Here is a 45,627-nt window from a genome sequence, read left to right on the forward strand (position 1 = left end):
AAATTAAAAAAAGTCGTATTTGATATTTAAAATTCAAATACGACTTTTTTATTATCTTCTGTTAAATCGAAAATATACTTAAGCTACAAAGTTTAAAACAGAGGAGATGAAGTACATCAACTTTTGGTTGGGTCGTTATCATTCACAGCTAAGTAACAAGGATGAAAAAAAACGACGAAAAATCAAACATCAGGTAATTACAAATGGAGTGCTGATAGAATTTAAAATCATCACTTTATAAAGTAATATAATTAAAAAACGTTAGAAAGGAGAAATCGATATATCGATATAACGAAATTATTTAGAACTAGCCCACTATGGTTTTTTCAAATATAACTTTATTTAGAAAAGAACTAATTTCCTGTAAAAAATCACACGAAAGTAAATAATTGTGTGATAACCAATAGTATTAAAAACATTGCCATGCACGGCAATGTTTTATTTGTTATGTGCCAAAAAGAATATAAAATCAAGATAAGAAAGAGTACTAGTCAGATAGTGATGTGAATCCCAAAATTAGGACACTTTATATTAGCTATTAACTGAGGACTAACTTCCGATATTCAAGCGGAGTTAGTCCTTTTTAGGGCACGATTATCTTTTAAAAAGAAACAAAAAAGCAATTCTTTCGGGTCGCCCCAGACGCAGGTAAAAGTTGTTTATTGGTTCGGTGCAAAGTTTAATCAGCTTTATTGATTTTTAATAATACAATTGAAATAGCAATAAAAACTGCAATACCCAGTATAATGATTCCATATAGAGCATACGTAATGTCAGTTGTACTAGCAATGCTTGTAAAAACTGTAGTGGTTAAAGGGCCTGCCATCACTAAAATTGTATTTAACAAACCAACAGATGAAGATAAAATTTTACGATCAACAGTAGTAACAAGCCACTGTAGTAATTTAGGGCTTACAATACCAGCCAAAAATCCTAATATTGTTAAGCAAAATAAACTAGCAAAAATGTTTCCATAAATAATAGCAATAGCTAAAGTAATAGTAGCAATAGTGTCTGCAAGGACAATTAAAAATAATGAAGTGTTTTTAAATATCTTAGTACCAATTGCACTGCCAGATGCCATGCCAATAGCTGCAACAGTGCTAACCACAGCTATTGTAAAACTATAATTGCCAATTAACATATTTTTATTGCCAGCAAGTACAATTGAAATTAGTGGTTCGACTGTGCTAAGAAGGCCATTAAGCAAAGCGATGACCAAAACAATCGTTAAGAGGCCATTAGCTTGTTTAACTTGTTTAAGTGAAGAAACAATGGTTGCTCCGAATTTTTGAGTGTTAACTTCTTCTGGCTGTTTATTTACTTCTTGTTTTTTAACATTCATACCAATGTTAGCGTAGATGATACCAGCTACTAAAAAAGTAATGGCATTAACAATTGCTAATCCTGAGTATGACATAAATAGTAGAAGGCCAGACCCAGCGAATTGTGCGATCATAGTAATTAGCTGTGAAATGCCATTAGTAAAGCCTTGAGCTTCAGACATTTCATTTTCACCAACTAGACTAACTATTAGTGGGGTTTGCAAGCCCCCTGAATATTTACCCGAAAGATCTGAAATGAAATTAAGTCCGATAACCAGTAATACTAAATTCCAGCCAGATATGTTAGTTGCAAATAATACCCCTACTAACAGATATAGTGCGAATCTAATTACTGCTAGCCAAACAATGACATGATACTTGTTTTTTGTCCGATCAGCTAGATACCCACTAAGACTTTGAATTAGATTAGGTAAAGACTCTGTAATTGCAATCAAAGAAAGAGCTAAAGAGTAATTTTTAAGTCTACTAGCATAAGTCATAAGAGCTAGGTAAAAAAGTATGTTGCCAGCACTTGATAGCCAGCTGGCTAAAGAAAATTTTCTATAATTTGTATTTCTTAAAAAAATATCCAAAACTATGCCTCCTATTTCTTTATAAACGCTATTTTTATTATATTTGGGTTTATAATTTTAAATGATAAAATGGCGAATTCGAATTTTTTTGGCTAAATAAGAAAGAGGGAGGTAAATTAATGAAGATATATGAATTATTGAGACAATACAGATTGGAACAAGGCAAAACTCAAAAAGAATGGGCTAGCAACGTAATCAGCCCTTCGTATTATTCTAAGGTTGAAAAAAATATTCACCGTATTTCAGCAGAAGACTTAATTGCTTTGTTAGAGGCTAATAATGTTTCGCCAATTGATTTTTTTAGTAAATTAAATAGTAAAGCGCAATTACGACATAAGCAACAAGCAATCTTTGAGCGGCTGGCAGGTGATGCGTATTATCAAAATTCTAAAGCGCAATTATTACGGTTAAAACACCTAATTACTGAAAATGATATTTTTGCTAATAATGATTTAATAATTACTATAGATGCTTATATTGCATTATTAAATGATGATGTAGATAGTTTGGATAAAAAAACTAAAGAAGCGATTAAAGAAAAAATTTTTAATACGACAAAGTTTGATAGAAGTAAGTTAGCTATGTATTGTTCGTTTATGCCTTTTTACGATATAGATAGTAATCTTTTACTTTGCCAAAGGATTATGCAACAGTATCAAAATAGTGCAGATACAAAGATTCAATCAATAATATTGGCAATAATAGCTAATTTACTAAGTTTATGCATTGAACAAAAAAGATATGAAGTAACTAAACCGTTTATTAAGATAGCAGTTGAAGTGGAGTCAAAACCAGAGCTGTTTTTTTATAAAAACATGCTATTGATTTTTATCAATATAATTGCTTATCATGATGAAAACAGCCCAAAGTATTTAGCTAAATGTAAAAAGGGAATTGAAAATCTAGCTTTGCTTGGTATGCCAGAGTATGGTAAAAAGGTAGAAAAGTTCTTTTATGAAAATATAAAAGTCGATAATGATTAATAAATATAGTAGTTGTTTTGAATATTAGGTACAGTTATATTAAATGGTAAAAGTTTGAATTATAATTGGTCTAATTGTGAAATTACCAGGTAACGAAAAAAGGGAAGGCTGTTAAATCAGTCTTTCCTTTTGCTATATGGCTTCAATTTCATAAACAATTATTTGTTGCAGTTTTAAGCCGTGTAGCTCTAAGTTTCATAGCAACTTCGTTCAATGTGCATTATGTTAAGTTGCTTTGGTATAATTTAAATTAAAAACATTAATTTTTTATTATTTTAATATATACTAAATGCATAAACGAATAGACAGGAACCACTAGTGCCATTGGCTCAGCCTGTTTTATGAAAGTCAGAAATAATTTGGACTATATGAATAATACACATCTACACAATTATATTTATATAGATGTCAACCTTACAGGAATTTATACCATAGCAGTTCTTTAAATAATAATTAATAGAAAGTGATGAGATTATGTTTGAATAGTAGGGTACATGGCTGTTATAACCGCAATGTTTCGCCTTGCACAAATTTATAAGGATAAGTCTTTCTTTAAATTCATGAAACAGAATCGTGGCATACTTCTGCTTTCATATTCTGTAATAACCCTCTTAGGATTTGGAATAGCACAGGGATTTGGCCGCTTATTCCCACCATTTATTACAATGCTAGTAGTGTTTATGCTGCTTGGCGTTTTCTACATGTTTAGAGATCGTAAAATCAGCTAGTTTAAATTATAATTACTAATTCTATAGCAATCTTCTCTAACTTAGTTAGTGGTGATTGCTATTTTTAATCTTTCGAATAAGTTACCTTAATAAACCCTTTTTTTACTTATTTGAATGATGAAACAATGACTTGGGCAGTTTCTTCTCCTTATTGCAATTAGTATAAAGTATTTAATGAGAAAAGTTAGTTAGAAATTATTATGCGAGTTCTGCTTGTTTTGTCTTGTTAACTTTTATCATTACAAGCAAAGTAGTAGTGAAAACTATGACGCTAAGTCCTAAAACGCCATAAAGTGCATAATTAACATTGATTGTTCCAGCAATAGATGTAAAAAACGTCGTCATTGCCGGTCCTGCAATTGCTAAGATCGTATTTAAAAGACCTGCTGAAGAGGCTAAAATTTTGCGGTCTACTGAAACAACTAGCCATTGCATTAATTTAGGACTACTTGTACCAGCTAAAAACCCAAGGGTTGACATTAGGATAAGGCAAAATACAATATTTTTATTTAGAATAGCAATTGCCATAACAGCACTATTAACAGTAGATAATAAAGAAAGCTGGAAAAGTGAAACGTTCTTTAAGAGTTTAGTACCTATTGCACTACCTGAAGCTAATCCAATAGCTGCTGCAGCTCCTAAGAGTGCGATTGTGAAGCTATAGTTACCAATAAGCATACTTTTATGACCAGCGATAACAATTGAAATTAGTGGTTCTATTGAACTAAGTAAGCCATTAAGTAAGGCTACAACTAAAACGATGGTTAAGAGTCCATGTGCTTGTCGTACCTGTTTAAGTGATGACTTGATTGTTGCAAAAAAGTTCTGATCATTGACATCTTCTTTTTGAATGTGTTGCTTACGAACTTTCGAGCCTATATTGGCAAAAATTAACCCAGCCGCTAAGAAAGTTAATGCATTGACAATTGCTAGTTCTGAGTAAGACATGAAAAGTAGGAGACCAGATCCAATAAATTGTGCAGCTAATGTAATTAACTGCGAGATACCACTGGTAAAGCCTTGTGCTTCTGCCATTTCATTTTCCCCGACTAAGCCAACAATTAGGGGAGTTTGTAAGCCACCAGAATACATACCAGAAAGGTCAGATATAAAATTAAGTCCAATAACTATTAGCACAAGATTCCAACCGTTAATGTTGGTTGCAAAGAGTATGCCAACTAGCATGTACAATGCAAAACGAATAATAGCAAGCCAGACAATTACACGATATTTATTATGTGTTCTATCGGCCAAGTAACCACTAAGACTTTGAATTAAATCTGGGAGAGATTCAGTAATAGCTATTAAAGATAATGCTAATGAATAATTTTGTAATTTGCTGGCATAAGTCATAAGAGCCAGGTAAAAAAGAATATTACCTGCCCCAGATAACCAGCTAGCAATCGTGAATTTTCTATAATTTTTATTTTTTAAAAAGATACCCATGACTTCTCCTTCATCAAATATTATTTCTTCGTAATGATATTTACAGTATATTTTGACTATAATAAAAAATATAAAAGTTTCGTATTCGAAATTTTTTGTCAAATGGGAATGTTATATTGGAAATAAGAGGAGGAGTACATGACTATTGGTAACTTGTTAAAAAAATATCGCTTAAATAAAGAAAAAACGCAACGAGAATGGATAGGAAATATTGTAAGCCCTTCTTATTATTCTAAAGTAGAGAAGGGAATCCATCGTATATCTGCAGAAGACTTAATAAGTTTGTTAAATTATAATTCTGTTTCTTTAATTGATTTTTTTAGCGAATTAAATAATTATAAGCAGAAGGGTTACAATCAAGAGCAGGAGTTAATGGATGTAATATGTGATGCTTATTATCGCAATGCCAAAAATGAATTGGTAAAATTGAAAGAGATTGTTAAAGAAAGTGATTTACCTAATAAAGAAGATGATTTACTTTATCTAGATGCTTATATTGCGAATGTAAATAACGAGGATTTAAATGATAGAGAAAAGCAAGCTTTAAAAGATAAGATCTTTAGTAGACCCAATTTTGATAAATCTACGTTAGTCCTTTATTGTAATTTTATGATGTTTTATGATGTAGAAAGTAATGTGATAATTTCTAGAGGGATAATTAAACAATTTCAAGGATCAAATGATGTGAAAATTTTAGAAATGCTTTTAACTGTTATTGGTAATTTGTTAATCCAGTGCATTGAAGAAAAAAAGTATGATGAAACCAAATTCCTAATTAAGGCAGCAAATCAAATATCAACCAAACCAGAATTGTTCTTCTATAAAAATGCCATAGTATTACTTGAAAACATGATTAGGTATCACTATGACGCTAGGGATAAATATTTACAGATTTGTCATAAGGCAATTGAAAACTTTTCTTTATTAGGGATGCCTGAATATGGCAAGGAAATAACTAGATTTTTTGAAAAGCAAAAATAAAAGATATCATATTTAACATAAAAACTGATGTAAGTCCCAAAAGTTAAACAACTTTTGGGGCTTTTTAGCCCGTTATGAGAGCGATCTTTAGATTAACCTGTAACTAAGCTAGCAGTCTTTAAAGCGGCTGCCTGAAATTCAGAGAAGGAATCTTGTTTATAAGGCTTCTTTTTTGCTTGTATGCACATTATGGTTTGAGCAAATTAGTCTTGTGCAATAAATTGCAGGAGTAGGTAAGAATGGCCTAGGCAATAGCCTTTTGTTGTCTCGAAAAAATTAGACAAGTGGCTGACTGTTACAACTGAGAGTACAAGAAATAATCCTAGTAAATTTGCCATAAGGATTAGAAGATATATGAACCATAAAAATATTTAATAGTGGGAAAGATAAGTATTTTTAACTTCTTAAGCTTTTTTCAGATACACGAATTAAGCTATGCAAGTCTAAAGTATTCCATTCTAATTTTTGAAACATGTTTCAGAAAAATGTTGACTTTTTGAAACAAAATGTTTATATTTTATATGTAAACGATTGCAAAATCGCTTTTAAACTAGAAGTAGGAGTGAAGAAAATGTCTGAGAAAAAAGAAAGTAATTTTCTTAACGAAAAATTGATTCCTTTTTTTAACAAAATATCTAGTGCCAGACACATGGTTGCGCTGCGTGATGGGATGACAGCCGCTGTACCGATGATCATTATTGGTTCAATTTTTATGATTATTGGTCAGTTTCCTGTTAAAGGTTATTTAGACTTTATGGCCAGTATTTTTGGTTCCAATTGGTCTAATGTCGTGCAGTATATTACTAATGCGTCATTTCATATTATGGGGCTAGTGGCTGTAGCCGGTATTTCATATAGTTTAGCCAGAAGTTATAAAGATATTGATCCATTTTCAGCGATGATTGTGGCAATAGCAGCTTTTATCTTAACTATTCCTATGCAGGTAGGAAAAGATGGCGGATTACTAATTCCTCTGAATCAATTTGATTCATCAGGTTTATTTACCGCATTGTTAGTTGGACTATTTGTCACTGACTTGTATGTTTGGCTGATGCATAAAAATTTGGTATTTAAAATGCCAGACTCTGTTCCACCAGCTGTAAGTAATTCATTTGCGGCACTGTTTCCAGGGGCAATCTCATTATTTGTGGTTTGGTTAATCAGAATTGGAGTTGAAGCGACTCCAATGAAGAGCATTCCTAATGTGATTACTTTCTTCTTACAGGCACCGATGAGTAAAGTAACCAATACTTTAGGCGGAGCAATCGTAATCGAATTAGTAGTATGTATACTCTGGTTCTTTGGTATTCACGGTGCTAACGCAATTTCTGGAGTTATTGACCCAGTATTGTATGCTGCATTAAGTGTTAACTATACAGCTTTTAAGGCTAACAAGCCTCTTCCCAATATCATTACCAAAACATTTTTTGATAACTTTGTCCGGATAGGTGGCTGTGGCGCTACACTCGGTTTTGTAATTTTAATGGTTTTTGTTGCTAAAGATCAGGAAATGAAAGCACTAGGAAAGCTTTCTATCGGTCCAGCTATTTTTAATATTAATGAGCCGGTGGTCTTTGGTGTACCTATTGTATTAAATTACCGTATCATTATTCCGTTTATCTTAGCGCCAATGGCTAATATAATTGCAACTTACACAGCAATGAAAATGGGTTGGGTCGCTAAAACAATCGGGATATATCCACCTTGGACAACACCACCAATTTTATCCGGAATTCTTTCTACGGGACATATTTCCGGTGGAGTGATGCAACTGTTTAATATCGTAATGGATACCTTGATATATTATGGCTTCTTTAAGAGTATGGATAATGCTAAACTAAAAGTTGAAAAAGAAATGGAGCAAGCAAAAGCTTAAATCAAAAGTCTAAACTGAGGAATAACGATGCGTACAAAGCAGAAACTGACAGCAACACAATTGCAAATATACAATTATATTGTAGCTAATAAAAAAGAAGTAAAAGATATTACTTTACGTGATTTGGCTAGTATTCTGTCTGTTTCACCTGCTTCTGTAGTACGAACCATAAAAGCTTTAGGCTATAAGCATTATTACGATTTGCAAACTGAAATTAAAGAAGAGCTGAATAGAAATAAAGTAGTTGATGACATTACTTATCAGGCCCAATATTATTTTTCGCAAGATTTTTTAACCGATTATGATCAAAAGATTGTTGCTTTTAAAAAGATTGCCAGTAAGACGACAGACTTTATCTTTTTTGGAATAGGATCTTCCGGTGATCTATGTGACTACGGTGCCCGCCAGTTTGTTAATAATGGACGCAATGCCTTTGCAATTGGCGATCCCTATTATCCAGTGGAGCTAAGTAGGGATTTATTTCATGGTAAAACTGTTATCGTACTATCAGTAAGTGGTGAGGGTCAACCGACTATTGACCAGGTAAAAAACTTTAGGCAATTGGGTGCGACAATTGTCAGTATTACTAATAATGAAAATAATACAATTGCCCACTTGTCGGACTTAAATTTTGCTTATCATCTGGAATTTAAAATTATCGGTCAAACTATTAATTTAACCTCCCAAGTTCCAGTTGTATATTTGCTTGAACGCTTATCGCGGGCGCTGCAGGATAACAAATAAAAAGTTACTAAAATATCAAGTCCCAAAAGTTAAACAGCTTTTGGGGCTTTTTATGATTAATTAGCTAAATAAAAATTCTTAGTGTCTTAATAGGACTAATTATTTAGAGATATTAAGAACTAGAATTTAGCTAACAACTATAAACCACCTAATTTTAGGGTTCACATCATCAGTACTCAAGTATTTTTAGTAACATTGCCATTTTTTGCATAATTTTCATTATAAATAAAGTGGTGCGAGAAGTTAGTATAATTCAGAAATAGTAATGGCAAACTTAAAGCAGAAATTAAGTATTAAATTCTACGCTGGAATAATTATTATTGGCTTGATTTTACGGGTATAGGTATCCATTCTTTAAAGCCTACGACAAGCAGTTGTATGAAAAAGAACAAAGTGTTTCTCAAAATTAAATTTAGAAATGAGGTATAAAAATGAGTTTTAAGAAAGATTTTTTATGGGGTGGCGCGACTGCTGCTAACCAATACGAAGGGGCCTTTGATGTTGACGGTAAGGGCCTTAGTGCTGCTGATGTGGTAACACAGGGTTCTTATGAAAATCCTAGAAAAATTACATGGAAAAACCCTAAAACTGGGGAAACAGGTTATGTGCCTTTAAGCATGGATGTTGATCAGATGAACTTTCCTGAGAATGCTGTGCCGGCTGTCCTTGATGGGTATTACTATCCTAGTCATAAAGCAACTGATTTTTATCATCATTATCAAGAAGATATCAAATTAATGGCTGAAATGGGCTTTAAATGCTTTAGAATGTCTATCAACTGGACCAGAATTTTCCCTAATGGCGATGATGAAGAACCTAATGAAAAGGGCCTAAAATTCTACCAGTCTGTTTTTGAAGAGCTGCAAAAGTACCATATTGAGCCGCTAGTAACTTTGTCACACTATGAAATGCCACTAAACTTAACGATTAAATATGGCGGCTGGAAGAATAGAAAATTAATATACCTGTTTACTAGATATGCTGAAACGGTAATGAAGCGTTATAAAGGTCTAGTTAAATACTGGTTGACGTTTAATGAAATAAATGCTTTAAATTTTTCAGGTTATATGGCAGGTGGAATTTTAAATCCCACTTCTCAAGATATTGCTCAAGCCGCCCATAACCAGTTTGTAGCAAGTGCCTTAACTGTAAAGGCTGGTCATGAAATAGATCCTTATAATCAAGTTGGTCAAATGCTCGCATTTACAGCAGAGTATCCGTATACTTGTGATCCTGCAGACCAGATAAAAGTTATGAATGATATGCACAGCTCTCTGTTTTATTCTGACGTGCAAACTGGTGGCAGGTATCCTGAATATAAGATTGAAGAATATAAGAGAAATGGTATAAAGCTTGATGATTGTCCAGAAGACTACGATTTACTGAAAGAATATTCAGCCGACTTTTTAAGCTTTTCCTGCTATTCCTCATCTACAACTACGGTTCATAAGGATCAAGCAGCTACAACCGGTGGTAATTTTGTAGCAGGTGTTAAAAATCCCTACTTAAAGAGCAGTGAGTAAGGCTGGCAAACTGACCCTTATGTGTTGCGCTATGCTCTTAATGTATTGTGGGACCGTTATCATAAACCGCTTTGGATTGTTGAAAACGGCTTGGGAGCGCGTGATCAAGTCACTGAAGATGGCAAGATTCATGATCCGTATCGCATTGAATACTTACAAAGTAATATTAAATCTATGAAAGAAGCCGTTGATATAGATGGAATTGATCTTATGGGTTATGAAATGTGGGGCTGTATTGACTTAGTTTCTGCTGGCACGGGTGAGATGTCTAAAAGATATGGTTTCGTTTATGTAGACCGGGATGATCAAGGAAACGGTAGTTTGAAGCGTACCCCAAAGGATTCTTTTTACTGGTATAAAAAGGTCATCGCTTCTAACGGTGAAGATTTATCTAATTAATCGTACTCTTGTAAGAAAGCAATTGATTCAGTAAATTTTAGGTTGAAAGTTGGTTTCAGCTACATTAAAAAGCTCTATTTTGAAAAACTAGGGCTTTTTTGTGTGCAATTTGACACGTACCCCGAATTTTATACTTTTTAATAAAAAACTTAAAATTTCGAATACGACATTTTTTTATTGGCCTTGCTTTGTTAATGTAACATTATGATAATAAAAAAATTAAAACAAGGAGAAAAAAATGACTAAATTTAATATTCGTGGTGGCTTTGGCGATACTACTAAGCCAGATGTAAATACCCGTGAACAAGATAACCTTTACTTGGCTGTAAATTCAAAGTGGTTAAAGGACAATCCTGTCCCTGCGGGTGAGCCGTGGATTAGTAGTTTTGATATAGCAGATAAACAAACACGTAAACACCTTTTAAAAGATTTTTCTGCTTTTATTGTTGGTAAAAAACCAGTTCCCCAAGTTAAGAATCTTAACAAAGCAGTTGAATTTTACCGGATAGCTGAAGACGAAGAAAAAAGAGCTGCTGACGGTGCCGCTCCAATTAAGGAAGACTTGACTTTTTTAACCAGTCTCAACAATTTAGCTGATGTCAATAAGAACTTAACGAATTTGTTGCTAGCCGACAACTTGCCCTTCAAATTTGAAGTGGAACCAGATTTTAAGGATGCACAACTAAATATTGTCACTTTTTACCGGCAAAATTTGATTTTGGCCGATACCAGTTATTATGGTAATGAAAAAACTGCCGACTTGCTTGATGTTTGGCAAAAGCAAACCATTAACTTGTTGGTAATGAGTGGTATTAAGCAGGCTGAAGCTGAACAATACGCCACAGGAGCAGTTAAATTGGATCAGCGTTTGGCGCAGGTTTATCAATCAGCAGAGTATAATTCTAAAATTGAAAATATCTATCATCCAATGGGTATGACAGAATTTGAAAACCAGAGTAAAAATATTCATTTAGCTGATTTGATGAAAGAAAATGGACTTGAAACTGCTAAGAAAGTTAATGTTACTGAGCCAGGCTATTTAGCTAAATTTGATGAATTGTTTAATGAACAACATTTCTCTGAATTAAAAGGCTGGCTAATCGGATATTTTATTAATCAAGCAGCTGGATATTTATCACGTAAATTTAGAAAGGCAATACTGCCACTAAGAAAAGCAATGTACGGCATAGATTCTTTAGTTACAGACGAGCGCTTTGCTTATGATGAGACGGTCAGATTATTTGGCGATGTCATCGGTCAATATTATGGTGAAAAATACTTGGGTGCTGAAGCCAAAGCTGATGCTACTAAAATCGTTAAGAATATGATTGCTGTTTACCAAGATCATTTAAAAAAGAATACTTGGCTGTCAGATACTACTAAGAAAAAGGCATTAAAGAAGCTCGATACTTTAGTCTTAAAAATCGGCTATCCAGAGCATGTTCAAGGGTTCTATGACAAATTCAAGGTAACACCAGCTCTAGAGGGTGGCAGCCTATATAGTAATGTTAAAGAAAATAGTCAAATTAAACTTAAGGATAACTTTGCAGATATTAACAGACCCGTTGACCGCACACTTTGGATAATGTCGGCGGTAGAACCAAATGCTTGTTATAATCCGCCAAGTAATGACATTACCTTCCCAGCACTTTTACTGCAAAAGCCTTTTTATGATATACACCAAGATCGTGCAGCTAATTATGGCGGTTTTGGTGCAGTTGTAGGTCATGAAATTTCGCATGCGTTTGACAACAACGGCGCACAGTTTGATGAGTTGGGTAATATGAAAAACTGGTGGACTGATGAAGACTATGCCGAGTTTAATAAAAGGGTCGAAGCTGAAATTAAGCTATTTGACGGTGTTGAGGTCGGTACGAGCAAAATCAACGGTAAATTGACAGTTTCAGAAAACATTGGTGATCAGGGTGGCTTGACAGTAGCTGTTGCAGCTAATAAGCAAGAAGGTGGAGACGCCAAAACTTTGTTTGAAAACTATGCGCGAATTTGGGCAACAAACGCTAAGCCTGAATTTTGGCAATTAGTCGCCGCATCTGATGTTCATGCACTTTCTCAGGCTCGAGCAAATGTGCAGGTACAAGGTCAAGATGAGTTTTACCAAGCTTTCAATGTTAAAGAAGGAGATGGCATGTGGCTTGATCCGGATAAGCGGGTACAAGTCTGGTAAAATTTGATACTATAAATTAAGTATTTTTTAAGAAAATCAGCTCCTGCTTTGTGCTAAAACAGATATAAGTCCAGCACGTGATGCTAGAAGAATAGTAAAAATAATTTTTTAGGCAGGAGAAAATAATAATGAAAAATATTCAAAGACTAACTACTATATTGGCGATTATTTTGTGGCTTGTTGTGATTGGTATTTTTGCAGTTGCTATCTCTAACAATCAGTTGTGGAGTATGGCTCCGGTTATTGCATATAACCGACCGCAAAACGCTCTTGGCTGGCTGATTGTAGCTGCTATTGCGGCAACAGCGGTCAGTGTAATTTTAAAACTGACAAGGGATAAGTAAGGTAAAAAGGGAATATTGTGCTATTAAAATTGTCCTAAATAAATATGCAATCGGAAAAGGAAAGCTGCTAGTTTTATTTTTGAACCAGCTCATAGAAACCTAGCGCACAAAAGAGTATTTTTCTCAGAATAAACGTTCACAAGTTATTTGTTTGAGACTATTTCATTATATTAAACGGAAACAACCTTTAAGAAGTTGCCGCTGCAATAAGCAAAAGAAAATAAATAAGACAAAACACCTGACATGTATTAAATAGTGTCAGGTATTTTTGCTCGCTTAATATAGATGAAGTATAATGGTTTCTTATATTAATATTATGTTGCGTCTTTGGCATTTAGATAATTACATTATTTAAATTTATTGCGTTAAAGAATAACTGTAAGGAGATAATTACAAATGAAAAAAATTGACGGGCATTTTCACCTGGTGCGCTCAATTGCAGGCTTATCCGGTCAAGGGCGAATGACACCTTTGGGAAATGGCAAGGCAATATGGGATAATGGTACTTTTCTCAAGCTGATCCCTAATGGCTGGGGTGATCATGACTTTACAGCGGAATCCGCTTTAAAAGTAATGCAGGAAAATGAAGTAGAAAAAGCAGTTTTACTGCAAGGCAGTTTGTATGGCTTTCAAAATTACTATTCTTATCAAGCGGTTAAAAAGTACCCTGAGAAATTTATTGCGGCATTTTCAGTAGACCCATTTGCAGATGATGCAATGAAAATTGTTAGGCGTCATGTGGAAGACTTGGGTTTCAGAGCAATTAAATTTGAAATTAGTCAGGGCGGTGGCTTACAAGGCTACCATCAACCATTTCGTTTGGATACTACACCTGAATTAGGCAAACTTTTTCACTTTTTTGCGGATTATCCTGGATTTGTGATCGCTGTTGATTATGGTAATTATAGGCAAATTAGCTATGAACCAGAAGCAATTGTTAACTTGGCAAAACGATATCCCAAACTGGATTTTGTTGTTTGCCATCTGTCTTTTCCCAATGCCGACCATTTGAATCGCTTGGAAAATGCTTTAGAACAATGGCAACCGTATCCTAATATCACTACGGAAATTTCAGCGATTCAAGATATTGAAAATGAAACTGATTTTCCGTTTCCTCGTTGCCAAAAAGATGTTGCACTAGCCAAAAAGATTCTGGGGGCTAAAAGGATTTTTTGGGGCACAGATTCCCCGTTGTCATCAACTTTTAATTCGTACCATAATTTAGCAACTTGGCTGGCAGCTACTAATATTTTCACTGAGGCAGAATTAGAAGATGTCATGTATAATAATGCTAACCGCATTTATTTTAAGCCACAAAATGTGCAGGCAATGCATGATAGCGCAGATCCTGTTTTAAAAAAATGATAAGAGGCCCTAGGAAATGAAAGAGACAAAAGTTTTGGTAACTGGAATTGTTCCAGAAGCTGGTCTAACGGAGTTAAAAAAGAATTTCGCAGTAACTTGTAAACCAGAAACAGCGGGTAGAGCGTGGGTTTTAGCTCATTTAGCTGAATACGATGGGGTGATACTCACTGGAATGAAAGGCGATCGGGAACTGATAGATGCCGGCATTAATTTAAAAATTATTACTGCTAATGGCGTTGGCTTTGATCACATTGATATTGATTATGCAAAGCAAAAAGGAATTGTTGTGGCCAATTGTCCTAAAAGTGTCCTCATCCCCACCGCTGAAATGACATTTGCCTTACTTTTAGCAACCGTAAGACGCCTGCATTTTTATGATAAAACCATTCGCCAAGGAAAATGGGTTAGTGTTTCTCAGCCGGAAAATATGGGAACAGGGCTTAAGGGAAAAACACTCGGCATCTATGGTATGGGACGCATTGGATCTGCGGTAGCAAAGTATGCCCAAGTTTTTGGTATGAAAGTTATTTACCATAATAGACATCGTTTAAGTTCTCAAGAAGAAGCAAAGAAGAATGTTCATTACGTGGATTTTGCTACTCTTGTTAAAACAGCAGATGTGATTACCCTGCATGCTCCGGCAACTCCTTCTACGACTGGCGTTTTCGATGCTCAAGTATTTAAGCAAATGAAAAAGACAGCTTATATTATCAATGTCGCCCGAGGTAAGCTAATTAAACAAAATGATTTAATTGCCGCATTGCAAAATGGGGACATTGCTGGAGCAGGTTTAGATGTTTATGAAACTGAACCCAAAGTGCCACAAGCACTCTGCAAATTAGACAATGTAATTTTGTCACCTCACGCGGGTTCAGGGACGCTCACTGCCCGCACAAATATTACTACTGAGGCTTCACAAAATCTCATTTCATATTTAAGGGATCACAAGCCATTAAACCAAGTTAATAAGTAATTTTTTAATTAGTAAAAATAATCATGAATAAAAACCAAGTTTTTGCTTGGCTTTTTTCTTTTACTGTAATAAAATATGAAGTTAACTACATGAAGCCAACTTCATATTGTTAAGAAGGTGAGATTATCAAAAATTTAGTTAAGGAAAATAGAAAAAAGCTGCACTTAACGCAACGTGAACTTGCTGTTAAAGTGGGTGTCACTGAACGAACGATTATCTCAGTAGAAAATGGTAAATACAAGCCCTCACTCATCTTGGCGTATAAACTAGCGCAAGTTTTTAGGACCGATATTGAAACCTTATTTTGTTTACAGGAATATATAGAAAATGAAGAAGAATAAGAAAAGAAAGATCAAATATTATTTCGCAGCATGCTTTTTTACATTTTTAGCACTTCTTGAGTTGGCGCTGATCAGTTTAGAGGTTCTGCAGCACCGCAGGCAAACCGATATACCGAAAAATATTATTTATGCAGTTTTTGCTATTAGTTTTTCTTTTTATCTTTATTATAAAGCCAAAACTGTGGGCACAGATAAAGATGTTGAAGACGAGCGTGATGAGTTTATTGCAGTAAAAACTGATCACCAAATGTATAAAATAGCTAACTGGTTAATTTATATTCTGAGCCTGGTCTTTATAACTAGCGCAGCGTTCATGTATGAAGCTCAAGGCTTTACGACACTGGTCATAATATTGACAACCATTGCCGCTACTTTAAGCGTCTTATGGAACTTATTATTATTAATCGAAATGATTATAGGTATTACCAATGAACTTAGAAACTGATGAGACATAAATACTGCTAAATAATATCCAAGCGACCTTGCATTTTAGTACAAAATTTTTTCCACTTGCTTTCCTGATAGTGACCTCTTAGTTAAATAGTATTGTAATCACGGTTCTTCTCAAGTTTAATTAATTTATCATCTTTAATGAATGAAAAAATTATTAACAAAACTGGGGGAGAAAAATAATGATTTACCATAACTATTCACATTTAAAATTCTTTTGGCTCAATGTTTTCGGTTTGATATACAGTACTTTAAATATCTTTGCTGCTTATATGCTTAGCAATTTGATCAATATGGCAACCAAAAGACAATTTTCAGCTTTACCTTCTTTAATGCTGCAGATCATAGTAGCGTTAACTATCATCTTAATTTCAGGATTAATATTTAATTACTTAAAAACCGATGCAGTTAAGCAGATTAACACAAAGTTGAGATCTAAAGTGTTAAAGGGGATGCTGCTAAATAAAGAAGAAAACAGCTCTAATTTAGGCTTTTTAACTAACGACTTTAAGTTATTAGAAACTAATCGTTATGAAGCTGAAATTGAAATTCTGATCTATACTTATACCGTTATTTTGGCGCTGGGTTATGCTTTATATTTAAACTGGTTTGTTACCTTGATTTATTTCGTGGGCTCAGCGATCCCTACAATCGTCTCCAACTTTTTTCAAAAACCAATTCAAAAGGCGTCAGGTGATTGGACTAAGGCCAACGATAAATATGTTAGTCAAACCAAAAATATTTTAGCTGGCACCGGAACTTTTAACTTATACGGTAAACAAAGCAATGCTGTTAAGCAAAATAAGCGTGTCGTTGAACGCCTGGAAGAAAAACTGGCCAAAATGAATCTGCTAAATAATAATACTAATACCTACCTTAATGTTATCGCGATTGCCAGTGCCTTTTTACTACCATTTGCTTTTGGGTCATTCCTGGTAGTCAATGGTCAAATTACACTAGGGGCATTATTTGCCATCACCCAGCTTTCTAACTCTTTTGTTAATCCTATCCTGCAAATTTTAAATGAACGAAACAATTTATCGACCACGAAGGGTATCGTTGACAAGATCAAGCAGTTTGTTGCTAAAGGGGAACAAAAGCCGCAAAATGGTGTTGTCACTGAGGACTTTAAACAATTAGAAGTGAAAAATCTGACTTTAAAACGGCAGGGTAAAGAACTAGCTAGTCAAATTAATTTTGCAGTTGCAAAAGGACAAAAAGTTGCGGTCGTTGGACCGTCCGGCTCTGGTAAATCCACCATGCTCCAATATTTAATGTATGGCGATTATGGTCAGGCACAAGAAGAGTTGCTTAATCAAAAAGCAGTACAACCAGGTACTTTTACTAATTTGTTTGCATATTCAAGCCAAAGCGCGGTCATCTTTGCCGACTCATTATGGTTTAACCTTACGTTAGGTGTGGACATTTCTAGAGAAAGGGTAACAGAAGTTTGTGAACATTTAGAATTAGGACAATTGGTTAAAGAAAAAGGTTTTGACTACCAACTAGGTGATAATGCTGACCAATTATCAGGTGGGCAATTAGCGCGAATTGAACTGGCAAGGGCAATTTTGGCCAAACGACCAATTTTATTACTGGACGAAGTTAACGCCTCATTAGATAAGGCTACTTCTCAAGCAATTCATGACTACTTGTTTGATTCGGATTTTACTTTCATTGAGGTTATTCACCATTATGAACCGGCTGAACTAAAGCGTTATGATGCTGTAATTGATTTTAATGATTATATCTAGAATTTATATTTCGAAAAAAATCTATAGTTAACAAAAAGCTTACTTTCTGAAAAAGAAAATAAGCTTTTTTTGCATATAAAAGTTAAAACTGCAACATTTGCTGACACTTAATTAAATTTCTTCGATAAGTAAACCACAGCGGAAATTGAAAACTAATTCAATAAGTAAAAAGATTAAAAAAATAATAATAGCTGAAACGTTTTGTGAAAAAGGAACATAGCTTTTAATCATTGGCGGAATTAACAATAAAGCTGCGACCATGACAGCTATTAAGACTGAGGATTTGGGATTAGGAATAACTTTATAATGAGCGTCAGTCTTATTAATAACCATTTTGGGCGAGCGATTTAGACCGCCTTGGGTAAGTTGCAGTGTGTCTCCTTTTTTTAAGTTTAGTTTTAAAGCATAACCAGCAGCGATACTGCCTACCCTTAAACCATTGACTATTACAGTTGTTGGTTTACCCATTGAAATATTATTCTTTGATCGTTGAACTGTAATCATACCGGTACACTTTCTTTAATAATAGTTGTTTAAGATTAGCTTATTAATAAAATAAATCAATGTCAATATTGTTTACTAAAAAAAATAATGTTTACAAAACAAAATATATAAACTATAATTTTAGTGTAAGTGATGTAAGCGATAACAAGAAGGAGGTAATGAATTGTGCAATTAGTAAATGTCAGAGTTGATAGCCGTCTGATTCATGGTCAAGTAGCTCGTGTGTGGACTGGGCAATTAGGAGCAGAAAGATTAATGGTCGTTGGCGATAAAGTATCTAAAGATGACTTGGAAAAAACTGCTTTGAAATTAGCTCGTCCTACCCAGGCAGCTTTAAGTATTTTGCCACCGGATCGTGCAAGTAACAATATTGTTCAGGGCCGCTACGCCGACCAAAAAATATTTATTATTACACGTGAACCGGAAGCTCTGGTTCAGATGGTTGATGCAGGAGTACCAATTAAAGAAGTTAACGTTGGTAACTTGCCAAGTGGTGAAGGCAGACTGCAACTGTTCAAGAGCGTGGGAGTAAATGACGAAGAAATAAAGGCTTTTAAAGAACTTGATGCTCGGGGAGTAAAGCTTTACCACCAGATGGTCCCGAACGATTCTAGAGAAGACTTTATGTCTGAATTAAATAAACGGATGGAGAAATAATATGAATTCATTGAGTGTAGTTCAAATAATTTTGCTGTCTTTGTTTGCTTTCTTCCAAATCAATGAAATTATCACAGTTGGTATTGGTTTTGGTAACCCAGTTAATGCTGGATTAATTGCAGGACTAATTGTCGGCGATATGAAATTAGGTTTGGCCGTAGGAGCAACATTACAGTTAATGATATTGGGAGTCGGTACTTTTGGTGGTGCTTCGATTCCTGATTATGCCACTGGAGCAATCATAGGTACTGCAATTGCACATATTTCAGGAAAAGGAATTAACTACGGTATTGGTGTTGCTATTCCTGTTGGCCTATTGATGGTGCAACTTGATATTTTGGCTCGTTTTGCTAATACCTACTTTGCACACAGAATTGATAAGGCAATTGATCGTAACGATGATAAAGCTGTTGTACGAAATAGTCTTTATGGGGCTATTCCGTGGGGGCTTTCACGGTCAGTGCCCGTATTATTGGTGCTAATTTTTGGTGAAGCATTTGTCAAAAATGTACTGAACTATATGCCACAATGGTTAATGGGTGGATTGAAATCTGCCGGAACTATGTTACCAGCAGTTGGTATTGCCATCTTAATGCATTATCTGCCTATTAAGAAATTTGGTGCGTACATGATTTTTGGCTTTGTAGCTGCTGCTTATTTAAACGTACCGATGCTTGGTGTTGCGCTGATCGGAGTCGGCTTTGCCATTAATCATTATAATTCTATCATTCATAATAAGAATCAATCTGGTGGCGACAGTAATGGCTTAGATGCACAAAAAGCTGCTGAAATGGGTATTGATGATAAAGGAGTAATTACCGGTGATGAAGAATAATACTACAGAAAAGACTACGACGGAACAAAGTCATAAGTTAACTAAAAAAGATATTCGTAGCGCTAACTTACGCTGGATTTTTACCTCTGCATTAAGCTGGAACTACGAAACTATGATGGCTCCGGGTTATGTTGGCTCACAAATGCCAATTTTACGTAAGTTGTATGGTGACAAGCCTGAAGATATGAAAAAAATGATGCGGGTGCAGTCTGAATACTTTAACACTAGTCCGCATATGGGTTCCATTATCCAAGGTGTCGACATTGCTCTTGAAGAAAAAGAGGGGATTAAGTCAGTTGACGGTGTAAGAGGTATTAAAACTGGTCTTATGGGACCATTTGCTGCTGTAGGTGATACTTTATTAGGTACCGTTCAATCAACTATCTTTGGTGCCATTGCATCATACATGGCCCTTAAAGGTAATCCGTTTGGTGCTATTTTATGGATGGTTGCACTAGGCGTTCTCTACATTTGGGCTTATACTTGGATGCCATTTGCCTACAAGCAAGGTGTCAACTTAGTTACTTCAATGAGTTCTAAGCTTAATGCACTAACTGACTCAGCAACTTTGCTGGGGGTAACGGTTGTAGGAGCTTTGATTCCAACTGTTATTACGTTAAAGATTCCGTTCATCTTTAGAGCTGGGAAAGTTTCGATGAAATTGCAGGATATCTTTAATCAAATTATGCCATCGCTTCTGCCCGTTTTACTAGTTGCCTTTATTTATTGGCTACTGGATCGCAAACATATGAACTCAACTAGAGCAACTTGGTTTGTTCTAATCTTGGCTATTGTTTTGTTCAACTTGAAAGTTGTTGCTTAATAGCATGAAATATAGAAATTAATAAGTAATCAGATTATCTGCTGAGAAAAAGCATATTACTAAATTTAAGCAGGTAAAGTAAGAAAAAACGGATGTATTTTTCAATAATAATACAACCGTCTTTTCTTTGAACTGCAAAAAATATTTGTTATCATAATTGCAAAAATGCCGTAATAGCAACAATTATGTGTAGAATATCAGGTTCTAAAAGTTTATATTTTTAAGAAATTTATATTAATAGCACCTGTTATAACACCCAAATATGAAAGACGAGAAGATAAGATGGCTAATATCAGACAGGTAGCTAAGTTAGCAGGTGTTTCAGCAAGTACAGTCTCACGAATATTAAATGATGACACTTCTTTAAGTGTTACTGATCAAACACGGACCAAAGTTTTAGCGGCTACAAAAAAATTAAATTATCATATCAAAAATAAAAGCAAAAAATGTCCAGTTGTTGGTGTATTAACAACTATGGACTTGGATCAAGTAGCAGAATATACGTATTACCAACAAATAAAACAGGGAATCATTGAAGAACTCAAAAGAGAAAAAATGACATTGAGTTCTATCTATTATTTAAATAACTCTTTGGATAGTTCATTTTGGGATGGCGTGTATTATTGGGACGGCGTGATTGTTATCGGTAGCTTGTCCGAATCAGCCATTAGCGAACTAAAAAAATTAAACTCTAATATCGTCATTATTGAAGCAAGATATAAAAATAATTCCGTCAAGCTGGTTAATGCTAATTTAACTGCCGGAGTAAAAGAAGCTTTAACACAACTAGAAAAATTTGCTCAAACCAATATTGTATATGTTGGTGGTCCCCGTTATATGACTAATTTGCAAGGAGAAAAAACGCAAGCAAAAGGTGAGGTTCGTTTAAATTGCTATCGGGAGTGGATGAAACTGCATGATCAAGATGAGTGTTCAATTCTTACTCCGGGTTGGAGCATTGAAGATGGCGTCCAGGCAGGTAAAGAAATTGCACAATTACCTACTTTACCTAAAGGAATTTTAGCTGGAAATGATCAATTGGCAATTGGAATAATGCAGGAATTACATACAAAAGGTTTTCATGCTCCTGCCGATTACCATATTATTGGGTTCGATAATATTCAAATGGCGCAATATTATATTCCCAGACTGTCATCAGTTTCTGTTCCGGAAAAAGACCTGGGTATAACTGCTGTCCATTTAATTAGAGAAGACATAATAGAAAAAAAGACGCGCGCCGCTACAACGTTATTAGAAGTTAAACTAATTTTGCGAGAAAGTACTGGCAATTAATATTGGAGGCCAATGATGTCAAATTATTATCCCAAGCAGTTAAGTGGAGATCAGACTAAGACTTTATTAATAAATCCTGATCGTGGCTTTCGCTTTGAAGTTTATTTAGATGTAAAAACAGGTAAGAGCATTTATGAATATGCTGATCAAGATGCTATCGCTGCTTTGAAAAGAGAAGCGTCACTGTATACTAATGATCAGCCGCGAATAGTACAGGTTTATTTTTACTTAACAGGTTATCAACATAAACCGCTGGATGCACAAGCTTTTAACCACATGAATGCCTTTTTTGACGAACTTGCTAAGTTAAACTTAAAGGCACTGCTGCGTTTTGCATATATTTCTGAAGATAAGAGGCCTTATAGACAAGCTCCTAGTGTGCACAGGGTACAGCAGCATTTGGAGCAGTTATCAGGTTGGCTGCAGGAACACCGCAGGCAGATTCACGCTTTACAAGCAGGAATCATTGGCCCTTGGGGTGAGTGGTCGCAACATGCTCGTGATACTACTGATGAATCAACCATTCTTCATAGTTTGTTGTTAAATTCCCCCCAAGATTTGACGGTTCAAGTACGCTACTTAAATATTAAAAACCGTAATATAAATGTTACTGAAAAATGGAATGAACAGCGAATTGGCTTTCATGATGATTTTCTAATTGGTATTGACCACGAATGGAATACGGCTGGTAAAAATCATGAATCTAATGAATACCAGCAACTACTAAGAGAATCAAAAAATACAGTTGTTGATGGGGAAAGCATTTGGTTATTTGCTAATCCCATGTATTTAGAAACAAAATATGTCGATCCAGAATTAATGACGCAAAGAATGGTTGAGAATCATTTCACTACTTTGAGTATTGCGCATAATTATCATGAAATAGAAACTAATTCATATTTTAACGTAACGCTAGAAAATGAATTAAAGAGAACTGGCAAGCCAGAAGGGCTTAAGTTCCCTCAAACAGGTTCATTTGAATATTGGAAGCATGTTCCTGTTACACCAGATTTATTAGATGAAAAGCATTGGCCATATCAATCATCATGGTTTTTGGATCAGAAAAAGCAGCCAATTAAACGTAATTATTTTGAATATTTACGTGATTATTTAGGCTATCGCCTAGAGACTACACAAATTAGCTATAATTCTGCTTTAAATGCCGCAGTTTACCTGACACTGAAAAATACAGGTTTTGCTGCACCTTTAGCTTTGGCAAAAATAGAATTGTTGGCTGTGAATAAGCAGCAGGATGTTATTGGTAAAGCTTTAGTAGAAAAAAGCACTTTACAAACTAATAATGAAATAACTACGGTTATTCCATTGACTAAATCTGATCAGCCTGACAAGGTCGGAGTCAAACTGCTTGCTACCAATGGTAGTACGGCACGTCTGGCTAATGAGTGTCAATGGGCAGATGGTATCAATTGGTTTAAATTATGACCGAGGCATCATTATGAAAAAAGTATTTAAGAAACTAACTTTAATAGCTGTATTTTTAGGGCTATTTCTTTTATCAAGTCAGCAAAGTTTATCCTCAGTAAAGGCAGCAACCGTTACTGGATATGACGAAAAGCCCCTAACCGAACAACAAAATCAAGAAATGGCTAACAATACTGATCGCGGCTTTCGTTTAGAGTTAAATTTAAATGTTAAGACCGGCAAGGGCTTATGGGCTAATGCAGATAAAACCGGGATAGCGCAAATGCAAAATGCGGTAGCTACATTTTCTGCTGATAACCCGCGTCTTGCACAAGTATACTTTTATCTAACAGATTATAAAAACAAGCCATTAGATCAAACGGCCTTTGATAATATGGATCAATATTTCCAAAAGTTAAAGCAATATCATTTGCAGGCTGTATTGCGCTTTGCTTACATTTGGGACGATGCTCATCCAAAGTCTCAGGAACCTACAACTGAGCAGGTAGTTGCACATATTAAGCAGTTAGCTCCCTGGATTGCCCAGCATCGCGATCAAATAGCGAATTTACAAGCAGGGTTTATTGGAGCTTGGGGAGAATGGGACAGCGGTGCCCGCAGCCGTATGAACGAAAAAGAAATTCTCCAGGCCTTGTTAGCTAATACCCCTAAAGATTTATTTATTCAAGTCAGATATTACAATATCAAGTCACGAAATATTGACCCGCAAAGTTCTGACTGGCAAAGAGTTGGATTCCATGATGATTACCTGATTGGTCGTCCTCATGTTTGGAATACTGCAGGTGCTGATCCTAATTCTGCTGAATGGAAGGCGATGGCAGAACAATCTCAGAGCGTACCGGTTGACGGTGAAATGATTTGGGGTTCTGCCAATGCATCAGACAATAACGGTCAGTTAATTTCTGCACCACTGATTGCTCAACGTCTAGCAGTTCATCATTTTACTTCATTGAGTATAGCTCATAATTACAAAGAAGACGGCAAGGACTATTCTTTGAGTGCTTGGAAACGGCAACTAGTAACACCTGCACTTTTAGATCAATATAAGTTACCGTATCAGAAATCATGGTTTAAAGATACTAATGATAATGAAGCAAGTCGTTCTTGGTATGAATATATCAGGGATTATCTGGGCTACCGCTTAGCAGTTAAAGACATCAGCTATCAAGTAAATGAACAGAATATCGACTATCAAGTTAATCTAACTAATTATGGCCTGGCTGCTCCTGTCCTAATTAATAAAGCAGAACTAGTATTACTGGATGCAGCTAAAAATGTAGTGGCTGCTAAGAATGTAACTGATATTGCTCACTTACAGTCTTTGCAAACTTTACCAATCAAATGGCAGGTAGATAAAACCTTAGTTAGCCAGGCAAAATATTTAGCCTTTAAATTTACTGGTTACAGTAATACGGGAAACCGCTTGGCCAATAATATTAATTTTGCAGATGGCTATAATTATTTGCTGACACTTAATTAAATATTGTATTACTATAATTGAACATTAAAAAGCTGCTGGATTACGTCTTAAAACGTTAGTTCAGCGGCTTTTTTTACTTGATTTAAATTAAAGACGAGATTAGTTTTTGTTTTAATTTAGCCACTATCCTTTAGAAGATATAATAAATTTGATTAAAATATGATAAAATCATTATTAATTACTTTTCCCGGTTTCTAGTGAGTTTCATAAAGTCAGGTGTTATTATTCATGAAGAGCACATATTTTAAAGCCAATTTCAATATCGCACGCAAATCTAAGAAAAACATTCTGCTAATGGGAGCCTTAATTGTGTTCATGGTTTTCTTCGTTTTATTAGTTGGAAATCAGAATCTGGGCGACAATTACCGTCAGTGGCAGTCATATTACGACTCACTGGAAATTAATATCAGCTATTTTAACGGTAACTTATTACGTAAACAAAAATATAAGCAAACTTATGACAATTTAAACGCCCAGGAAGGTTGTATTGCCAGCCTGCAAAATGGTGAAGTTTTAGAGTCGCCACAAACATATTTAGAGAGTTCACTTAACTTATTTCAAACTATGCTTGATGGTTATCAAAATAATTATTTGGGTGCCAGTACCTTAAATGTACCCCCTAAATACCAATTGCGTCAGGGACTGGTTACATATAAATATCTTTATCAGCATCATATACCACCTGCAATGAGCTCAAAAGTATCTGTAACTTATTTAATTTATATTGTGAACTTCATAGCTGTCCTGATCTTCTTTTATATCTTGCTTATTGCCAATGATGTGTGGATGGTTAAATTAGATCATGAAACGGTTTTACGTAATATTCCGTATCGTGTGGAAGATGAAGTAAAAGGTAAAACAATGATTAATCTGGTTTTAACTTTAATACCATTAATTATTGGTTTAATTGGCGCGTATCTGTTTGCCGGCCTTCTTAACGGCTTTCGCAGTTTGAATTATCCTAATGTTTTTTATTTTAATAAAATTAGGGCAATTCCTATATGGCTGGATTGTTTAATCTTTTTGTTCTATACAGCGGTCTTGGTGGTCTTTGTGACCAGTCTGACGCTGCTTCTTAACCAACTAACCAAAAATGTTTATTTAAGTACCTTTATTGGCATTGCCCTTTATGTTTTATCTTATTTACCGAGCAAGTTGCTTAAAGCCATTACTTGGCTACCGTCTGTATACTTAAACGTTAATGATGTGCTTAACGGCACTGTGGCAAGTAAAACTGGATTTGCAGGACTAAATTTTGCCACCGCAGCAGTAATATTGCTAATTTGGTCACTTGTCTGTGTAGTTTGGTTTAGGTACTTGGTTAATAAAAAGGGGGCTGCACGATGAGATGGCGCTATTTTCTTTTCCAATTAAAGGCATTTTTGCTCAATCCTAAAAATATTGGTCTATTTATTGCTACTATTATTATGTCTCTTTATTTTGGTTTGGTCAGTGTGCCCAATCATGAAGTAATTGAGCAAGTCGATGCTAAACCAATTCAAAAAGAATATATTGACGACACTGCTTTTCTCAAAGTAGCACGGCAAGAGATAGCTTATTCCAATAAACCGGGTTATTTTTATTTTCCCAGTAAGGGTGCGATAGATGCAGTTGGTACATATCCCAAAGTTTTAGCATACGATAAACAGCTTTTAGGGGCTTTAAAGAAAAATGACTGGCAAACATATACTAAGTATGCTAGCAGACGTTATCAATATATTGATAATCTAATTCATACAGAAGGAAACCAAAATTTCTTGTATCCGGCTGCTTATAATAAAAGTAATAATTACCAGCAGGATGGGCATTTTGGTTATCAACGCACGCGTCATTTATACAATGCACTTTTAGCTGGTAAAAAGAACAGGCAAACGCCGCTGGACAAAAATATTCTGGAAGAACGCACTGCTTTGCAGGTAATGCAAAATTCGCTTTCTGGCTGGACAGTTCTAATATTAGTAGTAATAGTTTGCTTCTTTACAGCTGACATTGTGACTAATGACCGGAAATATTATACGGTACTGGAAAATATTCCCTTAAGTAAACGAACCATTCTCTGGCTTAAAACAGGGGTTGTCGAAGTAGGAGTACTAATAGATTTTATTGTAGCTAGTGTAATAGCTCTTCTCTGTATTGCACCTAGATATGGTATGGGGACATTAAGATTAAATACAGTCGCCTATTTAGGCCGGATTAATTTCCAACTTATCTTTAAAACGGAAACGCTGGGTATGTATTATTTGCAATTCATTATTTTTGCAATCATTGTTTCCTTTATTTTTATCAGGCTCACAATTTTGCTGTCTTTGACTTTTCGTAATGAATATGTGGCGGGGATGCTTAGTAGTTTGTTTGCTATTAGTGCCAAAGTACTGTACTTCTCATTCGGAATGGGCTTTGTTCATCCAGTGTTGGAGAAGTTGCCCATGACATATTTTTCAATTGGTGACAGCACTACAGGCAATTTAGCTTATTTAATGGATACTCCTGGCTGGGGCTTTAACTCAGGGCTGGGGCCACTACTTGTAGCTATGCTTGCCATCGAAATATTACTGTTTCTATTTACCCAAATTAAAAGTATTCCTTTAGTTAGGCGGGGTGATTAAAATGTTAGAACTAAAAGATGTCAGATTGGCTTTTGGAAAAAACGTTGTTTTGGATGACATTAACCTCAAATTTAAACAAGGAGAAATAGTTGGCTTGGTTGCTCCTAATGGGACAGGTAAGTCAACCCTGATTAATGTTATTTTGCATAATTTAACACCGCAAAAAGGGTTTGTTGAGTATGAAGGTACACGTTATCAAAGTCAAAAAGATACGATAAAATTGCACCAGCAAATCTGCTCTTTTCCCGAGCAAAGTGATTTATTTCCTTTCATGACGGGGCGGGATCATCTTAATTTATATGCTGATCTTTGGCACAATTCTGCTAAACCTGTTGACCAAATTATCGCTGACTTGCAAATGAAAAGTTATGTTGAGCGGAAAGTGCAGACATATTCTTTGGGAATGAAGCAGAGACTATGCTTTGCCATGGTAGTAGCAGCTGATTCTCCAGTAATGCTGTTAGATGAGGTAATGAATGGACTTGATCCGCAGAATGTGGCTTTAATTTCACAAATACTTCTTAAACTAAAAAAGGAAAAGAAGCTGATCATTATGGCCTCACATCTTTTGTCCAACTTGCAGCAGTATGCTGATAGAGTCTTATTTATGGGTAAGGGACATATCATTGAAGATTTAGACAATAAAAAGCAAAAAAAGCGTTATTTAAAAATGCAGTCTAGTCCTGAAGCTACTAAGCTGCTATCTGATTATCATTATGAGACTCTGCCCAATAATCTGCTACTGGTTCCTTTGGCAGAAATTACCCCAGATAAGCTGACTCAGCTGCTAGCAAACCTAGTGCAAGCCGATATTCAGTACTCGGTTGAAAGAATTGATATCGAAGACTTATTTAACAAATTTTATAATTAGTTTAGAGCTTTAACCCGATTTAATATTTGTAAAAAGTAAGTAGCCGTAGTTTGCATGTTCATACTGGTTAAAAAATGAATAATTGAAACAGCTAGATCATCATTGGCGGTATTGTGAAAGCTGAGAATTGCATTTAAAAATTTGCGTCCAACAATTAGCAACATTTCGTTATCTGGTAAGTCAATCTGATTTATTTGTGTGAGCAGTTTATCTGCAAATTTAAACTGATTATTTGTAATTAAGCCGATTACACCTTCAAATAGTGCTGCTATACCAAAATGAAATGTACCTTCTCCTGCTTTTCTAATAAAAGAAATATGATTGATAACTTGAACAGAAATTTGGTAAATGACTCTGGGACTAATAATAGGGATAACATTGGCAAACAGTGAAAGAAATTCATGACCCCAAACAGTTATTTTACTTAATTGCTGGTTTAATTCATTTTGCTGGGCTATAGGAAAAATATTGTGCTGTGAAGTTTTATAATACAAACTGCAAGCAATTGCTGCATAGTCCAGGTCAAAAGGATCTTGGCTTAACTTGTATTTATTTAATGCCGATTGAGCCAGTTTTTCCAAATAGTCTTTATCGTGGTTGCTCCAAGACTCTTCTAAAATTTGGGCAATATGATCCTGCGGGTCTAGTTTGGCAAGCGCAATATATTCAGTTGCTGATAAACTGATTCTTTCGCATAGTTTTAAAACCCGGTTAAAGTCCATATGGCCTTGATCATTTTCCCACCGGGATAGCATCTGAATGGAACAAATACCTTTAGCTGCTTCTTTAAGCGTAATATGCTGTTTTCTTCTTAATTGTTTAAATTCAATTCCTGATTGCATGTTGCTTTGTCCTTTTTGCTATATTATGGCACTTTTTTCTCATATATGAGAAAAGAAATATATTCAAAAATTAGTCATGCTTTAATATGCTTAATTTAAAACATTACAATCGTTTTTAATAGTAAAAAAGGAGTAACAAAATGCAATCTTCGTTAAAATTTGCATCTAAATGGAAACTTGGTGCATACACACTTTTAGCAATAGTCAGTGCGTTTGGCAATGTGGTGATTGCTTATGTCACCAAGATCATGTTAAATGCAGCGCAATATCGTCAAGGCGACAGTAGTAATTTAATTAAAATTGCTGGCTTTGGTGCTGCAACAATCTTAATTATTATGTTGTCTAATTTTGTATACCGCTATATCAAGTGTTCTATTATTCAAGATGTCAATGTTTATCTTAAAGAGAAAACGATGGGTTATCTGATTGAACAACGCAGTGATTCACAAAAGGATGGCTTAAGCCTGATGACCAACGATCTGAAACAAATTGAGACGTCTAAGACTACAAATGAACTAATGATCATTGCAGAATTAGCTTCTTTTCTACTGTCAGTTGTGGTTGGTTTAATCAATTCTTGGATTTTAACATTAATTTTTATGGTAACTACTTTAATTCCCGGACTGGTGCAAAGAGCATTTACCAAAACTATTCAAGCCAAAGCAAAAGTCTGGGAGACAAATAATGTTTCGTATACCCAGAGTGTGAATGACGGGCTAAACGGAGCGCAAACTGTTGGATTGTACGATGCTCAAAGTTCGACTATTAGTAAAGTCGTTAACAGTGCCAAAAGAATGGAAGAGGCATTGAAGTCATTAAACTTCACACAAGCTGCAGCGGGAGAAGTCATTATGGCTTTCGCAGATATTTTCAGCTTTATACTACCATTTTTAGTAGGTGCTATCTTAATGTTGCAAGGTCAGATCGGTGTTGGTACCTTAATTATGATAGTACAACTATCAAATGAATTTATTAATCCGATAGTTAATATTTTTCAGCAATTAAATGCTATTAAGTCTACTAAACCAATGTGGAATAAAGTAGAGCAGGCTCTGTCTTTTTCAGCTGACAGTATTAAAAGTGCGAAAACTGGTCAATTTACTGGTTTAAAAGTTGAAGATGCAACTTACAGTCAAGGTGGAAGAAAAATTTTTGCTCATCTTAATTTGACGGTAGCACCTAACGAAAAAATTTTACTCATGGCACCTAGTGGCTGGGGTAAAACTACACTGTTAAACTTAATGTTGGGTAAAATTAAGCCCAGCGAGGGGCATGTCTTTATTGATGATAAAGATGTTACCGGTAATTGGGCTGAAGCTCACGATAATTTTAGTTACGTCAACCAAAAGCCGTTTATCTTTGACGATACAATCAAATTTAATATTCTATTAGGTCGAAAGGTTTCCCCAGAAAGTTTGGCTAAAGCTGTCGAATCGGCGGGCCTAACTGAACTCGTGGATGAAAAAGGCTGGGATTATCAGGTTGGTGAAAAGGGGGCAAATTTATCCGGAGGACAAATCCAAAGAATTGAAATTGCACGTGCTTTTCTCTCTGAACGGCCCGTATTGCTGGCAGATGAGGCTACTAGTGCCCTTGATCCAGAGCTGTCACTTGCAATTCATAAAACGTTATTAAAAAAGCCTAATTTGGCAGTAATTGAAGTGGCTCATAAAATTTCTGCTACTGAAAAATCATTGTTTGATCGAATAATTAATTTAAATGGAGAAAATGAAGAATAAAGAAGTATTAATGCGCTATATTGATGATGATGGAGTTGTTAAAGTATGGCCTGGTAAGGCTAAAAACCGGCTGTTGATTTTACAATATTTGGCAACTAAATTTGAACCAACAAAAAAATATTCTGAGCAGGAAGTGAACCTGATTTTAATGCACTTTGTGTCAGACTATGTTACTAGAAGACGAGACCTAATTGAAAATCATTTTTTAAACAGAACAGATGACGGAAGAGTTTACTGGCTGAATGAAGAAAATGGGGTAAAGGATTAGGATGTAATTTAATATAATTAAGGACAAGTGGCGCATTAACCGCTTGTCCTTTTTGTTTTGGCGAAAAGCTACAAGTTAATTTAGCAGCCTTTGTAGTAAAATTTAATTTGTGTAATGATAACTGCAATATAAAATAATCTAGGAAGACTAAAAGGAGTATGTTTATAACTTCAAGTAATAAAATTATGAAATTTAATTGACCGGCATATAAAAATAACATATAATTTTAATAATTATTATACATTGAAGACTATTAGTAAACTGACTGTTGCTGCTAAGCTGAGAATCTATTTGAAATTGAAACTAGCTGAATTTGGATTACATCTTTTAGGCGATAAGTTTAGACTATTTCAAAAATGTTAGGTAATATTCACGGAGATTTCTATATGAAAAAAAAGTTTTATGCGCTCTACAAGATTTTTCTTATTAATGCTTTTAGCAACAAAATTGCACTAATGTTTAACATTGTCTTCCCAGTTATATATTTTGCTATATCTAACGCTCTGGTCTTGATTAATAACTATACTGTCAGTAAGACTAAACTAATTAGCGGCAGTGCATACTATTTTGCCTATATTGCTTTAACAACTGTTCTAAACTCAGTGATTCTGGCAATGGTTGAGTATCGTGACTACGGCTATTATAAAGTTATTTACATGGTAACCAATTCAAAATATATAGTACTGATTAGTCAATTTTTATCGCAATGGACGTTTTTAATAATAGAATTATTTCTATTTAACTTAATTACCGCACTAATGTTTAAGTCCTTTGCCTATCTGGGTTATTTACTGTTAACCACTATCATAGCTGCGACTGTGTTGGTTTTGCCTTTAACTATGGGATTGTATTTTTTGTTAACAACAAAATTAAAATTGCAAACTTACAATATTGTCATTACATTGATTATTTTGGCTTCATTCATGGTGTCAGCTGTTGAAGCAAAAAACAAAATATTAAATTTGTTATTGCTATGTACACCTGTTAAATACCTAATGAAGGGGTATGAAGTAATAATGCAAATGATGTTTTCTAGAGTAAATTGGGCAACCCTTGCTAATTTATTGCTCGTTATTCTAATTTATGTCGTATTTGGGATGATTTTTATTGCGAAACAAAATATTTCTACAATTTTTGAAAAATAGTTGTAAGGAGACAATATGGAAATTAAGCATTTGAACTTTTCTTATAAAAGTAAAGAAATCTTTGCCGATTTTAACGCAAAATTTATTGGCGATCAGTTAAATGTAATCATTGGCGGTAATGGTGCTGGTAAAACGACTTTACTTAATCTAATTTACGGCTTTATTGATCGTCCTGCTACAGCTATGATAGGTTTTCCTTCTATGCCTAATATTATTTATAAATTTCAAAACATGTCTTTCTTTGATGAACTGACAGTAAAACAAGTAATAAATTTTTTTAAATCGATGAATGATCATACTGTTGCAGTCACTAATGCACAAGTTAGTTTTTATAATGAGATCATAAAGGAATTAATAAATACTAAACTAAGGTCTTTGTCCGGTGGGGAATACCAATCTGTTATGGTTTATTGTACTAGCATAATGGAACGGGAATTATATTTATTCGATGAACCTCTTAGTGGAATTGACAGTTATATTGAAAATTTAATTCTAGACTTAATTGTATCTTTAGTTGTTGAGAAAAAGAAAAAAGTTATTATGACTTTACACCAGTTGGATAAATTAAATTCCATGCAGGCGCATATTGTATTCGTTGGCAACAAAAAATGTGTTTTTCAAGGTAATCTTAGCCAAATGTTACAAGCTGCGGATACAGATGATATTGATATTGCCTTTAAGAAGATGCGATCAGGCAATATATTGTTAAAGCAAGAGTAACTATCCTTTTGATTTATAAGAGGTAATAAAACTGATTAAGCTGAACAGACTATTTTGGTTTGCATGGTGTATTAATCAGCAATGCATTACTATATATTAACAAATAGAACTAAGAAGCTAATAACTACTTGGTTCTTTTTTTGTTAATTAAGAAGTGAAATAAGTCCGTGATAGCAGCTTTGGTGAATTAGTTGAGCGACTTTAGCTGGAGCAACCTTGGGATGTTTGGCCCACCATTTTTGTGTTTCTAATAAACTGACAAAATAAAGACTGGCAAAGTATTCTAAAATATCGGGAGCAATTTTTTCCTTTTGTAATATCTGCCTGATTTCTTTTTTAACATTATTTTCGATTTCGCGACTGGGATTAAATGTTGCAGTTTTGATGCTAAGCAAAAGCGGCAGAAATTTAATTTGTGGCGCTATATCATTCAGTGCAGCAATAGTTCTGGTCATGTTGTCTTTAGGTTTAAGATCAAGTGAGTTGCGCAAACCGGCTACAAACGGAATCATATACCGGTTAATAGAAAAGCGCAGCAATTCATCTTTATTGTCGAAACAAATGTAAAAAGTTGTTCTGGCCACTTTAGTTTTTTTGGTGATATCTGTGATTGTGATTTGTTCATAATCTTTATCACTTAACAAGCTAAATAACGCGTTACTTAGGCGTAACTCTAAACTGGGATTTTGCTTTTCCATTAAGTAATGCCTTCTTCTGACTCGACAAAATTTAAATATTTGTCATTACACCTTAACTAAGGAATCGTTATGCTAATTTTAGCAAATTTATAAGTGATGGAGGTAAAAACTAAATGGTGAATAGAGTAAAAGAAGTATTAGGAATTGAAAAGCCCGTAATTCAGGGTGCAATGGCGTTTACTTCGCTTTCTCCTTTAGTATCTGCGGTCTCAAATGCTGGTGGTTTGGGCGTATTGGGCTTAGGTTATATGCCTAAAGATGCCAGCATTGCAGAAATTAACCAGACTAAAAAATTAACTGAAAAACCGTTTGCCGTTAACGCAATCATGCAGGACGGAATTGTTCAGCAAGCAGATGAAGTGTTGACAGCAACTAAACCGCCGGTAGTTTATGCTGATGCTATGCGGCTTAATGGTGCTTTGTGCCAAAAATATTTTCCCCGCTGGCATAAACTGAGCATGAAAATAATTGTCAAGGCCAGTTATTTGGCCGATGCAGTCACTGCAGAAAAAGCGGGAGCTGATTTGGTAGTCGTCAAAGGCTGGGAAGGTGGCGGCCATGTCTCTTTTGAGTCCACAATGGCTTTAGTGCCACAAGTGGTAGCAGCAGTTAATATCCCAGTAGTAGCTGCAGGTGGTATTGTAGATGGCCACAGTGGTGCTGCAGCATTTGCTTTAGGAGCCGAAGGGATAGAAATGGGCACTGCTTTTTTAGTAGCAGATGAGTTACCGATTAATGATAAAGCAAAACAAGCAATTATTGCTGCAGGAGATATGGCTACTGCTGAAGTTTCTTATGCTAATGACGCGCCTTTTAGAATGATTGCTAATAACCTTTCTGATCAAATCAAAGACTTAGAAGTTACTCATCTGAAGGCTGAAGCTGCCCAAAAAGAAGCTGGTCTTGATGCTAAAACTATCAAAATGGGGATGTATCAAGGTGATACGCAAAATGGCGCAATTATGGTTGGTCAAGATTTGAGCCTAATTAAAGAATCAAAACCCGTTAAACAAATTATTGCGGATGTGTTACAAGATACTGAAAACGTTCTGCAATCATTGCAAAATGTAGAGCTATAGATTAAGTGCTAATTGTCCCCTGCAAAAATAAGGAAATGATTGCGGCACAAGGTGATGCTGTCAGGCGTCATGCGAATTTAATAAAGATAACGATTAAGAACTATTACTTTGAAAATTGGTAATTCTCTTTTTGCAACAATTTTATGCTAAAGTATAAATGTATGAATAGTTTAGCGATTCCACTAGAATCACAGAAAAAAGCTCTATCCCAACAATAGAGCTTTTTTTGCATGCTAATTATTAAAGAGCCAGTTCTCAATTAGAATCTAGGAAACATTTCAACTTAAGAATTTATATTTTATTTATGACTGCATTGAGGCACCGGAATCTACATCGGTTGCCTTTTTAGTTTCATCAGGAACCAGTTTCTGTCCCGTTTGTTTTAGGTACCAGTTAATGATTGGTAATAAATCAACAATCCATTCAGTCACGCCAGCATATTGATCATTTTTGTCAATCATATTCTTAAAAGAGGCAACCATATATTCGTTATCACTTGGTTTAATAAGTTTATAGGTTTTGCCAGTTTTGGCGTAATCCATTATTTCTTGAACATGAGGCATTGAAGTCTTTTTGTGAACTTCAGATAAAGTTTGGCCAAGTTTTTCAGGCCAACGTGGTGAAAGTAACATCTCCTTAGGGATTTCATTATTGCAATAGACATAACGATCGTCTTTGTCAATAGTAATTAACTCGAGTGGCAGGCAGTTGAGTAATGCATCAATTTGGTCAACTGTTAATAATCCTTGATCTAATTCTACATAATCTGTACCCTTAGCAGCATTAACTTTTTTAGCTGTTTCGGTAATCCAGGCACTGGTAGCTTCTTCTGTATGTTTAACCATTTTTGATCTCCTTATTTATTATATAAACCGTTTACAAAAATAGTATATTTTATTTATAATTATAAGTGAAATTAATATCAGTTATTAATAATAGAAATAACTTATAAGGAAAAAGATATGGATATAAAAAAACTTGTTACTTTTGTTAATTTAGTTGAAACAAAAAATTTTACCAAAACTGCTAAGGCAATTCATGCCACCCAGCCAACTGTCACACACGATATTAATGCTATTGAAGATGAGATTGGCGTCAAACTATTTAATCGCAACAAGCGCTATGTTAATGTTACGAAAAGTGGTGAAGTTTTTTATCAAAAAATAAGGCCATTAATTAATAACTATAATTCTGCAGTACAGGAGATTCAGGAAAAAGATAAAAAAGAAAGAATGCAAATAAATTTTGGCTATTCATATAATCCTTTTAATGATAAATATATTCCCCTTTGGCTAAGTCAATTTCAAAAAAAGTTTCCTCTAGTTAAATTTGTACTGGTAAATTTGAATCGCAACGAATTAAAGCAGCAATTGGTGTCTAACAATTTGGATGTTATGCTGACAACTGGATTGGAAGCTGAAGATTTAAATAATATTAAGGTCTATCCAATTGAAACAGAGCCATTCAAAGTAATTGTTCCGCGAAATAACCCTTTGAGTAAAAAAAGTATAATTAAATTGACGGATTTTCAGAGTGAAAAATTACTGTTTTTAGATAACAGATGGGCAGCGACAGATATCATTAATTTACAAAATAAGATTATTCATCTGAATAGAGATTTAAATATTACTTATGCCGCTGAAATATCTTCTTTAAATGTTTTGCTTAAGGCAAATCAAGGTCTGGGATTAGGTCTTTACTGTATTTATCCTGAACTTGACAGCAGCTTAGCCTATGTTCCCCTTGACTGGGAACCGCAAGTTGATTTAGTAGCCATTACACAGAAAAATAATGCGAAAAGAATTGTCTATCAATTTATCAAGTTTATTCAAGATTTTAATTTTGATTTTGAATAGTACAGAATTCTCTTGTTAAAGATGAGATTAGAGAGAAGTGTCTTTACTTTTATATATTAAACGTTTTTGTGAATTAAGTATGAACAAGCTGCTATATCAAGAGTTAACGGAAAAAGCACTTTTGGAGAGATTTTCTTAAAAAACAAGAAAATGTTTTTTCATTACTAGTTTTTTCTGCTAAAAAGTATATATTTGTTAATAGTTAGAAAGCTAAAATTGTAATAAAACATGAAATTAATTACTTAAGATTAATGAAAGTAGAAGGTCAGAAGAATGTTTAAGTGGTTTGGTAAGAAACAAGAGAAGCAGGAAGACTTTACGGTCACTGCACCAATTAGTGGCAAACTCGAAAAAATTGAAAAGGTAAACGATCCTGCTTTTGCACAAAAAATGCTGGGAGATGGTTTTGCCATTATTCCTGATGAGGATAAAGTAACCGTTTATGCACCTGTAGCAGGTAAAATTGAGGCTCTTCCCAAGACAAAGCATGCCGTAGGTATAAAAACTGCACAAGGTGTCGAAATTCTTATTCATATTGGGATTGATACTGTGAACTTAAAAGGAGAAGGCTTTGAAGTGATGGTAAACCAAGATGACGAGGTAACTCAAGGTCAAAAATTAGAAGTATTTGATAAGAACGTAGTAACGGATAACAATTTAGACCCTACTGTCATTGTTGTGTTCACCAGTGGATATGAAAAAGAAATCAAACTGAACCAGGATGATGGTGCAGAAGTTAAGGCTAATGATTTACTTATTGGCTAGATGTTTTTGACAAACAAAAATAGATTCGATTTTCAAAGATAATACCTCCAAATTTAGGACAAATTTGGAGGTATTTTTGCGTTAATCTATATTAACAAGGCCAGTGATTCATAAGGATACAACTCTAAAGTTTTTGGTACTTCCTGTAAGTTTTTATGATAATTGCTAATCAATGTTTGTGCTTGTCGTTCCTGATAAGCGTTAGGCAAGCTATAAGTAATTTTTTTACCATAAAAGTTATTAATTACCAGTAAGGTTTGCCCGTGATAAAGTCTGCAATAAGCAAAAATTTGTGGATGATCCAAGTCAAGCGGTTCGTAACTTCCCTTGGCGATAATGGGATAATGTTTTCTCAAGTAAATCAGTTTTTGATAATAAGGGAAAATCTCACCATGATCCAATTCAGCTGCAACATTAATTTTATCTTGATCTTTAGGCCTAAGCCAAGGAGTTCCTGTAGTAAAACCGGCATTAGCAGTATCATCCCAGTGCATTGGGGTTCTACTATTATCACGAGATTTAGCCTGAATAATTGCCAAAGCCTTTGCATCACTTATGCCTTCTTTTTTAAGCTCGTCATAAGCGTTAAGCGTTTCTACATCCACATAGTCAGTGATTGTCTGGTAATTAGGATTGATCATGCCAATTTCTTCGCCTTGATAAATATAAGGTGTTCCACGTAATAAATGCATTACGGTAGCCAGCATTTCTGCAGATTTTTCACGAAAATTAACAGGATCACCAAAACGACTTAAGGCCCAAGGCTGATCATGATTGTTCCAAAAGAGAGCATTCCAGCCGCCACCTTGACTCATGCCAATCTGCCACTCGTTAAGAGCGTTTTTTAAAGCGGAAAAGTCAAAAGGTATTCTAGTCCATTTCTGGCCATTTTGGTAATCAACTTTTAGATGATGAAAAGTGAAAACCATTGATAATTCATGATTATCTTTTCTAGTATAAGCAACAGAATTAGCAATAGTAGTTGATGACATTTCCCCGACAGTAATTGTACCTGGCTGCTGACCAAAAGTTTTTTGATTTAATTCTTTTAGATATTGATGCACTATAGGTTGATCAGTATACATTAACTTACTGGCAGTGTTCTGTGGTGCGTCAGTAAGTTTTTCATCTTTGCCAATAACATTAATCACGTCAAAGCGAAAGCCTTTAACACCTTTGTCGCGCCAAAAGTTAACTACTTTAAACAGTTCTTTTCTAACTGCAGGATTGTGCCAGTCCAAATCAGCCTGAGTTTTGTCGTATAAATGAAGATAATATTTACCACTATTTCCAAAAGGTGCCCAAGCTGAGCCACCGAATTTAGATGTCCAATTGTTGGGCATACTGCCATCTGCTTTAGGATTTCTAATGTAGAAAAATTTTTGATAATATTCGTCTCCGGCTAAGGCTTTTTTAAACCAAATGTGGTCAGTAGAACAATGGTTTAAGACCATATCAAGCATCACACCAATATGATTTTGCCTAAGCTTTGTGACTAATTCTTCAAAGTCAGCCATTGTACCAAATAGTGGATCAATACTATAGTAATCAGCAATATCATAACCATTATCATTCTGGGGAGATACAAAAAACGGATTAAACCAAATCATGTCAATGTTTAATTTCTTTAAGTAAGGAATTTTTTGGATAATCCCCCTTAAGTCACCGATCCCGTCACCATTGCTGTCATAAAATGATTTAGGATATATTTGATAAATCACTTTGTCAGCTAAACTCATAATATAAGTCCTCCATTTTGTGCTTTTCTATGTGCGAAGTCTACAAATTTAAATTTATCGGGCCGGTGCTGAGAAATAGTATATTGAAAAAAAGATGTATCTTTTAAATAAGTTAAACTGCGCACTACTACAACTAAGTTAGTATCGGTAAGCTGCAACTGCTTCATTACGTTTTGACTGGCTGGTTCTACGGTAATAGTTTTAGTGGCATAATCAATTTCAAGTCCTAAATCATCTTCAAAATACTGATATAACGAGCTTTGAGCTTGCTTAGCCGAAATTTTAGGTACATATTTTTTTAAAATATAATCTTCATCAACCACAATTGGTTCATTATTGATTAATCGTAAACGGGACACATAAGTTGCAGCAGTTTCTGTTAAGGATAAATGTTTACTAATAGTCAAAGGCACCTGTGTGTCTTTTAATTCCAATATTTTGGTTGCAGCATGCATTTGTTTTTGCTTATTAAGCTCATCAAAGGATTCAATATTAGAGATTGGGAAGGCGATACGCGCTGCATTAATAACTACTGAACCTTTACCTTTTATTTTTTGAATTAGGCCAGCATCTAAGAGTTCATTTAAAGCTTTTCTGATAGTTTCACGTGAAACATTATATAGCTCTGATAGTGCTGGTTCACTTGGCAAGAAATCACCGGCAACATACTGCTCATGCCTAATTTTATTCGTTAAATCTGCCGCAATTTGTAAATATTTAGCTCTCATTATTTGTTATCCACCTTTTAACACTAATCATACCACCTTATGTTAATTTTTAACCTGTCTAGTCTGGAAAATAATACAAAATTATTTATTACAACAATATAATAAGCAATTTGTTGACACCTGTCTATACAAGAACTATAATCTTAAGGAAAGCGTTATCAATATATATGACGACCTTTTATGTGGTAGTTTCATGGAGGCGTAATTATGAGTAATACGATAAAAATACTGGCACCTGTTGCTGGTGAGGTCATTAACCTCGAGGATGTTAATGATCCGGTTTTTTCTCAGAAGAAGTTAGGTGAAGGTTTTGCCGTTAAACCTAGCTCTGGGAAAATTGTCTCGCCTGTAACAGGTAAAGTGATAATGGTGGCCGAAACTAAGCACGCACTTGGATTGCAGACTGCAGACGGTGTGGAAGTTATGCTTCACTTGGGCATAGATACTGTCGAACTTGACGGCAAACCATTTGATTTGCAAGTAGCAGCAAACTCTGAGGTGAAAGCAGGACAGCAATTGGGGACAATGAATCTGCAAGCAATTAAAGATGCTCAAAAAGATAATACCGTCATCTTGGCAATTACTAATACTCAAGATGTTCTAGCTGGCATTGACCTTGCTCTGGGTACTAAAGCTGCTGGCGAATCAGCTGCTACTATTACTTTAAAACAGACTAAAGCAGCACCAGCTGCAGCTAACAAAAAAGAAAATAAATACCAAACTACGGCGCATGAAATTGTTAAGGCTGTTGGTGGTGCCGATAATGTTAAAAACGTTATGCACTGTTTTACTCGTCTGCGGTTTACTTTAAACGATAATAGTATTCCGAATGATGATGAAGTTAACAACATTAAAGGAGTAATAGACGTTACTCGTGCTAATAACCAATATCAAATAGTAATTGGGCAAACGGTAGAGGACGTTTATGACGAGCTAATTAAACTACTTGGGCCTGAATATGCTGGGCAAGGAGAAGCTGCACCTGCAACTCCGGCTCCAGAGGCTAACCAATCTATTGGTGGCAAGATTAAAAATGGCTTCTTCCAGTTAATAGGCGTAATTACCGGCTCTATGATGCCTGTGATTGGTTTGCTGGCAGCCAGTGGTATGTTAAAAGGTATTCTTAACATTTTAACTAACTTTTGCCACATGTCTACGGCTTCGCCAACTTACACCATTATCAATGCGATGGGGGATGCGTCGTTTTACTTCCTACCTTTAATCGTTGGCTTTACTGCTGCTCAAAGATTAGGCTCTAACCCGGTAGTTGTTTCTATTATCGGCGGCTTTCTGATTTACCCTGATTTAGTAAAAATTTATGCTAGCGGTAAATTCAGTTACTACTTAGCTGGCGTTGGTATTAATGCTAACTTCTTTGGTATTCCAATTCATATTCCACAATATACTTATTCAATTTTCCCAATGATTTTTGCGGCTTGGATGGCTGCTAAGATTGAACCGTGGATTAAAAAGTGGATGCCAGTCACATTAAGACAAATTTTTACTCCGCTAGTAGAAATCTTTCTAGTAGGGATGACGGTCTTAATTATTGTAGGGCCCGTAATTTCGTTTATTTCTACGGGAATTGCCAAAGTATTGCAATGGCTCTTAACTGTCAACACTGCACTTTCCGGTCTAATCATCGGTGGTCTTTACCAGATACTGGTTATCTTCGGACTGCACTGGGCAGTAGTGCCAATTATTGCGAATGATATTGCTGCAACGGGACATAGTATCTTAAACGGTATCGTTTCAGTAACGATGATTGCCCAAGGTGCCGGCGCCCTTGCAGTTTGGTTTAAGACCAAGCACAATCCTGACCTAAAGGGCTTATCTTTAAGTGCTGCTATTTCCGCCGCTGTTGGTATTACTGAACCGGCAATGTACGGTGTTAACTTAAAGTATGGTCGTGTATTCATGACTTCCAGTCTTGGTGCTGCCATTGGTGGTCTGGTAAACGGTCTGCTTAAAGTTGATATGTATGGCTTTACTGGCAGCTTGATCGGCTTTCCATCCTTTGTTCCTAAGGCAGGGCAAGGTAATCCAAACAACCTGTTAAACTTCTGGATTGCTTCTATTGTTACTATTATTGCTGCATTTGCTTTGACTTACTTCTTTGGCTATAAGGAGAATGACGCTGATAGTCCTAAGAATGCTCCCAAGAAGAAGAATTTAGCTGATTTATAATAGGTGTGGTTGCTTAATAGTTTAATTTTTAAAAAATGTTGAATTATCTAAAAGGGTTCTAAAACTAATAGTGATTAGTCAAGAACCCTTTTATAATGCATTTTTGAAATACGCGGTTAAACTATAATAAAATGAACTATTGTGGATGGAGTGATTGAAAATGAAAGTTCTGATAATTGGTGCTCACGGACAGATTGGGCAATTATTGGTAAAAATTTTACAAGAAAGTACGACTTGCCAGGTCATTGCCGGTTTGCGCTCCCATGAGCAGGAAAAAGCCTATCAAGAAAAGGGAATTACTACTGCATTTGTTGATCTAGCAGGACCGCAACGGCAATTGGCAAAAGCCATGCAAACAGTCGATACAGTAGTGTTTGCGGCTGGTTCAGGTGGCAAAACAGGTGCTGATGCAACGATGATGATTGACCTTGATGGAGCGGTCAAAGCAATTAATGCGGCAAAAGAAACTGGCGTTCACCGTTTTATCATGATTAGTGCAATTAAATCTGACGATCGCAGCTTTTGGTCGGATAATACACCAGCAGCAGGACCACAAAATTATTACTATGCAGCAAAATATTATGCTGATCAGTGGTTATTGCACAGTTCACTTGACTACACAATTTTGCGGCCAGTGGCATTGACTAATCAAAAGGGAACGGGAAAGATCAAAGTGGCAAATCATTTTACTGATTCTATTGCAGATATGACAATTACTCGTCAAGATGTGGCCCGAACAGTTGCTGACATTATTTTAACGGGAAAATTACACCAAAAGGAATTTGATATTGCTAATGGCACAGTACCTATTGCACAGGCAATTACAAACTTCCAGTAAAAATATTTTGATCAAAAATTTTAATAGGCTAATAAATTAATGTTTTGTTAACGTGATTTATTAGTCTTTTTACTTTGAGCTAAAACCCAGTAAAAGATGAATGAAAGTAGTATTGCAAATATTGTTGCTTTAAGTCTGCTTAAAAAAATTATTGCGCTTATATTAGTGCATATAGTAAAATCTGCTTATATTGTTATTAGAATAAAGGAGGGAGCTATGCTAAAAGTAGAACATTTAAGTAAGCGTTTTGGTGATTTTCAGGCTCTTAAAGACGTTAACTTTACCATTCAGTCTGGTGAAATCATGGGTTTGATTGGTCAAAATGGCGCGGGGAAAACTACCACTTTTCACAGTATTTTAAATTTTCTTCATTATGATGGAAAAATTACTTGGGAAGACCAGCCCATTACTGAAAAAACTTTTGATACTATCGGCTACTTGCCGGAAGAACGCAGCTTACTACCCAAAATGACTATTGAGCAGCAAATTGTTTATTTGGCGGAGCTAAAAAGCCGCCCTGCAAAAGAGATAAAACCGCAAATTGATGACTGGCTGAAACGCTTTGATGTTCAGGGTAAGAAAAGTGACAAAATAAAAACACTTTCGAAGGGTAATCAGCAGAAAGTGCAGTTAATTTGTACTTTAATTCATCAGCCCAAGTTAATTATTTTGGATGAGCCCTTTAGTGGTTTGGATCCGGTAAATGCAGATTTGCTCAAAAACGCAGTTTTGGATGCTAAAAAGCATAATGCGGCAATTATTTTTTTCAGTCACGATATGTCAAATGTTGAAGAAATCTGCGATAGTTTGATCATGTTGAAAAAGGGACAAGTTGTTTTAAGTGGTACAGTTGACGCTGTTCGTGACTCATTTGGTAAAACAGAAATTTACTGCAAAACTACTAAGTCGCTTGCAGAATTGCAGCAGCTCCCTCACGTTAAAAAAGTGGAAAAGAAAGCGCATGGCCAATATCTTTTGCGAATTGACAATGAAAATAGTGGTGCGGAAGTCTTTGATGCATTGACAAATGGCGAATATGTTGAAGAGTTCCGGCAACAACCACCAACACTTGACGAAATATTTAGAATGGAAGCTGGTGAACAACATGAATAAGTTATGGACCGTAACGCTGCAAACTTATTGGCATCAAGTTAAATCTTGGTCTTTTCTGCTTTTGATTCTGGGCCCGTTTTTCATAATTGGCTGTAGTGCTTTAGGAGGAGCTATCGGTGCTAGTTCTGATTCAGACAGCCAGATTGCAGTTATCAGTTCCAATGAGCAAGTTCGCCAAAACTTTATTAAAAACAATGATAAATATGTTGATGCTAAAATTAAAACCGCTGAATCTGCTAAAAAGGCTGTCAAAAAAGAAAAGATTGATGGTTACCTGGTATTTGGCATGCAAAAAAACCAAGTTAAGGCAATTTATCATGGAGCGTCACCTATTGATGATGAGTTGAAGCCCAAAGTAAAAAGCTATTTACAAGTCTTGCAGAGTCAGCTTAATTTGCAGCAAGCGCAATTAGCGCCACGTCAATTTAAAGCCTTACAGCAGCAGCCAAAATATCGCGAAGTACTCCAGAAAAATCATCAGGGAGATAAATTGGTTAAAATGGTGTCTTTAATTATTGTGATTATGGTCGTTTACATGGTTTTGATGTCCTACAGTAGTATTACAGCTCAAGAAATAGCCTCTGAAAAGGGCACGAAGATTATGGAAATCATTTTTTCCAGTACAACTGCGGCAAAATATTTTTTAGGCAAAATTTTGGGTATTTTCGGCGTAATTTTTACTCAGCTCATCATTTATATTGTTGGCGGCTGGGCAACTTACCGCTGGGCATTGCATGCAAAAATTACGGCTTCTTTCATGCATAACAATCAGGTAGTAATAAATAAAATTCTGGGGAATTTGGTAAATGTCAATCTCATTTTCCTGATTCTTGGTGTAATTATTTATACGATATTGGCAGCTTTTTCAGGAGCTTTAGTAGCCAAGCCTGAAGACTCTTCAAAAGCTGCTCAAAGTACTACAATGCTTTCCCTGATTGCATTTTTCCTGTCATTTGCTCTTATTACTAACCCAGAACAAATTCTGCCGCAAGTATTATCCTATGTGCCATTCTTTTCTTCATTCATGATGCCAATTCGGATAATTAATGGTCATGTGGGTAATATGGAAGTTATTTTGTCGCTGGTAATTTTAATAGTAAGTATTATTGGCATGACAGTATATATTAGTAAAATCTATCAAGGCGTAATTTTACAAACAGAAGATACCAGTTTTTGGAAGAGACTAAAACGAGGGCTGGAATATAGTAAAGCGTAAATAATAAAAAAGACTAGGATGAAAAAATTCTAGTCTTTTTTGAAATTTAAACTTGATGTATAATAAAATACTATTTAAGACAAATATTGTATTTTTATGATTAATCTTTAGTGGATATCATTTGAATACATTTAAACTTTGTATGTCCAATGGCTGGATTTTAGTAACTGAA

At 35.1% G+C, this 45,627-nt stretch carries 40 protein-coding genes and 1 pseudogene; 33 read left to right on the forward strand and 8 right to left on the reverse strand.

The window, feature by feature from the left end; all coding sequences use genetic code 11:
- Window positions 1-679: 679 nt before the first annotated feature.
- The gene (locus tag Q0R51_RS06090) at window positions 680-1,918 is read right to left on the reverse strand and encodes an MFS transporter (protein WP_294757391.1); all 1,239 of its coding nucleotides are present in this window, start codon (window positions 1,916-1,918) and stop codon (window positions 680-682) included.
- A gap of 119 nt (window positions 1,919-2,037) precedes the next feature.
- Between Q0R51_RS06090 and Q0R51_RS06095 the strand changes: the two genes are divergently transcribed.
- Window positions 2,038-2,901 (forward strand): helix-turn-helix domain-containing protein, encoded by an 864-nt coding sequence (locus Q0R51_RS06095; RefSeq protein WP_294757393.1) that lies wholly within the window; start codon window positions 2,038-2,040, stop codon window positions 2,899-2,901.
- Between the two features lie 494 nt (window positions 2,902-3,395).
- Window positions 3,396-3,629 (forward strand): hypothetical protein, encoded by a 234-nt coding sequence (locus Q0R51_RS06100; RefSeq protein WP_294757395.1) that lies wholly within the window; start codon window positions 3,396-3,398, stop codon window positions 3,627-3,629.
- A gap of 198 nt (window positions 3,630-3,827) precedes the next feature.
- On the opposite strand, the gene Q0R51_RS06105 is transcribed toward Q0R51_RS06100, so the two are convergent.
- Window positions 3,828-5,075, reverse strand: coding sequence for an MFS transporter (locus Q0R51_RS06105; RefSeq protein ID WP_294757397.1), 1,248 nt, complete (start codon window positions 5,073-5,075; stop codon window positions 3,828-3,830).
- 138 nt (window positions 5,076-5,213) lie between these two features.
- On the opposite strand from Q0R51_RS06105, the gene Q0R51_RS06110 reads away from it, so the two are divergent.
- The 11 genes and pseudogenes from Q0R51_RS06110 (at window position 5,214) to Q0R51_RS06160 (ending at window position 18,010) form a co-directional block, all read left to right on the forward strand.
- Window positions 5,214-6,056, forward strand: a complete 843-nt coding sequence (locus Q0R51_RS06110; RefSeq protein ID WP_294757399.1) for a helix-turn-helix domain-containing protein — start codon at window positions 5,214-5,216, stop codon at window positions 6,054-6,056.
- A 571-nt stretch (window positions 6,057-6,627) separates the two neighbouring features.
- Window positions 6,628-7,932: a PTS cellobiose transporter subunit IIC gene (gene celB, locus Q0R51_RS06115; protein ID WP_122025419.1), complete on the forward strand. Its 1,305-nt coding sequence runs from the start codon at window positions 6,628-6,630 to the stop codon at window positions 7,930-7,932.
- A gap of 27 nt (window positions 7,933-7,959) precedes the next feature.
- Window positions 7,960-8,676 (forward strand): MurR/RpiR family transcriptional regulator, encoded by a 717-nt coding sequence (locus tag Q0R51_RS06120; RefSeq protein WP_294757402.1) that lies wholly within the window; start codon window positions 7,960-7,962, stop codon window positions 8,674-8,676.
- A gap of 431 nt (window positions 8,677-9,107) precedes the next feature.
- A pseudogene (locus Q0R51_RS06125) lies at window positions 9,108-10,598 on the forward strand (family 1 glycosylhydrolase).
- A gap of 238 nt (window positions 10,599-10,836) precedes the next feature.
- Entirely contained in the window at window positions 10,837-12,783 is a 1,947-nt protein-coding gene (locus Q0R51_RS06130) for a M13-type metalloendopeptidase (protein ID WP_294757404.1), read from the forward strand.
- 128 nt (window positions 12,784-12,911) lie between these two features.
- Entirely contained in the window at window positions 12,912-13,127 is a 216-nt protein-coding gene (locus Q0R51_RS06135; RefSeq protein ID WP_265667234.1) for a hypothetical protein, read from the forward strand.
- Window positions 13,128-13,523: 396 nt separating this feature from the next.
- The gene (locus Q0R51_RS06140) at window positions 13,524-14,492 is read left to right on the forward strand and encodes an amidohydrolase family protein (protein WP_294757407.1); all 969 of its coding nucleotides are present in this window, start codon (window positions 13,524-13,526) and stop codon (window positions 14,490-14,492) included.
- 16 nt (window positions 14,493-14,508) lie between these two features.
- Window positions 14,509-15,465: an NAD(P)-dependent oxidoreductase gene (locus Q0R51_RS06145; protein WP_294757409.1), complete on the forward strand. Its 957-nt coding sequence runs from the start codon at window positions 14,509-14,511 to the stop codon at window positions 15,463-15,465.
- A 125-nt stretch (window positions 15,466-15,590) separates the two neighbouring features.
- A complete protein-coding gene (locus Q0R51_RS06150; protein WP_187157126.1) occupies window positions 15,591-15,806 on the forward strand; it encodes a helix-turn-helix transcriptional regulator in 216 nt (71 codons plus the stop codon).
- Complete coding sequence (locus Q0R51_RS06155; protein ID WP_294757411.1) at window positions 15,793-16,251, forward strand: hypothetical protein; 459 nt, start codon at window positions 15,793-15,795, stop codon at window positions 16,249-16,251. The genes Q0R51_RS06150 and Q0R51_RS06155 overlap by 14 nt, the downstream gene beginning before the upstream one ends.
- Before the next feature lie 187 nt (window positions 16,252-16,438).
- On the forward strand, window positions 16,439-18,010 hold the full coding sequence (locus Q0R51_RS06160) for an ABC transporter ATP-binding protein (protein WP_294757413.1): 1,572 nt from the start codon (window positions 16,439-16,441) through the stop codon (window positions 18,008-18,010).
- 111 nt (window positions 18,011-18,121) lie between these two features.
- Here the strand turns inward: Q0R51_RS06160 and Q0R51_RS06165 are convergent, their stop codons facing one another.
- A complete protein-coding gene (locus Q0R51_RS06165; RefSeq protein WP_046324036.1) occupies window positions 18,122-18,514 on the reverse strand; it encodes a hypothetical protein in 393 nt (130 codons plus the stop codon).
- Window positions 18,515-18,679: 165 nt separating this feature from the next.
- Here Q0R51_RS06165 and Q0R51_RS06170 point away from each other — a divergent pair, with 165 nt between their 5' ends.
- The 9 genes from Q0R51_RS06170 (at window position 18,680) to Q0R51_RS06210 (ending at window position 28,522) form a co-directional block, all read left to right on the forward strand.
- Window positions 18,680-19,171, forward strand: coding sequence for a PTS sugar transporter subunit IIB (locus tag Q0R51_RS06170; protein ID WP_046324037.1), 492 nt, complete (start codon window positions 18,680-18,682; stop codon window positions 19,169-19,171).
- A gap of 1 nt (window position 19,172) precedes the next feature.
- Window positions 19,173-20,006, forward strand: coding sequence for a PTS sugar transporter subunit IIC (locus Q0R51_RS06175; RefSeq protein ID WP_294757416.1), 834 nt, complete (start codon window positions 19,173-19,175; stop codon window positions 20,004-20,006).
- Window positions 19,996-20,829 carry a PTS system mannose/fructose/sorbose family transporter subunit IID gene (locus Q0R51_RS06180; protein ID WP_046324039.1) on the forward strand — a complete coding sequence of 278 codons (834 nt, stop codon included), beginning with the start codon at window positions 19,996-19,998 and terminating at the stop codon, window positions 20,827-20,829. The genes Q0R51_RS06175 and Q0R51_RS06180 overlap by 11 nt, the downstream gene beginning before the upstream one ends.
- A gap of 282 nt (window positions 20,830-21,111) precedes the next feature.
- Complete coding sequence (locus Q0R51_RS06185) at window positions 21,112-22,122, forward strand: substrate-binding domain-containing protein (RefSeq protein ID WP_294757419.1); 1,011 nt, start codon at window positions 21,112-21,114, stop codon at window positions 22,120-22,122.
- Window positions 22,123-22,137: 15 nt separating this feature from the next.
- The gene (locus Q0R51_RS06190) at window positions 22,138-23,565 is read left to right on the forward strand and encodes a DUF4874 domain-containing protein (RefSeq protein ID WP_294757420.1); all 1,428 of its coding nucleotides are present in this window, start codon (window positions 22,138-22,140) and stop codon (window positions 23,563-23,565) included.
- A 13-nt stretch (window positions 23,566-23,578) separates the two neighbouring features.
- Entirely contained in the window at window positions 23,579-25,045 is a 1,467-nt protein-coding gene (locus Q0R51_RS06195) for a DUF4874 domain-containing protein (protein WP_294757422.1), read from the forward strand.
- Between the two features lie 228 nt (window positions 25,046-25,273).
- On the forward strand, window positions 25,274-26,392 hold the full coding sequence (locus tag Q0R51_RS06200) for an ABC transporter permease subunit (RefSeq protein ID WP_122037075.1): 1,119 nt from the start codon (window positions 25,274-25,276) through the stop codon (window positions 26,390-26,392).
- Window positions 26,389-27,651, forward strand: a complete 1,263-nt coding sequence (locus Q0R51_RS06205) for a tellurium resistance protein TerC (protein WP_294757425.1) — start codon at window positions 26,389-26,391, stop codon at window positions 27,649-27,651. Before Q0R51_RS06200 ends, Q0R51_RS06205 begins: the two co-directional genes overlap by 4 nt.
- Before the next feature lies 1 nt (window position 27,652).
- On the forward strand, window positions 27,653-28,522 hold the full coding sequence (locus Q0R51_RS06210) for an ATP-binding cassette domain-containing protein (protein WP_294757427.1): 870 nt from the start codon (window positions 27,653-27,655) through the stop codon (window positions 28,520-28,522).
- Here Q0R51_RS06210 and Q0R51_RS06215 read toward each other — a convergent pair.
- Window positions 28,519-29,364 carry a helix-turn-helix transcriptional regulator gene (locus Q0R51_RS06215; RefSeq protein ID WP_294757429.1) on the reverse strand — a complete coding sequence of 282 codons (846 nt, stop codon included), beginning with the start codon at window positions 29,362-29,364 and terminating at the stop codon, window positions 28,519-28,521. The genes Q0R51_RS06210 and Q0R51_RS06215 overlap by 4 nt on opposite strands.
- Before the next feature lie 140 nt (window positions 29,365-29,504).
- On the opposite strand from Q0R51_RS06215, the gene Q0R51_RS06220 reads away from it, so the two are divergent.
- The 4 genes from Q0R51_RS06220 to Q0R51_RS06235 all read left to right on the forward strand — a co-directional run bounded on the left by Q0R51_RS06220 (window position 29,505) and on the right by Q0R51_RS06235 (window position 33,236).
- On the forward strand, window positions 29,505-31,103 hold the full coding sequence (locus tag Q0R51_RS06220; RefSeq protein ID WP_294757431.1) for an ABC transporter ATP-binding protein: 1,599 nt from the start codon (window positions 29,505-29,507) through the stop codon (window positions 31,101-31,103).
- Window positions 31,093-31,371, forward strand: a complete 279-nt coding sequence (locus Q0R51_RS06225) for a DUF2087 domain-containing protein (RefSeq protein WP_294757433.1) — start codon at window positions 31,093-31,095, stop codon at window positions 31,369-31,371. The genes Q0R51_RS06220 and Q0R51_RS06225 overlap by 11 nt, the downstream gene beginning before the upstream one ends.
- 386 nt (window positions 31,372-31,757) lie before the next feature.
- Window positions 31,758-32,516, forward strand: coding sequence for a hypothetical protein (locus Q0R51_RS06230; RefSeq protein ID WP_294757434.1), 759 nt, complete (start codon window positions 31,758-31,760; stop codon window positions 32,514-32,516).
- 15 nt (window positions 32,517-32,531) lie between these two features.
- The gene (locus Q0R51_RS06235; RefSeq protein WP_294757436.1) at window positions 32,532-33,236 is read left to right on the forward strand and encodes an ATP-binding cassette domain-containing protein; all 705 of its coding nucleotides are present in this window, start codon (window positions 32,532-32,534) and stop codon (window positions 33,234-33,236) included.
- A gap of 143 nt (window positions 33,237-33,379) precedes the next feature.
- On the opposite strand, the gene Q0R51_RS06240 is transcribed toward Q0R51_RS06235, so the two are convergent.
- Window positions 33,380-33,934 (reverse strand): TetR/AcrR family transcriptional regulator, encoded by a 555-nt coding sequence (locus Q0R51_RS06240; RefSeq protein ID WP_294757438.1) that lies wholly within the window; start codon window positions 33,932-33,934, stop codon window positions 33,380-33,382.
- A gap of 113 nt (window positions 33,935-34,047) precedes the next feature.
- Here Q0R51_RS06240 and Q0R51_RS06245 point away from each other — a divergent pair, with 113 nt between their 5' ends.
- On the forward strand, window positions 34,048-35,013 hold the full coding sequence (locus Q0R51_RS06245; RefSeq protein ID WP_294757439.1) for a nitronate monooxygenase family protein: 966 nt from the start codon (window positions 34,048-34,050) through the stop codon (window positions 35,011-35,013).
- Between the two features lie 302 nt (window positions 35,014-35,315).
- Here Q0R51_RS06245 and Q0R51_RS06250 read toward each other — a convergent pair whose 3' ends face one another.
- Complete coding sequence (locus Q0R51_RS06250) at window positions 35,316-35,858, reverse strand: PAS domain-containing protein (protein ID WP_294757441.1); 543 nt, start codon at window positions 35,856-35,858, stop codon at window positions 35,316-35,318.
- 117 nt (window positions 35,859-35,975) lie between these two features.
- Here Q0R51_RS06250 and Q0R51_RS06255 point away from each other — a divergent pair, with 117 nt between their 5' ends.
- On the forward strand, window positions 35,976-36,869 hold the full coding sequence (locus Q0R51_RS06255) for a LysR family transcriptional regulator (RefSeq protein WP_294757443.1): 894 nt from the start codon (window positions 35,976-35,978) through the stop codon (window positions 36,867-36,869).
- Window positions 36,870-37,142: 273 nt separating this feature from the next.
- A complete protein-coding gene (locus tag Q0R51_RS06260) occupies window positions 37,143-37,634 on the forward strand; it encodes a PTS glucose transporter subunit IIA (RefSeq protein WP_046324058.1) in 492 nt (163 codons plus the stop codon).
- Between the two features lie 86 nt (window positions 37,635-37,720).
- On the opposite strand, the gene treC is transcribed toward Q0R51_RS06260, so the two are convergent.
- Together treC and treR are read right to left on the reverse strand one after the other, a co-directional pair.
- Entirely contained in the window at window positions 37,721-39,373 is a 1,653-nt protein-coding gene (treC, locus tag Q0R51_RS06265) for an alpha,alpha-phosphotrehalase (protein WP_294757445.1), read from the reverse strand.
- Complete coding sequence (gene treR / locus Q0R51_RS06270) at window positions 39,370-40,101, reverse strand: trehalose operon repressor (RefSeq protein ID WP_294757447.1); 732 nt, start codon at window positions 40,099-40,101, stop codon at window positions 39,370-39,372. The genes treC and treR overlap by 4 nt, the downstream gene beginning before the upstream one ends.
- 207 nt (window positions 40,102-40,308) lie before the next feature.
- Here treR and Q0R51_RS06275 point away from each other — a divergent pair, with 207 nt between their 5' ends.
- The 4 genes from Q0R51_RS06275 to Q0R51_RS06290 all read left to right on the forward strand — a co-directional run bounded on the left by Q0R51_RS06275 (window position 40,309) and on the right by Q0R51_RS06290 (window position 45,455).
- Window positions 40,309-42,288 (forward strand): PTS glucose transporter subunit IIABC, encoded by a 1,980-nt coding sequence (locus Q0R51_RS06275; protein ID WP_294757448.1) that lies wholly within the window; start codon window positions 40,309-40,311, stop codon window positions 42,286-42,288.
- A gap of 160 nt (window positions 42,289-42,448) precedes the next feature.
- Window positions 42,449-43,126 (forward strand): NAD(P)H-binding protein, encoded by a 678-nt coding sequence (locus tag Q0R51_RS06280; protein WP_294757450.1) that lies wholly within the window; start codon window positions 42,449-42,451, stop codon window positions 43,124-43,126.
- A 216-nt stretch (window positions 43,127-43,342) separates the two neighbouring features.
- Entirely contained in the window at window positions 43,343-44,239 is an 897-nt protein-coding gene (locus Q0R51_RS06285) for an ABC transporter ATP-binding protein (RefSeq protein WP_294757452.1), read from the forward strand.
- The gene (locus Q0R51_RS06290; RefSeq protein ID WP_294757454.1) at window positions 44,232-45,455 is read left to right on the forward strand and encodes an ABC transporter permease; all 1,224 of its coding nucleotides are present in this window, start codon (window positions 44,232-44,234) and stop codon (window positions 45,453-45,455) included. The genes Q0R51_RS06285 and Q0R51_RS06290 overlap by 8 nt, the downstream gene beginning before the upstream one ends.
- Window positions 45,456-45,627: the final 172 nt, after the last annotated feature.

The sequence above is a fragment of the uncultured Lactobacillus sp. genome, assembly GCF_946477725.1.
In the GTDB taxonomy this organism is placed as follows: domain Bacteria; phylum Bacillota; class Bacilli; order Lactobacillales; family Lactobacillaceae; genus Lactobacillus.

Coding starts and splice junctions, on each gene's coding strand:
- Q0R51_RS06095 (WP_294757393.1), top strand. CDS start 2,038: ATGAAGATATATGAATTATTGAGACAATACAGATTGGAACAAGGCAAA.
- Q0R51_RS06100 (WP_294757395.1), top strand. CDS start 3,396: ATGGCTGTTATAACCGCAATGTTTCGCCTTGCACAAATTTATAAGGAT.
- Q0R51_RS06105 (WP_294757397.1), bottom strand. CDS start 5,075: ATGGGTATCTTTTTAAAAAATAAAAATTATAGAAAATTCACGATTGCT.
- Q0R51_RS06110 (WP_294757399.1), top strand. CDS start 5,214: ATGACTATTGGTAACTTGTTAAAAAAATATCGCTTAAATAAAGAAAAA.
- celB (WP_122025419.1), top strand. CDS start 6,628: ATGTCTGAGAAAAAAGAAAGTAATTTTCTTAACGAAAAATTGATTCCT.
- Q0R51_RS06120 (WP_294757402.1), top strand. CDS start 7,960: ATGCGTACAAAGCAGAAACTGACAGCAACACAATTGCAAATATACAAT.
- Q0R51_RS06130 (WP_294757404.1), top strand. CDS start 10,837: ATGACTAAATTTAATATTCGTGGTGGCTTTGGCGATACTACTAAGCCA.
- Q0R51_RS06135 (WP_265667234.1), top strand. CDS start 12,912: ATGAAAAATATTCAAAGACTAACTACTATATTGGCGATTATTTTGTGG.
- Q0R51_RS06140 (WP_294757407.1), top strand. CDS start 13,524: ATGAAAAAAATTGACGGGCATTTTCACCTGGTGCGCTCAATTGCAGGC.
- Q0R51_RS06145 (WP_294757409.1), top strand. CDS start 14,509: ATGAAAGAGACAAAAGTTTTGGTAACTGGAATTGTTCCAGAAGCTGGT.
- Q0R51_RS06155 (WP_294757411.1), top strand. CDS start 15,793: ATGAAGAAGAATAAGAAAAGAAAGATCAAATATTATTTCGCAGCATGC.
- Q0R51_RS06160 (WP_294757413.1), top strand. CDS start 16,439: ATGATTTACCATAACTATTCACATTTAAAATTCTTTTGGCTCAATGTT.
- Q0R51_RS06165 (WP_046324036.1), bottom strand. CDS start 18,514: ATGATTACAGTTCAACGATCAAAGAATAATATTTCAATGGGTAAACCA.
- Q0R51_RS06175 (WP_294757416.1), top strand. CDS start 19,173: ATGAATTCATTGAGTGTAGTTCAAATAATTTTGCTGTCTTTGTTTGCT.
- Q0R51_RS06180 (WP_046324039.1), top strand. CDS start 19,996: ATGAAGAATAATACTACAGAAAAGACTACGACGGAACAAAGTCATAAG.
- Q0R51_RS06185 (WP_294757419.1), top strand. CDS start 21,112: ATGGCTAATATCAGACAGGTAGCTAAGTTAGCAGGTGTTTCAGCAAGT.
- Q0R51_RS06190 (WP_294757420.1), top strand. CDS start 22,138: ATGTCAAATTATTATCCCAAGCAGTTAAGTGGAGATCAGACTAAGACT.
- Q0R51_RS06195 (WP_294757422.1), top strand. CDS start 23,579: ATGAAAAAAGTATTTAAGAAACTAACTTTAATAGCTGTATTTTTAGGG.
- Q0R51_RS06200 (WP_122037075.1), top strand. CDS start 25,274: ATGAAGAGCACATATTTTAAAGCCAATTTCAATATCGCACGCAAATCT.
- Q0R51_RS06205 (WP_294757425.1), top strand. CDS start 26,389: ATGAGATGGCGCTATTTTCTTTTCCAATTAAAGGCATTTTTGCTCAAT.
- Q0R51_RS06210 (WP_294757427.1), top strand. CDS start 27,653: ATGTTAGAACTAAAAGATGTCAGATTGGCTTTTGGAAAAAACGTTGTT.
- Q0R51_RS06215 (WP_294757429.1), bottom strand. CDS start 29,364: ATGCAATCAGGAATTGAATTTAAACAATTAAGAAGAAAACAGCATATT.
- Q0R51_RS06220 (WP_294757431.1), top strand. CDS start 29,505: ATGCAATCTTCGTTAAAATTTGCATCTAAATGGAAACTTGGTGCATAC.
- Q0R51_RS06225 (WP_294757433.1), top strand. CDS start 31,093: ATGAAGAATAAAGAAGTATTAATGCGCTATATTGATGATGATGGAGTT.
- Q0R51_RS06230 (WP_294757434.1), top strand. CDS start 31,758: ATGAAAAAAAAGTTTTATGCGCTCTACAAGATTTTTCTTATTAATGCT.
- Q0R51_RS06235 (WP_294757436.1), top strand. CDS start 32,532: ATGGAAATTAAGCATTTGAACTTTTCTTATAAAAGTAAAGAAATCTTT.
- Q0R51_RS06240 (WP_294757438.1), bottom strand. CDS start 33,934: ATGGAAAAGCAAAATCCCAGTTTAGAGTTACGCCTAAGTAACGCGTTA.
- Q0R51_RS06245 (WP_294757439.1), top strand. CDS start 34,048: ATGGTGAATAGAGTAAAAGAAGTATTAGGAATTGAAAAGCCCGTAATT.
- Q0R51_RS06250 (WP_294757441.1), bottom strand. CDS start 35,858: ATGGTTAAACATACAGAAGAAGCTACCAGTGCCTGGATTACCGAAACA.
- Q0R51_RS06255 (WP_294757443.1), top strand. CDS start 35,976: ATGGATATAAAAAAACTTGTTACTTTTGTTAATTTAGTTGAAACAAAA.
- Q0R51_RS06260 (WP_046324058.1), top strand. CDS start 37,143: ATGTTTAAGTGGTTTGGTAAGAAACAAGAGAAGCAGGAAGACTTTACG.
- treC (WP_294757445.1), bottom strand. CDS start 39,373: ATGAGTTTAGCTGACAAAGTGATTTATCAAATATATCCTAAATCATTT.
- treR (WP_294757447.1), bottom strand. CDS start 40,101: ATGAGAGCTAAATATTTACAAATTGCGGCAGATTTAACGAATAAAATT.
- Q0R51_RS06275 (WP_294757448.1), top strand. CDS start 40,309: ATGAGTAATACGATAAAAATACTGGCACCTGTTGCTGGTGAGGTCATT.
- Q0R51_RS06280 (WP_294757450.1), top strand. CDS start 42,449: ATGAAAGTTCTGATAATTGGTGCTCACGGACAGATTGGGCAATTATTG.
- Q0R51_RS06285 (WP_294757452.1), top strand. CDS start 43,343: ATGCTAAAAGTAGAACATTTAAGTAAGCGTTTTGGTGATTTTCAGGCT.
- Q0R51_RS06290 (WP_294757454.1), top strand. CDS start 44,232: ATGAATAAGTTATGGACCGTAACGCTGCAAACTTATTGGCATCAAGTT.